This is a genomic window from Xaviernesmea oryzae (assembly GCF_900109605.1).
Lineage (GTDB): Bacteria > Pseudomonadota > Alphaproteobacteria > Rhizobiales > Rhizobiaceae > Xaviernesmea > Xaviernesmea oryzae.
Genome location: NZ_FOAM01000005.1, coordinates 228,314 through 285,489 on the forward strand (window position 1 = coordinate 228,314; position 57,176 = coordinate 285,489).

The 57,176-nt window shown below is 63.7% G+C and carries 49 protein-coding genes (2 of these 49 running past the window's edge); 25 read left to right on the top strand and 24 right to left on the bottom strand.

Translation table 11 applies throughout. From position 1 onward, the window contains the following. From BMX61_RS08165 to BMX61_RS08185, 5 genes are all read right to left on the bottom strand, one after another. Positions 1-896: the 5' portion of a dihydrodipicolinate synthase family protein gene (locus BMX61_RS08165; protein ID WP_075626318.1), read on the bottom strand. 10 nt of this gene lie to the left of the window's left edge; 896 of the gene's 906 nt are visible here — the first part of the coding sequence; it begins with the start codon at positions 894-896; the stop codon falls past the left edge of the window. Between the two features lie 88 nt (positions 897-984). Next, positions 985-2,601 carry an ABC transporter ATP-binding protein gene (locus tag BMX61_RS08170; RefSeq protein ID WP_075626317.1) on the bottom strand — a complete coding sequence of 539 codons (1,617 nt, stop codon included), beginning with the start codon at positions 2,599-2,601 and terminating at the stop codon, positions 985-987. Then, the gene (locus BMX61_RS08175) at positions 2,594-3,517 is read right to left on the bottom strand and encodes an ABC transporter permease (RefSeq protein WP_075626316.1); all 924 of its coding nucleotides are present in this window, start codon (positions 3,515-3,517) and stop codon (positions 2,594-2,596) included. The genes BMX61_RS08170 and BMX61_RS08175 overlap by 8 nt, the downstream gene beginning before the upstream one ends. Positions 3,518-3,530: 13 nt before the next feature. Beyond that, complete coding sequence (locus BMX61_RS08180; protein WP_075626397.1) at positions 3,531-4,445, bottom strand: ABC transporter permease; 915 nt, start codon at positions 4,443-4,445, stop codon at positions 3,531-3,533. A gap of 119 nt (positions 4,446-4,564) precedes the next feature. Then, complete coding sequence (locus BMX61_RS08185; protein WP_075626315.1) at positions 4,565-6,073, bottom strand: ABC transporter substrate-binding protein; 1,509 nt, start codon at positions 6,071-6,073, stop codon at positions 4,565-4,567. Between the two features lie 261 nt (positions 6,074-6,334). On the opposite strand from BMX61_RS08185, the gene BMX61_RS08190 reads away from it, so the two are divergent. The 3 genes from BMX61_RS08190 to BMX61_RS08200 are packed head-to-tail and all read left to right on the top strand — an operon-like array spanning position 6,335 to position 9,620. Then, positions 6,335-7,543: a sialidase family protein gene (locus tag BMX61_RS08190; RefSeq protein WP_075626314.1), complete on the top strand. Its 1,209-nt coding sequence runs from the start codon at positions 6,335-6,337 to the stop codon at positions 7,541-7,543. Next, the gene (gene pdxA / locus BMX61_RS08195; protein WP_075626313.1) at positions 7,540-8,496 is read left to right on the top strand and encodes a 4-hydroxythreonine-4-phosphate dehydrogenase PdxA; all 957 of its coding nucleotides are present in this window, start codon (positions 7,540-7,542) and stop codon (positions 8,494-8,496) included. The genes BMX61_RS08190 and pdxA overlap by 4 nt, the downstream gene beginning before the upstream one ends. Positions 8,497-8,501: 5 nt before the next feature. After that, on the top strand, positions 8,502-9,620 hold the full coding sequence (locus BMX61_RS08200; protein ID WP_092742450.1) for an iron-containing alcohol dehydrogenase: 1,119 nt from the start codon (positions 8,502-8,504) through the stop codon (positions 9,618-9,620). 157 nt (positions 9,621-9,777) lie between these two features. Here the strand turns inward: BMX61_RS08200 and BMX61_RS08205 are convergent, their stop codons facing one another. The 3 genes from BMX61_RS08205 to BMX61_RS08215 all read right to left on the bottom strand — a co-directional run bounded on the left by BMX61_RS08205 (position 9,778) and on the right by BMX61_RS08215 (position 13,776). Next, positions 9,778-10,488 carry a FadR/GntR family transcriptional regulator gene (locus BMX61_RS08205; protein WP_075626311.1) on the bottom strand — a complete coding sequence of 237 codons (711 nt, stop codon included), beginning with the start codon at positions 10,486-10,488 and terminating at the stop codon, positions 9,778-9,780. A 62-nt stretch (positions 10,489-10,550) separates the two neighbouring features. Next, positions 10,551-11,573 (bottom strand): four-carbon acid sugar kinase family protein, encoded by a 1,023-nt coding sequence (locus BMX61_RS08210; RefSeq protein ID WP_075626310.1) that lies wholly within the window; start codon positions 11,571-11,573, stop codon positions 10,551-10,553. A gap of 292 nt (positions 11,574-11,865) precedes the next feature. Continuing rightward, positions 11,866-13,776: a diguanylate cyclase gene (locus BMX61_RS08215; RefSeq protein WP_075626309.1), complete on the bottom strand. Its 1,911-nt coding sequence runs from the start codon at positions 13,774-13,776 to the stop codon at positions 11,866-11,868. Between the two features lie 505 nt (positions 13,777-14,281). Between BMX61_RS08215 and BMX61_RS08220 the strand changes: the two genes are divergently transcribed. The 4 genes from BMX61_RS08220 to BMX61_RS08235 all read left to right on the top strand — a co-directional run bounded on the left by BMX61_RS08220 (position 14,282) and on the right by BMX61_RS08235 (position 17,344). Continuing rightward, the gene (locus tag BMX61_RS08220) at positions 14,282-14,713 is read left to right on the top strand and encodes a helix-turn-helix domain-containing protein (protein WP_327216416.1); all 432 of its coding nucleotides are present in this window, start codon (positions 14,282-14,284) and stop codon (positions 14,711-14,713) included. Between the two features lie 40 nt (positions 14,714-14,753). Next, positions 14,754-16,508 (top strand): adenylate cyclase, encoded by a 1,755-nt coding sequence (locus BMX61_RS08225; protein WP_139311754.1) that lies wholly within the window; start codon positions 14,754-14,756, stop codon positions 16,506-16,508. A 29-nt stretch (positions 16,509-16,537) separates the two neighbouring features. After that, positions 16,538-16,750, top strand: coding sequence for a hypothetical protein (locus BMX61_RS08230; RefSeq protein WP_075626306.1), 213 nt, complete (start codon positions 16,538-16,540; stop codon positions 16,748-16,750). Positions 16,751-17,107: 357 nt separating this feature from the next. Next, on the top strand, positions 17,108-17,344 hold the full coding sequence (locus BMX61_RS08235; RefSeq protein ID WP_075626305.1) for a hypothetical protein: 237 nt from the start codon (positions 17,108-17,110) through the stop codon (positions 17,342-17,344). Positions 17,345-17,494: 150 nt separating this feature from the next. Here BMX61_RS08235 and BMX61_RS24625 read toward each other — a convergent pair whose 3' ends face one another. Beyond that, entirely contained in the window at positions 17,495-17,668 is a 174-nt protein-coding gene (locus BMX61_RS24625; protein ID WP_170854915.1) for a hypothetical protein, read from the bottom strand. A gap of 295 nt (positions 17,669-17,963) precedes the next feature. On the opposite strand from BMX61_RS24625, the gene BMX61_RS08240 reads away from it, so the two are divergent. Next, positions 17,964-19,853, top strand: a complete 1,890-nt coding sequence (locus BMX61_RS08240; protein ID WP_083639289.1) for an ABC transporter ATP-binding protein/permease — start codon at positions 17,964-17,966, stop codon at positions 19,851-19,853. 494 nt (positions 19,854-20,347) lie between these two features. Beyond that, a complete protein-coding gene (locus BMX61_RS08245) occupies positions 20,348-22,402 on the top strand; it encodes a bifunctional diguanylate cyclase/phosphodiesterase (protein WP_170854916.1) in 2,055 nt (684 codons plus the stop codon). Between the two features lie 156 nt (positions 22,403-22,558). Here the strand turns inward: BMX61_RS08245 and BMX61_RS08250 are convergent, their stop codons facing one another. The 7 genes from BMX61_RS08250 to BMX61_RS08280 form a co-directional block, all read right to left on the bottom strand. Then, positions 22,559-23,437 (bottom strand): SMP-30/gluconolactonase/LRE family protein, encoded by an 879-nt coding sequence (locus BMX61_RS08250; protein ID WP_075626303.1) that lies wholly within the window; start codon positions 23,435-23,437, stop codon positions 22,559-22,561. Between the two features lie 4 nt (positions 23,438-23,441). Beyond that, the gene (locus BMX61_RS08255; protein ID WP_075626302.1) at positions 23,442-24,524 is read right to left on the bottom strand and encodes an ABC transporter ATP-binding protein; all 1,083 of its coding nucleotides are present in this window, start codon (positions 24,522-24,524) and stop codon (positions 23,442-23,444) included. Positions 24,525-24,555: 31 nt separating this feature from the next. Next, the gene (locus BMX61_RS08260; RefSeq protein ID WP_075626301.1) at positions 24,556-25,395 is read right to left on the bottom strand and encodes a carbohydrate ABC transporter permease; all 840 of its coding nucleotides are present in this window, start codon (positions 25,393-25,395) and stop codon (positions 24,556-24,558) included. A 10-nt stretch (positions 25,396-25,405) separates the two neighbouring features. Next, positions 25,406-26,353 (bottom strand): carbohydrate ABC transporter permease, encoded by a 948-nt coding sequence (locus BMX61_RS08265; RefSeq protein WP_210186272.1) that lies wholly within the window; start codon positions 26,351-26,353, stop codon positions 25,406-25,408. Between the two features lie 172 nt (positions 26,354-26,525). Beyond that, positions 26,526-27,815, bottom strand: coding sequence for an ABC transporter substrate-binding protein (locus BMX61_RS08270; RefSeq protein WP_210186273.1), 1,290 nt, complete (start codon positions 27,813-27,815; stop codon positions 26,526-26,528). 137 nt (positions 27,816-27,952) lie between these two features. After that, the gene (gene kdgD, locus BMX61_RS08275; protein ID WP_075626300.1) at positions 27,953-28,870 is read right to left on the bottom strand and encodes a 5-dehydro-4-deoxyglucarate dehydratase; all 918 of its coding nucleotides are present in this window, start codon (positions 28,868-28,870) and stop codon (positions 27,953-27,955) included. Between the two features lie 74 nt (positions 28,871-28,944). Next, complete coding sequence (locus BMX61_RS08280; protein WP_075626299.1) at positions 28,945-29,697, bottom strand: FadR/GntR family transcriptional regulator; 753 nt, start codon at positions 29,695-29,697, stop codon at positions 28,945-28,947. 189 nt (positions 29,698-29,886) lie between these two features. On the opposite strand from BMX61_RS08280, the gene BMX61_RS08285 reads away from it, so the two are divergent. Then, complete coding sequence (locus tag BMX61_RS08285; protein ID WP_075626298.1) at positions 29,887-30,684, top strand: NAD-dependent epimerase/dehydratase family protein; 798 nt, start codon at positions 29,887-29,889, stop codon at positions 30,682-30,684. Positions 30,685-30,831: 147 nt separating this feature from the next. Here BMX61_RS08285 and BMX61_RS08290 read toward each other — a convergent pair whose 3' ends face one another. The 6 genes from BMX61_RS08290 to BMX61_RS08315 form a co-directional block, all read right to left on the bottom strand. Beyond that, a complete protein-coding gene (locus tag BMX61_RS08290; protein WP_075626297.1) occupies positions 30,832-31,791 on the bottom strand; it encodes a mannonate dehydratase in 960 nt (319 codons plus the stop codon). Positions 31,792-31,944: 153 nt separating this feature from the next. Then, positions 31,945-32,841: a carbohydrate ABC transporter permease gene (locus BMX61_RS08295; RefSeq protein WP_075626296.1), complete on the bottom strand. Its 897-nt coding sequence runs from the start codon at positions 32,839-32,841 to the stop codon at positions 31,945-31,947. 101 nt (positions 32,842-32,942) lie between these two features. Beyond that, positions 32,943-34,232 carry an ABC transporter substrate-binding protein gene (locus BMX61_RS08300; RefSeq protein ID WP_075626295.1) on the bottom strand — a complete coding sequence of 430 codons (1,290 nt, stop codon included), beginning with the start codon at positions 34,230-34,232 and terminating at the stop codon, positions 32,943-32,945. A 66-nt stretch (positions 34,233-34,298) separates the two neighbouring features. Next, positions 34,299-35,123, bottom strand: coding sequence for a carbohydrate ABC transporter permease (locus BMX61_RS08305; RefSeq protein ID WP_075626294.1), 825 nt, complete (start codon positions 35,121-35,123; stop codon positions 34,299-34,301). After that, positions 35,120-36,256, bottom strand: coding sequence for an ABC transporter ATP-binding protein (locus BMX61_RS08310; protein ID WP_075626293.1), 1,137 nt, complete (start codon positions 36,254-36,256; stop codon positions 35,120-35,122). The genes BMX61_RS08305 and BMX61_RS08310 overlap by 4 nt, the downstream gene beginning before the upstream one ends. 114 nt (positions 36,257-36,370) lie before the next feature. After that, the gene (locus tag BMX61_RS08315) at positions 36,371-37,156 is read right to left on the bottom strand and encodes an SDR family NAD(P)-dependent oxidoreductase (protein ID WP_075626292.1); all 786 of its coding nucleotides are present in this window, start codon (positions 37,154-37,156) and stop codon (positions 36,371-36,373) included. Positions 37,157-37,323: 167 nt separating this feature from the next. On the opposite strand from BMX61_RS08315, the gene BMX61_RS08320 reads away from it, so the two are divergent. The 5 genes from BMX61_RS08320 to BMX61_RS08340 all read left to right on the top strand — a co-directional run bounded on the left by BMX61_RS08320 (position 37,324) and on the right by BMX61_RS08340 (position 42,727). Continuing rightward, entirely contained in the window at positions 37,324-38,124 is an 801-nt protein-coding gene (locus tag BMX61_RS08320; protein WP_075626291.1) for a BtpA family protein, read from the top strand. 214 nt (positions 38,125-38,338) lie between these two features. Then, a complete protein-coding gene (locus BMX61_RS08325; protein ID WP_075626290.1) occupies positions 38,339-39,847 on the top strand; it encodes an FGGY-family carbohydrate kinase in 1,509 nt (502 codons plus the stop codon). Then, positions 39,847-40,521 carry an HAD family hydrolase gene (locus BMX61_RS08330; RefSeq protein ID WP_075626289.1) on the top strand — a complete coding sequence of 225 codons (675 nt, stop codon included), beginning with the start codon at positions 39,847-39,849 and terminating at the stop codon, positions 40,519-40,521. The genes BMX61_RS08325 and BMX61_RS08330 overlap by 1 nt, the downstream gene beginning before the upstream one ends. A 130-nt stretch (positions 40,522-40,651) precedes the next feature. Then, complete coding sequence (locus tag BMX61_RS08335) at positions 40,652-41,485, top strand: DeoR/GlpR family DNA-binding transcription regulator (RefSeq protein WP_075626288.1); 834 nt, start codon at positions 40,652-40,654, stop codon at positions 41,483-41,485. Positions 41,486-41,653: 168 nt separating this feature from the next. Further along, entirely contained in the window at positions 41,654-42,727 is a 1,074-nt protein-coding gene (locus BMX61_RS08340) for a questin oxidase family protein (protein WP_083639287.1), read from the top strand. A 465-nt stretch (positions 42,728-43,192) separates the two neighbouring features. Here BMX61_RS08340 and BMX61_RS08345 read toward each other — a convergent pair whose 3' ends face one another. Beyond that, entirely contained in the window at positions 43,193-44,671 is a 1,479-nt protein-coding gene (locus tag BMX61_RS08345; RefSeq protein WP_083639285.1) for an FAD-dependent oxidoreductase, read from the bottom strand. A 468-nt stretch (positions 44,672-45,139) separates the two neighbouring features. Here BMX61_RS08345 and BMX61_RS08350 point away from each other — a divergent pair, with 468 nt between their 5' ends. From BMX61_RS08350 to BMX61_RS08395, 10 genes are all read left to right on the top strand, one after another. After that, positions 45,140-46,366, top strand: a complete 1,227-nt coding sequence (locus tag BMX61_RS08350; protein ID WP_407703752.1) for an ABC transporter substrate-binding protein — start codon at positions 45,140-45,142, stop codon at positions 46,364-46,366. Between the two features lie 243 nt (positions 46,367-46,609). Further along, positions 46,610-47,509: a carbohydrate ABC transporter permease gene (locus BMX61_RS08355; RefSeq protein WP_075626286.1), complete on the top strand. Its 900-nt coding sequence runs from the start codon at positions 46,610-46,612 to the stop codon at positions 47,507-47,509. 4 nt (positions 47,510-47,513) lie between these two features. Then, positions 47,514-48,335, top strand: coding sequence for a carbohydrate ABC transporter permease (locus BMX61_RS08360; RefSeq protein WP_075626285.1), 822 nt, complete (start codon positions 47,514-47,516; stop codon positions 48,333-48,335). A 10-nt stretch (positions 48,336-48,345) separates the two neighbouring features. Further along, entirely contained in the window at positions 48,346-49,491 is a 1,146-nt protein-coding gene (locus tag BMX61_RS08365) for an ABC transporter ATP-binding protein (protein ID WP_075626284.1), read from the top strand. A gap of 2 nt (positions 49,492-49,493) precedes the next feature. Continuing rightward, positions 49,494-50,186: a cysteine hydrolase family protein gene (locus BMX61_RS08370; protein ID WP_075626391.1), complete on the top strand. Its 693-nt coding sequence runs from the start codon at positions 49,494-49,496 to the stop codon at positions 50,184-50,186. Next, positions 50,179-50,823 (top strand): cysteine hydrolase family protein, encoded by a 645-nt coding sequence (locus BMX61_RS08375; protein WP_075626283.1) that lies wholly within the window; start codon positions 50,179-50,181, stop codon positions 50,821-50,823. The genes BMX61_RS08370 and BMX61_RS08375 overlap by 8 nt, the downstream gene beginning before the upstream one ends. 96 nt (positions 50,824-50,919) lie before the next feature. Then, a complete protein-coding gene (gene atzF / locus BMX61_RS08380) occupies positions 50,920-52,749 on the top strand; it encodes an allophanate hydrolase (RefSeq protein ID WP_075626282.1) in 1,830 nt (609 codons plus the stop codon). Positions 52,750-52,866: 117 nt separating this feature from the next. Further along, positions 52,867-54,069: an amidohydrolase family protein gene (locus tag BMX61_RS08385; protein ID WP_170854918.1), complete on the top strand. Its 1,203-nt coding sequence runs from the start codon at positions 52,867-52,869 to the stop codon at positions 54,067-54,069. A 50-nt stretch (positions 54,070-54,119) separates the two neighbouring features. Then, on the top strand, positions 54,120-55,652 hold the full coding sequence (locus tag BMX61_RS08390) for a gamma-glutamyltransferase family protein (protein ID WP_075626389.1): 1,533 nt from the start codon (positions 54,120-54,122) through the stop codon (positions 55,650-55,652). Between the two features lie 12 nt (positions 55,653-55,664). Next, positions 55,665-56,894 (top strand): amidohydrolase family protein, encoded by a 1,230-nt coding sequence (locus tag BMX61_RS08395; RefSeq protein ID WP_075626281.1) that lies wholly within the window; start codon positions 55,665-55,667, stop codon positions 56,892-56,894. Between the two features lie 130 nt (positions 56,895-57,024). Here BMX61_RS08395 and BMX61_RS08400 read toward each other — a convergent pair whose 3' ends face one another. Continuing rightward, on the bottom strand, positions 57,025-57,176 hold the final stretch of the coding sequence (locus tag BMX61_RS08400; protein WP_075626280.1) for an HAL/PAL/TAL family ammonia-lyase. The gene runs 1,339 nt beyond the window's last position; the window shows 152 of its 1,491 coding nt (coding positions 1,340-1,491); its start codon lies beyond the right edge, outside the window; its stop codon occupies positions 57,025-57,027.

The following is a 57,176-nucleotide window of genomic DNA, read 5'->3' on the forward strand; positions in this document are numbered from 1 at the left end:
GGCAGAAGGGCATAACGCGCAAGTAGCGTGCGCAGCTTGGCATCCTGGTCGGCATCCGGCAGAAGAGCCGGCTGGCGGCTGGCACCGACCGACGGATCGCGCAGATAAAGCGCACGCTTGACCATGGCCGGCGCGAAGCCAAGGGCGTATAGCTCCGTTCGGAAGGCGGCAAATGTCGCCTGGTGGCGCTCGGCCTCGGCAAGGTCCCCGGCATTATACGCGCCGACAATGCCCGCCAGGACCTCCGGCATGGCATTGCCCAGGCCGGAGATACAGCCGGCTGCACCATTTTGCAGCGACCACAGCACCAGATGGTCCGGCCCGGAATAGACGGTGAAACCAGGCTTTTCCCTGGACACCTGCAGATAGGCCGCAAGCGTCTCCTGCGCGCCGCCGGAGTCCTTGATGCCGGCAATATTGCCGTGGTCGGCGAGCCGGGCCGCCGTCTCCGGCTCGATATGGTTCTGCGTGCGGGCGGGGATGTCGTAGAGATAGACAGGCGTCTTCACCGCATCCGCGATGGTGGAGAAGTGGCGCACCAGGCCATCCTGCGTGCAGGCGATGAAGAAGGGCGTGATCACCGCGATGCCGTCGACGCCGATGCGGTCGAAGGCTCGGGCGAGCTGCAGGGTCTCGAAGGTGGCGGGCATGCCGGCATTGACGATGACCTGCGCCCGGCCCGCCACCTCGTCCACCACCTCTTCCGTCAGCCGGATCTTTTCCTCATGTGTCAGCGCGGTGAAATCGCCGTTGGTGCCGGCGCACATGATGTTGTTGCCAGCTTCCACCTGCCGGCGCACTTGCGCACGGGTCGCGGCGTAATTGATCGTTTCATCGGTATTGAAGCAGGTCACGAGGGCGACGAAGGCGCGCTTGGGCGCGGTGCTGGTGGACATGATGGTACTCCGGTTTCTAGACCTCGTCCGGCTCAGGCGCGATCGCTTTGGCCTTGGACAGGGGAAAATATAATTTTGGCAGCGCCGCTCAGGCAGGTTCGAGACGGCGCGCGCGATGGGCGGCCTGAACCTCGGGATCGGGATCGAGGCTGGCGGCCAGCAGCGCCTGCGTATAGGCCTCGCGAGGGGCGTCGAAGACTTGGCGCACATCGCCGAGCTCCACCACCTCGCCCCGGCGCATGACCATGACCTGATCGGCGAAGTCGCGCACCACCGGCAGGTCGTGCGCGATGAAGATGAAGGAAATGCCGAGATCGCGCCGCAGGCCGTCGAGCAGCGCGATCACCTGCGCCTGAACCGACACGTCGAGCGCGGACACGGCCTCGTCGCAGACGATCAGCTTGGGCTCCAGCGCCAAGGCCCGGGCAATGGCGATGCGCTGGCGCTGGCCGCCTGAAAACTGGTGGGGATAGCGGCTCATATGCTCGGCCGAGAGCCCGACCTGGGCCAGAAGCTCGGCCACCCGCGCCCGCCATTTCGACTTCGGCAGGATGTCGGGATGGATGACCCAGGCCTCGGAAATCAGCTGATAGACGGTCATGCGCGGGTTGAGCGACTGTGTCGGATCCTGGAAGACCATCTGCAGGTCGCGCCTCAGGCGAAAGAGCTCGGCTGGGGAGAGGGTAAAGAGATCGCGCCCCTTCCATTCGGCAACGCCGCTATCCGGCTCGTCCAGCCGCAGGAGAACGCGGGCGAGCGTCGACTTGCCCGATCCGCTCTCGCCGACAATGGCCAGCGTCTCGCCGGCTGCGAGATCGAAGGATACCCCCTTCAGCGCTTCGAACGCGCCATAACGCTTGCGCACGTCGCGCACGGTGAGAAGCGGCTCGCGACGCGCCAGCGGCGGATGCATGTCACCCTTGCCGGGTGCGGCGGCGATCAGCTTTCGGGTATAGGCATGTTTCGGCGCGTGATAGATCTCGCGCACCGTGCCGGATTCGACCAGAACGCCCTTCTCCATCACCACGACACGGTCGGCGATTTCGGCCACCACGCCCAGATCATGGGTGATGATCAGGATGGCCATGCCGGTCTCGCGCTGCAGCTCCTTCAGAAGCGCTAGCACCTCGGCTTGAACGGTGACATCAAGCGCGGTTGTCGGCTCATCGGCAATCAGGAGATCGGGCCGCAGCGCCAGCGCCATGGCGATCATCACGCGCTGGCGCTGGCCGCCGGAAAACTCATGCGGATATTTGCCCATGGCACGCTCTGGCTCGGGAATGCCGACCCTGCCGAGCAGGCGCAAGGTCTCGGCCTCCGCCTCGCCGCGCGGCGTTCCATGAGCGGTCATCGCCTCCCGGATTTGCCAGCCGACGGTATAGACGGGATTGAGGTGGCTCAGCGGATCCTGGAAGATCATCGCGATCTTCCGGCCGTTCACCTCCAGCCGCTCGGCCGGGGTCATCTTCAGCAGGTCCTTGCCGTCGAGCAGGATCTCGCCCGAGGCGATGCGCCCGGGCGGCATGTCCACGAGGTTCATGATGGCCGACGAAGAGACCGATTTGCCGGAGCCGCTTTCGCCCAAAATGGCCAGCGTTTCGCCTCGGTCGAGCCTATAGGAAATGTTGCGCACAGCGGGCACGATGCCGGCGAGCGTGTGGAATTCGACCGAGAGATTGCGCACGTCGAGCAGAGGTTCAGCCATGACGGCCACCTTTCATTTCCAGCCGCCAGCGCTGCACCGGATCGAGCGCGATGCGCAGCCAATTGGACAGAAGGTTGAGCGAAAGCGTGGTGAGGATGATGGCGAGGCCCGGCCAGAAGGACAGCCACCAGGCATTGGTCAGATATTGCCGCCCCTGCGAAATCATCAGGCCCCAGGTGATCTCGGGCGGCTGGATGCCGATGCCGAGGAAGGAGAGCGCGCTTTCGGCCAGCATGACATAGGCGAAATCGAGCGTCGCGAGCGTCACCAGCGTCGGCAGAACCACCGGCAGGATATGGCGGAAAAGAATGCGCCTGCTGGACGCGCCCATAACCCTTGCTGCCTGAACGAACATGCGTTCGCGGATTTCCAGCACCTCGGCCCGGGCCGTGCGCAGATAGACCGGGATGCGGGTGATCGCCAGAACGAGGATGAGATTGAGGACGGAGGAGCCGAGCAAATAGAGCACGATCACGGCGATCAGCAGCGAGGGAAAGGACATGATGACATCGGCGAGCCGCATGATCACCTGTCCGAGCCGCGGCGAGGAAAAGCCGGCGACGAGGCCTAAAAAGGTGCCGGCAATGCTCGACAGGAGAACGGCGCCGGCCGCGACCATCAGCGTGTTCTGCGCGGCAACGATGATGCGTGCCAGAAGCGGCCGCCCCAGCGCATCGGCCCCCAGCCAGTAGAACCAGTCGCGGCTCCAGTCGAAGGGCGCGAGATTGCGGCCGCGCAGGTTCTGCTTGACCGCGACGTCATCGAGCCAATGCGGGCCGATGATGGCAAGGATCAGCACCATGATCAGGAACAGGGCGGAGACCAGCGCGAACTTGTCGGCCCACAGCATGCGCAGGAAACGCGCGGCCGGATGGGGCTCGGGCAGGATGGCGTTTTCGGTCGAGGACAGGCTCATCAATCGTGCCTCCTCAGTGGCGGATGCGTGGATCGAGCAGCGCATAGGCAAGATCGATCAGCAGGTTCATCAGGAAAATGGCAAGCGCGGTCACCAGGATCGCCGCCAGCACCACGTTGAAATCGCGCTGGAGGATGCTGTCGATCATCAGCTTGCCGACACCGGGAAAGCCAAAGATCGTCTCGACGATCACGGCGCCGTTGAGCAGACTCGCCGCCTGGTCGCCCATCACGGTAATGACGGGCAGCATGGCGTTGCGTAGCGCATGGACGAAGATAATCGGTCCCGCCTTGACGCCCTTGGCCCGGGCCGTCTTGACGTAGGCCGAGGACAGCGCGCCGATCATCGAGCCACGCACGACCTGCACGATGATGCCGAAGGGCCGCACGAATAGAACCGCGACCGGCAGGATCCAATGCGCCAGCGACCCCGTGCCCGAGGTCGGCAGCCAGGCGAGATGCACCGAGAAGACGACAATGGCGACGATCGCCACCCAGAAATCCGGCACCGAGGCGCCGACCAGAGAGACGGTGGAGGCGAAGCGGTCGAAAAAGCCGCCGGAGCGGAAGGCGGCCAGCGCGCCGACCACGATGGCCGCGACCGCGACCAGCGTCATGGTGATGACCGCCAGCCACAGCGTCCAGGTGAAGGCTTCCAGCACCACGTCCAGTGCCGGCCGTGCCTTGCGCAGGCTCTCGCCGAGGTCGCCGGTCAGCACATTGCCGACATAGCGGCCGAACTGGACCATGATCGGATCGTTGAGACCATGCAGCTCGCGAAACTGCTGCTTCAGCTCCGCCGAGGCTTCCACCGGCAGGAATAGCGCTGCCGGATCGCCTGTCAGCCGTGACAGGAAGAAGACGAGCACCAGAAGGCCGATCAGCGAGATCAGGCTCGACAGGGATCGCTGGCGAATGAAGCGAAGCATGGCAACCTCGATCGGCGGATAAGAGAAAAGGACGGCGGCGGAGGTTCCGCCGCCTGAGACCTGCCGCATCGAAACCATGATGCGGCAGGCCGTCTGGCTCGAACGTCGCGCAAAGGCGCTTATTTGATGCCGATCTCGGAGAGCTGCAGCATCGAGTTGGTGGCGATCGTCGGCTTCCAATCGAGACGCTCGGAGACGCGCGAGAAGCCGACCATGTGGAACAGCAGCACATCCGCCACCACGTCGTCATGCAGATAGGCGAAGAGCTGAGACCAGAGCTTGGCGCGCTCGTCGCCGACGGCGGCCGAGGCCTTCTGGATCAGATCGTCCACCTTCGGGTCGGAAAAGCCCGACTGCGTGCCCTTCGAGTCATATTTGAAGAACATGGTGAAGGACGGGTCGCCCTTGGAATTGTCATGCATGGCGGCGACGATGATCGGGCCGCGGCCTTCCTTGAACGGCTTCGAATAATAGCCCTCGTGCTCGGCCACTTCGACGAACTTCAGGTCGATCTTGAAGCCGACCTCCTGGAGCTGCGCCTGGATCGCCTCCATGATCTCCGTCACATTCGGGAAATTGGCGGTGCGGGCGATGATCGTGATCGGCGTATCGACCTTTACGCCGGCAGCCTTGGCCTCTTCCAGGAGCTTCTTGGCGCCATCCGGATCATAGGGGAAGACCTTCACATCCGGGTTCCAGCCGAGCGTGGTGGGCGGCACCAGCGCGGTGGCGAGCACGGCGTCCTGCGGCACCAGCGTGCCGAGGAATGCCTGGCGGTCGATCGCGAGATTGAGCGCCTTGCGTACGCGGACATCGTTGAGCGGGGCGATATTGTGGTCGAGCCGCATATAGACGGTCTCGCTGTCGAGATAGGAGAAGTCCGTCTTGTCATTGGTGGCGTCGAGCTGTGAGATCGACGGCGACAGATCGGCTTCGCCCGCTTGAACCATGGCGGCGCGCACCGAGGGGTCGGCACGGAAGAGATAGGTGGCTTCAGTCACCTGCGGCTTGGTGCCCCAATAGTCATCGCGGGCGGACAGCACGATCTGCTGGCCCGGCGTCCAGTTGGACAGCTTGTAGGGACCGGTTCCGATCGGCTCGCGGATGAATTCGAGCGGCGTTTCTTCCGGAACGATGGTGACGAGCGACATCAGAAGCGGCAGGATCGGCTGGACGGGATCGACCTTGAAGTCGACGGTCGCGTCGTCCACCACCTTCACATCCACTTTCATGCCGCCGAAGTAGCGGCGCGACTCGCAGGCATTCTTGTCGCTCATGATGCGGTCGAAGCTGTGCTTGACATCCTTGGCATCGAAGGTGGTGCCATTGGAGAAGGTGACGCCCTTGCGCAGGTGGAAGCGCCAGCTGCCGTCCTGCGTCTGCTCCCAGCTTTCGGCCAGACGCGGGACAACGCCCTTCTTGCCGCGCACATCGAGCTCCGTCAGCGTCTCGCTGACATTCTCCATGATGATGCGCCCGATATTGGAGCGCGTGGCCATGCAGGGCTCCAGCAGATCGGCCTCTTCGGCCAGAACGATCTTGATCGGCCCGGATGCAGCCAGGGCGGGCGATAGGCCTGCCGCAAGCGCACCCACGGCCAAAACGCCCAGTTTCACACTGCTTCTCATCTCAACTCCTCCCCGTCTGTTCATGACGTTCCAGCGCCTCTTCTCCACGGTCGCCGGCCTGCCCAAACCATCTAGTTTTCCCTCATCTTTGTCAAATTGTTTTGCGGTAACAGACGAAAAGAAAATTTTAACAGAGAATTTCATCATTATATTTCAATATTTTATAGGACTTTTTACAGCGGGATTTATTGTCGTTCGACGTTATAAAAACTTGACAACTTAGCGATTATCGCGATTTTCTGCGCGGCAGAGGAGAGCGCCATGAACCCTGATGCCATTGCCGAAGCCATGACGGGCACCTTGTCTCAGCGAGCACCGGGACGCATCGAGGCCTTCCTACCCTCGCCCATGGTGCAGAACCATGCGAGCTTTCTGCATGCGCTGCCGAATGGCGGGCTGATCTGTGCCTGGTTCGGCGGAACGCTGGAGGGCAAATCGGATATTTCGATCTTCGCCTCCGTGCTGACGCCGGGCGCGGAGGCTTGGGGACCACCCTGCCGCCTGAGTTTCGATGACGATCATTCCGAACAGAACCCGGTCCTGTTCGAGGCGCCTGACGGACGGCTCCTGCTGTTTCACACCGTTCAGCCCGCCGGAAACCAGGATGAATGCCGAATCCGCATGGCCGAAATTGCCATCGATCCGGCCGATCCGTTGCGGCTGACGGCAAGCGAAGGCAGCTATCTCGATCTGCCGCGCGGCTGCTTCATCCGCGCGCCGCTGGTTCTTCGCGAGGATCGCGCCTGGCTTCTGCCGATCTTTCGCTGCGTCTCCCGTCCCGGTCAGAAATGGACCGGCAGCCACGACACGGCAGCGCTCGGCATCTCGCGGGATGGTGGCAAAAGCTGGACGCTTGAGACGCTTAGCGATTCCATCGGCTGCGTTCATATGAGCCCGGTGGCGATCGGCGGCACGGCAAAGGACGGCCGGCTGGCCGCCTTCTTCCGCCGGCGCCAAGCCGATGCGGTCTACCGGACCGAGAGCGCGGATTTTGGCCTGACATGGTCGACGCCCGCGCCCACCGATTTGCCGAACAACAACTCCTCCATCGCCGCCATCCGCCTGGCCGACGGGCGGGTCGCGATGATCTGCAATCCCGTCAATGCGGCCGGTGTGAGCGAGCTGCGCGCCTCGCTCTATGACGAGTTGGGCGAGGACGATCAGCGGCCCGATGCCGATCCGGCGGGCGGCTGCGTTCCCGTCTGGGGCGTGCCGCGCGCGCCTGTTGCCGTCTGCCTGTCGGAGGATGGCGGCCTGAGCTTCCCCTCCCGCATCCTGATCGAGGACGGGCCGGGCACCTGCCTCAGCAACAATTCCACTGACGGACGCAACCAGGAAATGTCCTATCCCTGGCTGCTGGAAGGCGCCGACGGCAGCCTGCACATGACCTACACCTATGGCCGCCGCGCCATCAAATATGTCCGCCTCGCGCCCGGCTGGGCCGAGCCTTCTGAAGGGAATACCCGATGAGCGAGATCATTGGCATCACCATGGGCGACCCTTGCGGCGTCGGCCCCGAGATCACCGTTCGCGCCCTGGCGGAAATGCCGGAGGCGGAGCGCGCGAACACCCGCATCTATGGCAATCTGCCGACGCTGCAGGCCGCCGCCCACGCGCTGAAGATCGATCTCGACCTTACCCCCTTCGTGGCCGATCTGCCGATCGAGGGTGCGCCGCTTCCCTGGGGAAAGCTTTCGGCGGTTGCCGGTGACGCCGCCTTCCGCTTTATCGAGCGGGCGGTGCGCGATGCGGAGGCCGGCAGCATCGGCTGCATCGTCACCGCGCCGATCAACAAGGAAGCACTGAACGCCGCCGGCCATCATTATGACGGGCATACCGGCATGCTACGCAGTCTCACCGGCGCGTCTGCCGCTTTCATGCTTCTGGCCTCAGAGCGGCTGAAGGTCATTCATGTCTCCACCCATGTGGCGCTGGAGGAAGCGATCCGCCGAGCGACCACCGAACGCGTGCTGGCAACGATCCGCGCCGGCCACGGCCATCTCAAGCGCATCGGCTATGACAATCCGCGGATCGCCGTAGCAGGCATCAATCCGCACTGCGGCGAAAACGGTCTGTTCGGAACGGAAGACGATCAACATATCGCCCCTGCCGTTGCCGCAGCGCAGGCAGAAGGTATCAATGTTCAGGGCCCGATTTCGGCGGATACGGTCTTCCACCGCGCCTATTCCGGCAGTTTCGATCTCGTCGTCGCGCAATATCACGACCAGGGCCATATCCCGATCAAGCTCGTCGCCTTCGACACCGCCGTCAATGTCTCGATCGACCTGCCGATCGACCGCACCTCCGTCGACCATGGCACCGCTTTCGACATTGCCGGCAAGGGCATAGCCGACCACGGCAACATGAAATCGGCCATCGCCTATGCCCGCCGGCTCGTCGCCGGCCGCGCAGGGAAAGGATAAACGACATGGCAAGCGCTTCGATCACGCTTCATCAGCCGCGCCGCCTCGTTGTCGGCGCCGGCACCATCGCCGAGGTCGGCATCTGGGCCGGAGAGGTTGGCTCGACGCTGGTGCTGGCGACGCCGATCACCTCAGGCTTTGCCGACCGCCTGCAGCTAACAGGCAAGGTCAGCCTTTTCGACGCCATTCCCGGCGAGCCGGACACCGCCACGCTGGAGCACGCGCTGGCGGCCGCGCGCGAAGTCACGCCGGATCTGGTCGTCGGGCTTGGCGGCGGCTCGGTCATGGATGTGGCCAAGCTGGTGGCCGCTCTTTGGGATGGAGACCAAACACTGGCGGATGTGGCTGGGCCGAACCGCGTCGCCGGCCGGCGCACCCGCCTCGCGCAGGTGGCGACCACGGCTGGCACCGGCTCGGAGGCCGGGATCCGCGCACTGATCACCGATGAGGAAAAGGGCGCGAAGGTGGCGGTCGAAAGCCCGCATCTGATTGCCGATCTCGCGGTTCTCGATCCGCAGCTCACCTTCTCCGTGCCGCCGGCAGTGACCGCCGCCACCGGCGTCGATGCCATGGCCCATTGCGTGGAGGCCTTCACCAATCGGCGGGCCCATCCGATGATCGATGGCTTTGCCCGCATGGGCTTCCGGCTCGTCGGGCAATATCTCGCCCGTGCCGTAAAGGATGGCGGCGACACGCAAGCGCGCGAGGGGCTGATGCTCGCCTCCTATTATGGCGGCATCTGCCTCGGGCCGGTCAACACCGCCGCCGGCCACGCCATCGCCTATCCGCTCGGCACGCGCCTGCATCTGCCACATGGCCTGGCCAATGCCATCGTCTTCCCGCATGTGCTGGCGTTCAATGAGCCGGTTGTCGCCGAGAAGACGGCGGAAGTGGCGGAGGCGCTGGGCTTCGGCACCAATCTTTCGCAGCACGCCTTGAGCGAGGCCGCACAGCGCTTCTGCCAGGATCTCGGCCTGCAGATGTCGCTGTCCGCCCATGGCGCGAAAGAGGGGGATCTGCCGTCTTTCTCCACAGAAGCACATGCGATCCGCCGGCTCATGGACAACAATCCAGCGGATATGCAGGTCGAGGACGTGCTCGGCATCTACCGCGCGGCGTTCTGATAGGGCAAAGGCGCACCACCGCTCACGCTTGAACGACGAAGAAGGCGGTGCGCCAAATCCGCAACAGGAATGGAAGCCTGAACGGGGCACTTCAGCCGCCCTGTTCGGTGGCCGCCGAGACCAAGCCCTGAAGAACCACGGCGCGCGTCGCCGCCTTTTACAGAAGCTGGTGGGAGGATTGGAACAGCCGCTCGCGCGAGCCATTCAAATGCGATTCCATCAGCTTGCGCGCGCCTGCGCCATCGCGCGCGGCAATGGCTTCGGCGATTGCCTCGTGCTCGGCAAAGACGCGGGCGAGGCCTGCGGCCTCCCGCTTGACCGAGACGCCGTGAAATTTCATTCCAACGGCGATATGGTCCTTCAGCGCCTCCATGGCGGTGGAGAAGTAATTGTTCTGCGCCGCCCGGGCGATGGCCAGATGAAACTGATAATCGGCATCCTCGCGGTGCGATTGACGATTGGTGGCGTCACGCATCAGTTCCAGCGCCTGGCGGATGGCGGTGAGCCCTGCCGCGTCGGCGCGTGCGGCGGCCGCGGCGGCTGCTGCCGGCTCCAGCGTCAGGCGGAACTCGTAGCAGTTCAGGAGGTCGGCGACATTTTCCAGCTGGCCGAAGCCGAGCGGCTCACGCAGGCCCAACGCGCGCACGAAGCTGCCGGCGCCGCGTCGCGAATAGATCAGGCCCTGATCGCGCAGCCGCTTCAGCGCCTCGCGGATCACCGGACGCGACACCTCGAACTCCGCCGCCAGATCATGCTCCGTCGGCAGCCGCTCATCGGGCCGGTAAGCGCCCGATTTGATGGCCCTGTGCATGCGCTCGAAGACGATATCGGGTAGCGCCTTGCGCGTCGTTCCGTTGGCCAGCCCCATTTCAGTCTCGTCGTCCCTGCTTTCCGGCCCCAAGCGTGGCACCTGGGCCTGCCCTCACTTATTCACTGCAACCGCGAAGCGATCTCCGTCAAGGTCCCGGCATGGCCGAAGCCGCCGGATTTGGCGATGATGCAGCGCCCCTGTGCTTCCGCCACGCCGAGGCCCGGAAGGCACTCGCCCCGCAGCCGGAACGCATGCAACCCGGCCTTCAACAGCACGGCCTGCGCGGTGGCGCCGCCCGACAGCAGCCATGTGGCCGCGCCCTCGGTCAAGCCGGGTACGACCGACGCGGCGAGCCGCTCCGCCACCGCCTCCGGCGCGCAGGCTTCCGCTCCGGGGACGGCTTGCACCAACGTTAGCTGCGCGCTCGGCGCCTGCCTCGTCTCCGGCCCGAGATCGCCGTTGGGCGCCAGCCGCAGCTCGATGTCGCGCGCGGCGGTGAGCGCATCGATCTGGGCCAGCGTGATCGGATCGCGCGAGCCGATGACAAAGAGCGCCGCGCCTTTTGGCAGATCGACGGGGTCGGCCTGGGCTTTACCCGTCATCGCCTGAGCCAGCGCCTCGGAAAGCCCGCGTGCGCCAATCAGCAGGTCAGCGCCATCACGTCGTGCCTCTTCGAGCACCGCCCGCATCGCCTCATCCGAGGCGACATCGGGTATATGGCATCGATCGGCGTGGACGCCGAGCTGCGCCCGCACCGCAATCGGCGTCTCCACGCCGAAGCCCTGGACGAAGCCCTGATGCACCACGCGCCCGAAAGCAGGAATGGCCGGCGCCACCAGCGCCCGGCGAAAGGGCACCGCGTCGAGCTCGGCCGCAATATTGCCCTTCAATCGGGAGTCGACCTTCTTGAACAGCAGGACATCGTCGGGGAGCGCGGCGAGCGCCGTCTCCATCGCAAGGCGTGCGACGGCAGGCGCAACCTCCCTGCAGTCGAGATTGATGGACAGCACGGCCGGCCGCGCGTCGAGCGCCGCGCCGATCGCCTCCAGACGCAGCACCACCTCCGTGTGCAATCCGCGACCGGCAAAGGGCGCAGCCGCATCCAGGGCGCCCGTGAGATCATCCGCCAGAATGGCCAGCATCGTCCAAATCCAAATCTGTTGTTATCTTCAGATTGATGAAATCTGCTTATTTGTCAACGATCTGATTTGAATTGATGACAACCATCGCAATGTTCAGCGGTTTGATTGCCTGTAGGGCAAGTTCGTGGCGCGAGCGGACATGACGTGGACCAGTCTGCCGGCGGCTCACACGGCAAGACGAGCGAGGTTATGCAATTGGTTACGTGCTCGGGAAGGTAGAGACGTCGTGGAACGCGCGGGCATGGCGCGCTTCCGGCGCGCCTGCCGCGTGTGCTCTGCCGCAAGCGCCTGATTAATTCCAGCTCACGCCCGGCGTGTTGACGAGATCGCTCGTGATCGCGGAGCGAACGCAGTCGCGGCCGGAGGCCTTGGCGGCATAGAGCGCGCTATCGGCCTCGCGCAGCAGTTCTTCCTTCTCAGGCGCGGCAATGCTCCGAAGCGCCGCGGCGCCCACACTGACGGTGACGACGCCATGCTCATGGCCGGCATGTTCGAGGCGCATGTCCCTTACGCAGTTACACAGAAGGCTGCCGACCGAGATGGTTTCCGCCAGATTGGCCATGGGCAGGATCACCGCCACTTCCTCGCCGCCATACCGGGCGACGACGCTTCCGGTCATCGGCGCCAGCGTCGTTTCGATCACGGCAGTGATCTGGCGCAGGCATTCGTCGCCGGCCGGGTGACCATAGGTGTCGTTGTAGCGCTTGAAATGATCGACATCGATCATCAGCAGGCCGAGATCGGTGCCGCGTTTGAGCGCATTGGCAAAGACGGAATCCAGCGTCTGGTCGAAAGCCCGCCGGTTGGGAAGCTGGGTGAGACCGTCCGTATGCGCCAGTTCCTTCAGCCGGCTGTTGAGGTCGCGGAGCCGGGCCTCGCGCTCGCGTTGCGCAGTAATGTCGGAAAAGACGATGAGGAAACCGCCCTCGCCCGTCTTGCGCGTGCGCGCCTCGATGAAGCGGCCGTCGCGAAGGCGCAAAGCCCGGTCGCCGGGCTTGGACAGGACATCGACCGTGCGCTCGATCACATCTTCCGGCCAGCCGGATGGCGCTGCTTCCTCGCCCCGCTCGATCGATGCCTTGACGATGGTGAAGAGCGATTGGCCGGGCTGGCGAACATCGGCCGTCAGCGGGAAGAGTTCGAGCAGCCGCTCGTTTTGATAGACGAGCTTGCCGTTGGCATCGAACATCGACAGGCCGTCCGCCATGCTGGCCATGGCATCGGCCAGACGGCTCTGGGCGACCGAAAGTTCCTGCAGAAGATGCTTATATTCGGTAATGTCCCTGTTGTGCGTGATCACGCCGACGAGATGGCCATGCCGGTCCCTCAGCGGCACTTTCAGCGTCGACAGCCAGGCAGCCGATCCATTCCGCCGCACGAATCGCTGCTCGACTGTCAGCGGCGCGCCGGTCTTCAACGCCTCGACCTCGGCCTGGCGGAACCGCTCGGCCACCTCGAGCGAATAGAAGTCGTCGTCCTTACGACCGATTAGCGCGTCCGGCGTTGCGACACCCATCAACAGCGCCGTCGCCGGATTGGCCGCGATGAATCGGCCGGCCATGTCCTTGGCATTCAGACAGTCGGGCAGCGCCTCGATGATCGACCGGTACATGCGGTTTTCCACCGTCGCATCATGGCGTCGCCGCTCCTGCAGCAAAGCCAGACCCGCCAGTTGCGTCGCGCCGCACAGAACCAAGGCGAAGGGAATGGTCGTTCCCCTTGTCAGCCCCAGCCAGGTCGAGGGCGAAAGCTTGACGTAAAAGCCGAGAATGCCGGTGACCGCCACGCCAACGGAGAGGAGAACGACGTCCTTGTAGCGGATGGGTCTGCCGGATGTGTGCCGGTGAGCCAACAAGCCGACAGCGGAGGCAGCAAGCATTTGCGGAACCGCAACGGAAAGCCCGGTGCCACCGATCATGGCTCTGCGCAGCAGCCCTGCCATCAATGGCAGGGCGGCCGCAACTGGACCGCCGAAAAAGCCGCTGACGGCGAGAAACGTGTAGCGTGTATCGAGATACACGCCGTCCATGAACTGGAAGGGCAGCGACATGCAGGCCACCGTTCCGGCCGCCATGATCGCGCCGAGAACGAGCTGTTGCGCCCGCTCACCCCGCTCGGCGGCATGCCGGTGCCCCAACGTCCAGAAGCCTGTCGCCAGAGCGACAATGGCCAGGTTCGAGAGGAGGTCATGCCAAACGGTCATCGGTGTCTCACACGGTGCAATGCGGTGATTGTATAAAGCAGCGGTTAAGACATGGTGTGACACGTCAGCCAGACTGGGCGGATGCGACAGTTTTAGCTAACGGTCCGTATGGAAAACGGGCCAGAAATCAAGGGCAAAGAACCAACGAAGGCTGCGGCACGAACCTATCCGTTTTGCCGGGCTGGCTATGTCCTCGCATCGTCGGCTGAGGCCTGCAATCCCGGCAGTGCGAATCACCCGGCCTCTTATCCGCAGATCGACGCCAATCGATAGCTGTCCGTCACCTGTCTGCCGCGAAAAGTCACATCGAACATGGTCACAGATTGTTTGATCGCTTAGAAAGCCAGCGGAGACGCATGATCTGGCGCAGCAGCGTCTACCACTTTTTCGGAATATCTTTAAAAAGGCTTCCTGCAGCCAGGATCGCGGTTGCATTTCCGCTCCACAACTCGCAATCTTCGGCTGCTGTTCCAGCATCGATCAAGGTCTCGCTATGCAGAAGAAAATGCCCAACGCCGTTGACGCCCTTGTGGGTTCCCGTGTGAGGATGCGTCGCGTCATCCTTGGGCTCAGCCAGCAAACCCTGGCAGAAGCTCTGGGCGTGACGTTCCAGCAGCTTCAAAAATATGAAAAGGGTGCGAACCGCATCGGCGCTAGCCGGCTGCAGCGGCTCGCGCAGGTTCTGGACGTGCCCGTCGGCTTCTTCTTCGAAGGCAGCGTCGACAGTGGCGAGGCGCTCGCGGTGTCCGCCACGGCGGATCCGATCACCCAGTTCATCGGCAGCCGCGAAGGCATTGCCCTGATCACTGCCTTCGCATCGATCGAGGACAGGCAGGTTCGCCAGACGATCCTCAATCTCGTGCGCTCTCTGAGCAGCAATGCCAAGGCAGCGGAAGAGGACGAGGACGACGTGCAGCATCTGGCCGTCTCGCCCTGACATGACGGTCTTCACCCTTGCGACAACAGGCACCTGCCGCGTGTTTGACGCCAAGGGTGAGACAGTGCGCTGCCCGGAACTGGCGATCATTCTGATGGCCTATCTGCATGATGTCGGCCATCCCGTTTCCCGGCGGGATGCGGCATCGCTGCTTTGGCCGCAGGTCACTCCGGCAGCCCGGCTGACCAATCTGCGCTCGCTGGTGCGCCGAACCGTACAGGCTTTTGACGAAAAAGGCCCCTGCCCGCTGATCGTCGGCAATAGCACCCTGACGCTCGACCGGGCGCTGATGCGCGTCGATTTTGCAGTGGACGACGAAGGCGAGCCCTATGTCGAGCGTCTGCGCCGGCTGATCGCCGCCGTATCCGGCGGTTTTTTGCGCGGCGATATCGAGCCGAGCTCGCCGCTCTGGCTCTGGTCACGCGCGGTGGAGCGGCGCCTGCAAGGCTGTCTCGACAGTCTCGTCAAGCAGGCTGACGACAGGCAGGATCGGCAGACAGAAGCGCTGCTGCGCGAGGCTGCCGTCTATCTGGCGCCGGGCGGGGCGCATGTCTCCGAGGTGCGCCTGCCTGCCGCCGCCGTGCGCGAGGCCCCCAAGCCTTTTTCCATAAGCGCTCCCGGCGCGGTCGAGGGGTTGGAGCCGCATATGGCCGTTCCCCGGATCGCGCTGCTGCCGCCGGTTCCGGCCAAGGGGACGTCGTCCATCCTATTCCGGCTGGCCAGCGCCATGGTCGAGGATGTCACGATCGACCTCTGCCAGGAGCGGTCCTTCGTCGTCGTCTCTCCCTATACGGCCGACAAGCTGCGCGGCGAGGCCAATAAGGCCGAGTTTCTTCAGCGCCATCATGTCAACTATGCGCTGGACACCCGCCTCTCGGGCGAAACCCTTCTCGTTCAGCTGATCTTCTATCCGACCGACGAAATCATCTGGGCCGCTCGCCTGCCGATCGACAGAGACAATCTCGTCATCGGGCGGCAGAAGCTCATCACCGATCTCTGCACCAATGTGACGGGCCATATTCTGCGCTCGCGGGCGCGGCACGATCATTACCTCACCCACGCGGACGCCTACAGGCATTATCTCCTCGGCAGCCAGCAGATGCTGCACCTCAGCCTGCCCGCCATCCGCAAGGCGCGAAAGCATTTCAGGGCCGCGATCTCGGCTACGGATGGCTTCGCCCTAGCGCTGAGCAGCCTGTCGCGCACGCTCTATGTCGAATGGCTGCTGACCGCGCGCGGGGACCCCGACCTCCTGGCCGAGGCCGACCGGCTGGCTCGCCAGGCAATCGCGGTGGATCCGATGCAATCGGCGGGCTACCGCGAGCTGGGCATGACGCAGATCTATCTCGGCGATCTCGATCACAGCATCGAAGCGCTGGCCCATGCCGAACAGCTGAGCCCACACCATGCCGACGGCCTCTACAGTTTCGGCGACACCCTGGTGCATGCGTCGCGGCCGCAGGAAGCGCTGGTGAAACTCAACAGCGCCATGGATCACAGCCCGATCGTGCCCGACAGCTATCTCTGGTCGGCGGCGGGCGCCAATTATTTTCTCGGGCGTTATGGCGAGAGCATCGCCCTGGTCAACCGCATGAACGATCCATCCCCCGCCGACCGCATCGCTGCGGCCGCCTATGCCATGAATGGGGATCTGCGTCAGGCGCGTGTGCGCGTGCGCCGGGTGATGGAGGCCAATCCCAGCTTCGATGTCTTGAGGTGGCTGGATATGGTGCCTGTCAAGGATCAGGCCCATCTCGATCATTATCGGGAGGGTCTGCTCAAAGCAGGATTTTAGCAACACCCGCAAATAGAAGGACAATTTTGATGGCGGCTGTCTTTATTGCAATTGAGGGTTCATCCGATATTTGGGTGGCAGATCTCGAAGGTGGCACGGTGAGCAAGATCGAAGACCCTAGCGGAAAGCTCGCCGAGATCAACACGCTTGCTACAGGCGGGATTACGGTCATCAAGGGCGTCAAGCTGGCGATCAGCGTGCCCTCGTCCGACAAAGTTTTCTCGGGCCATTTCGAGGGCTGATCCAGCCTGATCGACATTACACGCGCGCTGCGTCACTCCCTGTGGCGCGGCGCGGCATAAAGGCATTATAGAATATGCTGTCGGCGGCACCCAAGACGCCGGAACCGGCACCCGCGCGATGCCTGGTTTCGGTGAAGCGGCGCATCAAGTCGTTCCTTACATAGCCCAAGCTGACGTCGAAATCCTCGCGGACTGCCCATCTTGCGTTGTATACAGCTTTCGAAATCAAGGCTTATACATGATAGCGGTAGCTAACCTCTGCGATCTTGTCGCTTGCAGCGTGTGCAACGCCAGTGCAACGCGCAGCGGGCCTCGCGCTGTGGCATGATTGAACACAATCAAGTCAGGAGTGCAGGAATGGGTTCGACATTGATCGCGGATTTACCAGAGGATCGCCGGGAGGAGTTGCTCGCTCTGGTGAACATCGTCAGCTATGCGCGCGATCTCTGCACCTCACTGGCTACGCCGCATGCCGCTGCTCTTCTGGAAGAAGCGCGCAACCTGCTCGTTGCCGAAGTCGAGGCCGAACTGAACCATGTGCTGTCGAAGGACAACATCCTGCGTGTGGCCACGACCCCGGCCGGCCGCTGCTGACAGCGCTTTTGTGATGGCAGTTTGGCTGCCTCGACATATGGCCCGCGCTTTGGCGAACCTTAGAGCAGCCTCATTCCTCGTCCACGACGTGCGGGATGGGGTCGTGCAGCTTCAGGAACACCCACAGCGCGGGCCTTAGCGCGTCAGGCGTCAGATGCGGTCGGCATCGTGCTGCAGCGGTAATCTCTCAGGAAGACTAAACTGCGCGCGCAGCAGCATGATGCCAGGATCTTCAAAGCCTTTGTCAGCAATGAGCTTGCGAATGAGCGATTTTTGCGCGCTACATTCGGCAAAACTAACAGACAGTTTTGACGTTCGCAACAATCTTCACGCACCTCAAGAGGTGGGCTGGAACGCCGTGGCAAGGCGTCCCAAGGCCGCAGATCGCCGATCGCGTGCGGCTTTCGGCGGCTCGGCTTCGATGGAGATCGCCAGCGGCGGTGCAAGAGTTCGCGCGCCGCTCTTGCCCTTTTCAACTTCTCCCTAGGTGATGGCCTCACATCATCTTCTAAAAAACGAAGATGGTCCGATCCGAAGGTGTGCGTGGCAGTTCGACGGAGCGACCCTCTGCTTCACCCTGAGCCGGATCGGCGCTTTGACGGCCTGCCCAGGAGACCCTATGACCGATGCCGAACTGCCGCCTGCGGCGCATGAACCCGATCCGGCGCTCACGCCTGAGCAGGCGGAGGAGGCACGCAGGGCCTATCTGCTGAAGCGCTTCTGGATCAGCGCGCGTGGCTATTGGAGCCGCAGGGGCGACCGGCTTGCCTGGCCGTTTTCGCTGGGATTGCTTGTCCTCATCGGCGCCAATGTCGGCTTTCAATATGGCATCAATGTCTGGAACCGCGGCCTGTTCGACGCGATCGAGCAGCGTGATGCCGCGAATGTCTATTCGCTCGGCGCGCTGTTTCCGCCGCTGGTGCTCGGCAGCGTCACGCTCGTGACGATTCAGGTCTATGTCCGCATGCTGCTCCAGCGACGCTGGCGCTCCTGGCTGACCAAATCGCTGATCGGCCGCTGGCTGGCCAATGGCCGCTATTACCAGCTCAACCTGATCGGCGGCGATCATCAAAATCCCGAGGCCCGGATCTCCGAAGACATGCGCATCGCCACGGAATCGCCCGTCGATTTCGTCGCCGGCGTCATCTCGGCCTTCGTCTCCGCCTCCACCTTCATCGTGGTGCTCTGGACCATCGGCGGCGCCCTGACGGTGGCGGTCGGCGGAACGGACATCACCATCCCCGGCTTCCTGGTGATTGCGGCCGTGGTCTACGCCACGATCACCTCCAGTTCCATCGCCTTTATCGGCCGCAATTTCGTTCGCGTGTCCGAGGCGAAGAACCAGGTGGAAGCGGAGTTTCGATATACGCTCACGCGTGTGCGTGAAAATGGCGAAAGCATCGCCCTTCTGGGCGGCGAGGAGGAAGAGCGCAACGACCTCGACCGCACCTTCAAGCAGGTGCGCGAACAGTGGCGGCGCCTGGCCCAGCAGCATATGCGCACCACGGTCGTCTCGCACGGATCGATGCTGATCGCGCCTGTCGTGCCGGTTCTGCTCTGCGCTCCGAAATTCCTCGCCGGCAGCATGTCGTTGGGAGAAGTGATGCAGGCGGCCTCGGCCTTCACCATCGTCCAGGGCGCCTTTGGCTGGCTGGTCGACAATTATCCGCGCCTGGCCGACTGGAACGCCTGCGCCCGCCGCGTCGCCTCTTTGATGATGTCGCTGGACGGGCTGGAAAACGCCGAAAACAGCGAGACGCTCGGACGCATCAAGCGCGGCGAGACACAGGACGACGTGATGCTCCGCCTGGAGGAGCTCTCGGTTTCGCTTGGGGACGGCACGGCCGTCGTCAAGGAAACCGAGGTGGAGGTGCGGCCGGGCGAGCGTGTTCTCGTTGCCGGCGAATCCGGTTCGGGCAAGAGCACGCTGGTGCGCGCCATTGCCGGCCTCTGGCCCTGGGGCGGCGGTCGCGTCGATTTCCACGCGGACAAGCACCTCTTCATGCTGCCGCAGAAACCCTATATCCCGTCGGGGACGTTGCAGCGCGCCGTCGCCTATCCGCGCGGCGCCGATAGCTGGAGCGTGGAGGAGATCGGCGTTGCGCTCGACAAGGTCGGCCTGACACAGCTGACCGAAAAGATCAAGGAAGAAGCGCCTTGGGACCACACGCTGTCAGGCGGCGAAAAGCAGCGCCTGGCCTTTGCCCGGCTGCTGCTGCATCGACCTGATATCATCGTTCTCGACGAAGCCACCTCGGCGCTCGACGAAAAGACGCAGGATGCGATCATGGCGATGATGATCGAGGAACTGCCCGAGGCGACGATCGTCAGCGTCGCCCACCGGGCAGAACTCGAAGCCTTCCACACCCGCAAGATCACGCTGGAAAAGCATGAGGGCGGCGCCAAGCTCGTCAGCGACGTCGATCTCGCACCCTATACCGGCCGACGACACATGATCTCCCGCTTCCTTGCCCGCACACCGAGGGCGCGCAAGCCGCAGGTGACCTGATGAAGGTTTGACGCTTCAGGAACAGGTGCCATTTGGCGTGGAACGGAAAGCGTTTTCCGCTCCATGCTGATGTCCCCTCTCGCCCCTTAAGTCCCTGCCGTGTGCAGGCTTGCCCCGATGTCGTCAGCGGATAATGAGCCTCGCGGAGATCTGGTAAATCTGACCTGGAGCGTGGGAGCTGGCATCGGTATCGGTCCTATGCTCCGACTGAACAGCTTTTGCTGTGTCGCATTGCTCAGGAAGGCGCTGCAGCTGATCCTCAGAAGCAAAACGTAAACCAGTTCTTTTGTTATCTTGCGGGATAGGGACCGAGCCTTTCGGTCTCCGGGCAAAAAACTACGGTTTTGGTAAGGGGCGACTGCTAGAGATGCGAGCAAGTGCCACCGGAACCGGCAAGGCGCGTGACGAGCCTTTTTGCGGAATCCCTTATGCGACGCGTGGAGAAGACAGCGCCAGTCCGCCAGTCCCGCCCGGTCATATGGGCGGCGGCTTTCATGCTGGCCGTTGCGGGCCTGATGGCGCTGCTGTCGGCGGATGTCATCTCCACCATGCGCAACGCCGCGGATGAAATCGACGCCAAGCGCTCTGTCAACGCCGTCAATGCCGCCATCCTCTCGGTGAAAACGCGGCTCGGCGCCACCTTGCGCGACAATGCCATCTGGGACGATGCCTATGCCGGGGTCAACACGGAGAACAGCGACAGCTGGATCCTCGAAAACTGGGGATCGGTCAGCGTCAACTATCCTCTCTATGACGGCGTCGCCGTTCTGGATCAGGAAGGACAGCAAGTCGGCGCTTATTTGAAAGGGAACCCGGTCCAGGCCATCACGCTTTTCGGCCCGGATCTCTTGGTGCAGTCGCGCGCCGCAGCGCTCAATCCAGACGCCAATCCGATCGTCAATTTCTACCCGAGCGCCGAAGGCGTCACCATGATCGCCACGCTCGCCATCCAGCCGGATAACTACAAGGCCGGGCCTGCCAGCACGAAGACGCTTTCTTTCTTCAAGATGCTCGACAGCCGCTTCATCAAGGCGGTCGCGGAGGATTTTCAGGTCGAAGGGCTTGTGCTGCGGCCGGAAAGAGCGGGCGGCGAACTCAACCTGGCCCTGCATGATCTGCGCGCCAAGCCCATCGGCTATCTCAACTGGCCGCCTAAGCGCCCCGGCACCGCCGTTTATACACGCATTCAGCCACAGCTCGTGGCCATTCTCAGCCTTTTCGCGCTGTTTTTCGTCGTCGTCGTCACGTCAGCGCGGCTGGAGATCCGCAAGATTCGTGGGTTTGCCGAAAAGGCAGACCATGACGCCACCCACGACGATCTGACCGGCCTTCTCAATCGCAGCGGCCTCAGCCGGGCAATTGCGGAGCTGCCGGAGGGTCCGGCGGTGCTGCATCTGATCGATCTCGACGGCTTCAAATCGGTCAATGACAGCTGGGGCCATGCCGTCGGCGACGAGCTTCTTCGCCTGGTCGGAGCCAAGCTGAAGGTCGTCCGTCCGGATGTCGTCGTGACCGCGCGGCTTGGCGGCGATGAATTCGCCATCGTTCAGCTCGGCAAGCGCGATCCCGCCGCCTTAGGCATTGCGCTGATCAAGGAGATATCGCGCCCCCTTCCGGTCGAAGGCAGAACGGTGGAGATCGGCGCCAGCATCGGCTTTGCACAGATTGTTCAGGGAATACCGGCGCTCGAAATTGTCCGCCGCGCGGATATGGCGCTTTATCGGGCCAAGGAGGATGGACGCGGCCGGGTGGTGGCCTTCGACGACGAGCTCGATATCGAGCGCCAAGAGACGAAGGCGGCCGAGGACCGGCTGAAGCAGGCGCTGGCACAGGGCGACATCACGGTCGTCTATCAGCCGCTCGTTTCAGCCCGCGATGGACGGCTGACCGGGGTGGAGGCCTTGGCGCGCTGGCCGGCTGCGCCGGATGGCATCGGTCCGGAGATCTTTATCCCCCTTGCGGAGAAGTCCGGCCTGATCGACAGCCTGTTCTTCACCGTTCTGTGTCAGGCAGTCGAGGGCGTGAAGGTCTGGCCGGACCTTGAACTGTCCGTCAATATTTCGCCCATTCAGCTTTGCAATCCGGAGTTCGGCAAACGTGTTGCCGCAGTGATCGCGGACGAGGCCTTTGCGGCGGACCGCCTGATCTTGGAAGTGACCGAAGGCGTGCTGATCGCACAGCCGGAGCAAGCCCGCCGGGCGATCGACGGCCTGCGCGCCATTGGCGTGCGCTTTGCCATGGATGATTTTGGCGCGGGCCATGCCAGCATCGGCATGCTCCGGCATTTCGGCTTCGAGAAGGTGAAAATTGATCGCTCCGTCGTCGCTTTGCAAGATCCCGTGTTGCTGAAAGCCATTATCGAGCTAGCCGCTGCCTTGCAGATTCCCGTCACGGCCGAGGGAATCGAAACCGAGGAACAGGCCCGGCTGGCGCGCGAAGCCGGCTGCGAACAGCTGCAGGGTTACCTCGTCGGTGCGCCCTTGAGCCTTGATGAGCTGATCGCGCTTAAGGATGGCGTACAAAGGCGCACCGGCACGTCGCGCCATTGAGAGCCTTTGCCGTGAGGCATCCGGCAAACGACGAGAGTGCCACTAAAGCATCGATCGATCCGGCGCGATGTTTCGGACCGCGCACCCGGTCAGCCACGGACCTATTCCCTGCAATTCGTGGCGCCGCACGAGGCTAAGCCGTCGACGAGAGGCCGTTCATGGCCGGTAGGGCGTTTCCTCCAGCCCCTGGAAGGGCAGCTCAACGGCAAAAAGGTCTCCGCCGAGGCCGTCCCGATTCATCGAGGTGATGAAGGCGGTTTTTCGGTCGCCGCCGCCGAAGCAGAGATTGGTGCCGTTTGGAACCGGCACATGGATCTCGGCATCGATGTGCCCCTCAGGCGTCATGCGCAGGATGCGCCCGGAGTCGCTCGCAGCGATCCAGTAGCAGCCGTCGACATCCATCGCCGCGCCATCGGGCCGGCCGAGCAGGGTCTGGTGATCGGCAAACAGCCGCCCCTCGCCACGCATGCCGCTTTCGGGATCGAAGTCGAAGCTGAGGATATGCGGATGGGCGGGAAAGGAGTCCGACACATACATGCGCCGCCCATCCGGGCTCCAGGCAAGCCCGTTCTGCACTTGGAAGCGGCCGCCCCGGGGGCTGACCATTCCGTTTCGACCGATGCTGTAGAGCGCTCCGGCCTCACCGTGCAAACCAGGCTTTGCGGCAATCGAGCCCGCCCAGAAGCGACCCTGCCGATCGCAGGCGCCGTCATTCATCCGCCAGCCCGCCGGCAACTCCGGCGCACCGAGATAATCGAGATGGGCCTCATCGCCATCAAGACGCAGACGGGCAAAGCCCCGATCGGTGGCGGCAATGAACCCCACGCCTTCGGCGAGTGCAAAGGCACCGAGTTGCACCGGCAGCGACCAGCCTTTGAGCCTCTCGCCCGCCACATCGACGCGCCAGAGCATCCGCGCGGGAATATCCGTCCAGTAGACGCAGCCCTCCGTCGCGTGCCAGACCGGGCATTCCCCAAGCCGGCAGCCGGGGCTGGCAAGGCGCTCGGCCTTGAAGATCGGGCAGGAGGCCGACATCCGGTCACATCCTGACGATGCGGCTTTCGCTCGCCTTGTCGAAAATCAGCAGCTTCTCGCTATCCGGTCGCAGCGCGAAGCGGTCGCCGGCGCGCGCCTGGCTGCGCTGCTTGGAGGAGACCAGCATCTTGCCGGCCGGGCTGTCGCAGATCACCGTCGTGTCCGAGCCCGTGCTTTCCACCGCGTCGACGGCGCAGACGATGCTGCCGCTGGCACCGGCCGCGACGGTCTCCAGGTGCTCCGGCCGGATGCCGATCAGCACGTTCCGCCCGCTTTCCAGCCGGTAGCCCTCGGGCAGCGGCAGCACGATCTCGCTATTGGCCGTATGCAGGGTCTTAGCCTCCGGCCCGACCATGGCGGGAAGCATGTTGATCGCAGGCGAGCCGATGAAGCCGGCGACGAAGACACTGTCGGGCCGGTCATAAAGGTCCAGCGGCGTGCCCACCTGCTCCACCCGGCCATCGCGCAGCACCACTATCTTCTGCCCCATGGTCATGGCTTCCACCTGATCATGCGTGACATAGACCGAGGTGGTGCCGATGCGGCGGTGCAGGTCACGGATTTCGCCGCGCACCTGGGTGCGCAGTTTCGCATCGAGATTGGAGAGCGGCTCGTCGAAGAGGAAGACGGAGGGATCGCGCACGATCGCCCGGCCCATGGCCACGCGCTGGCGTTGGCCGCCGGAAAGCTCCTTGGGCAGGCGGTCGAGCAGAGCTTCGAGGCCGAGCATCTGCGCCACCTCGTCGGTCTTGCGGCGGATCTCGTCTTTCGGCCGATGCTTGAGCCGAAGGGCGAAGCTCATATTCTCGCGCACGGTCATCTGCGGATAGAGCGCATAGCTCTGGAAGACCATGGCGATGTCGCGCTCCTTGGCGGCAAGTTCGGTGACGTCGCGCCCGCCGATGCGCACCTCGCCGTCGGTGACATTTTCGAGCCCGGCGATGATGCGCAACAGCGTCGACTTGCCGGAGCCGCTCGGGCCGATCAGCACGCAGAACTCGCCCTCGGCGATTTCCACCGAGACATTGCGGATCACATCGACAGCGCCGAAGGACTTGGACACGCCCTTGAGTGATACGGCTCCCATTTCACGTCTCCCAGGTCTTGTTTGAGCGAGCTTAGCCCTTGACCGCGCCTGCCATGATGCCGCGGTTGAACTGCTTCTGCAGAAGGAGGTAGCAGATGATCGTCGGGGCCATGGCGAGCAGGGTCGCCGCCACGAAGACATTCGGCGTGATCGTCTCATCCACCCTGAGCATGCCGAGCATGACGGGAATGGTGAAGAGCTGCTTGTCGCTGACGACCACCAGTGGCAGGAGATACTGATCCCAGATCATGATGAAGCCGAAGATGACGACGGTGCCGAGCGCCGGGCGCACCAAGGGCAGCACGACATTGGCGAAGATCTGCCACTCGTTGGCGCCGTCGATGCGCGCGGCCTCCTCCAGCTCCTTCGGCACGGCGCGCATGAATTCGGTCAGCATGAAGATCGAGAAGGCCCAGCCGACGACCGGCAGGATCATCGCCGCATAGGTGTTGTAGATCGAGGCGTCGATGACCGGAAAGCGCGCCTGCACCACGAGATAGAGCGGAATCGAGATCACCTCCTCCGGCAGCATCATGGTGGAGAGCACCAGCAGGCTGACGATGGCCGCGCCACGGAAGCGGCGGCGCGCCAGCGCATAGGCCGCAAGCGCGCTGACGGCGACCTGAAGCGCCGTGCCGACAATGGCGACGACGAGCGAATTCAGGAGATAGCGCCAGACCTGCATGTCGATCAGCGCCGTTTTGAAATTGGCCAGCGTCGGCTGCACCGGCAGGAGCAGCAGCTGGCCCGGCTTGATGACGAGCCCACTCAAGGCCGTGACGATGATGCCCCAGAAGGGGCCGACGAAGATGGCGAGAATGACGAGATAGAGCAGGATGCGCGCGGCGCGAACGGCGAGAGACGGTTTCATCGGCCCCTCCTCAGCGGCTCAGCCGCGCCTTGACCAGCGTCTGGATCAAGGTCAGCACGATGGTGGCGACGAGCAGCAGCAGGGAAACGGCCGAGGCATAGCCATATTCGAGGTTCTGGAAACCGGCCTTGTAGATGTGGGTCATGATGGTTTCGGTCGAGCCGGCAGGGCCGCCGCCTGTGGTCGCATATACCTCGGCGAAGACGCGGAAGCCGCGGATGAAGGACAGCATGATGACGACGGAGATGGACGGGATGATCCCCGGAAGCGTCACATGCCAGAGCATGCGTAGCCAGCTGGCGCCATCGACATTGGCGGCGTCGTAAAGCTCGCGGTTGATGCCGACGAGGCCGGCGACGAAGATCACCATGTCATAGGGCGTGCTCTTCCAGACCTGCATGAGCACCAGCACCCAGAGCGCCTGGCCGGGATCGGTGAGAAAGCCCTGCGGCGCGATGCCGAACTGATCGAGCACCGAATTGACGACGCCATAGGGCGCCGAATTGAACAGGATGCGCCAGATCTCGGCAATGATCGCGGCGCTGGTGATGGCCGGCAGGAAGATGGCGGTGCGGATGATGCGCAGATGCCGCGCCTGGCCTTCCAGCGCCAGCGCAAGGAAGAAGCCGAGCACGGAGGCGGTGAGCGTGGAGACGAGGACATAGGTCAGCGTGTGGGCGACCGCGCTGCGCAGATCCGGATCGGTGAACGCGCGGGCGAAATTGTCGAGCCCGACCCATTCGCTTTCGCCGTAGAACTGCACGTCATAGAAGGCCATGGTGAGGCCGGACACCATGGGATAGAATTTGAACCAGGTGAAGATCACCAGCGCCGGGGCCAGGAACAGCCAGGGGATCGACGCGCCCTTCCAGTCAATCCGGCGCGCCTTCCCGCGTTTAGCTCTGGTCGACTGCTGCGGCATGTCGTCCCCGAGGGGCAGATCGCGCGTTGTGGACATGGATCACCTCACCTCGTTGCGCGCAGGTCTGACGCGAGGGATCCGCGATGGACCTCCGCTGGGCGCCCGGCCAGTTGAGAAAACATCGGTTCGGCCGGCCTTCTCACCGGCCGAACCGTGCCTGGAAAAGAGGCCGCGCGCAGCTGAAGGGCCCGCGCGACGAGACATCAGCCTATTCGGCCAAGGCCTTCTGCTTGCGCAGCTCCGCCGCCATCTCCTGGTCGATGGATTTCAGTTCCGCTGGAATGTCCGAGTTGCAGCTCGCCAGGATCTTGTTAAAGCCTTCGGCCGTCAGCATGCGGATCGGCGTCCAGTTCGGCACCGGCGGCACATAATGGCCGCTCTTGTCGAAGACCTCCTTGAAGGTGCCCCAGCGCGGATCCTTGCGCACCGCGTCAACATCCACGGTTTTGTTGATCGGCAGGCGCACCAACGGGGTATGGCCGGTGCCCTCGCCCATGCCAATTTCCTGCCCCTCGGGCGAAATCAGATAGGCGATGAACTTCTCGGCGGCCGTGCGCGCCTTGGTGCCGGTCATGATATAGGCGCTGGTGCCTTCGGCGAGTGCTGCGACCCCGCCGGGGCCTGCCGGCGGCGGCAGCACTTCGATCTTGTCCTTGCCGGGCTGCTCGTCGAGAACGGCGATGTGATAGGGACCGGAGAGGAAGATGCCGGTCTGGCCCGAGCGGAAGGTCGGCAGGGCATCGCCCGTCGTCGCATTGATCGCGCCGGGCTGGACCAGGCCTTCGCAGAACAGCGAACGCATGAAGCCGAGCGCATCGGCCACCGGCTTGCTCTCCAGGTCCGGCTTGAAGCCGCCCTTCTCCTGCTTGACGAAATTGCCGCCAGCCGCCCAGATGAAATTGCTCATATACCAGCTGGCATAGCCGCGCACGGTGGAGGCCGGCACGCTCATGCCGAAGGTGTCGGCCTTGCCATTGCCATCCGGGTCGTTCTTGGTGAAGGCTTCGGCCAGCTTGTGCAGGTCGTCCCAGGTTTTCGGCTGCGGTAGGCCGAGCTTTTCGCGCCAGTCCTTGCGCACGAAGAGCGCGAAGGCCTGGGCCGAGATCGGCACGGAATAGACCTTGCCGTTCGCGCCTTTGGCGCTGTTCCAGGCAGCCGGCACGATCTGGTCGTTGCCCTCGATCTTGGTGGGATCGACTTCCTCGATAATGCCCATCTTCAGCATCTGGCCGAGCGCGGCATCATCATTGATCACCACATCGGGCAGATCGCGCGCGGCGGCGGCGCGGGCCAGGCGCTGCTCGAAATCCGTGCCGGTGTTGTAGCTCTCGACCTGAATGCCCGTCTTGGCGGTAAAGGCATCGGTCAGCGTTTTCAGGATCAGGGCCGACTCGTCGGTCTGGCGCGACCAGACTTTGAGGGTCTCGGCAGAGGCCGCTCCTGTTGCCGCCAGCAGCATCGCGCCGGCCAGAAGATGCGTGGTCATCCGCTTGAGCATGTCGTTCCTCCCAATCATGAGCGCGCGATCCCGGCGGGGCAGACGACGCTCGAAATCCTCTTGTCCTTTATGCCGATCCGGCATGCCGCCGGATCGGTTGGGCGGGGCTCCTCGTGCGCCCGCCCTTGGCTTTTTCCTCAAGCCGCCTTGTCGCGCCGGTGGGGTGCGATCAGCGCCTCGAGCATGCGCTCTTCCTCTGCGGTGAGGTCGACAAGCGGGCTGCGCACACGTCCGGCGGCAAAGCCCTGCAGGCGCACGCCGGCCTTCACGGCCGAGACCGCATAGCCCTTGCCGCGATTGCGGATGGCCATGAACGGATAGAAGAAGCTGTTGAGCAGCCGCTCGCAGGTGGCGCGGTTGCCGCTGCGCAACGCCTTGTAGAAGTCCACCGCCAGCGCGGGGACGAAATTGAAGACGGCGGAAGAATAGGTGGTGAAGCCCGCCGCGAGATAGGCTTCGGCGAAAAGCTCGGCGGTCGGCATGCCGCCGAGATAGGTCAGCCGGTCGCCCATGCGCGCGGTCACCTGGCGCACCAAGCCGATATCGCCCGTGCCGTCCTTGAAGCCGACGAGATTGTCGCACTCATCACACAAGCGTGCGAGCACATCCGGCAGGAGCACGCTGTTGTCTCGGTTATAGACCATGACGCCGATATCGACGGACTGGCAGACGCGCTTCACATGGGCGTAAAGCCCTTCCTGCGGCGCGTCGATCAGATAATGCGGCAGCAGCAGAATGCCGTCGGCGCCGGCCTTCTGGGCGGCCTGGGCAATCTCGACTGCCGTTTCCGTACCATAGCCGCAGCCCGAGACGATGGCCGTATCACCGGCCGCTTCCTTGGCGGCACGCACGATTTCCGGAACTTCGGAAGGCTTCAGCGAGAAGAATTCCCCCGTGCCGCCGGCGGCAAAAAGCACAGGCGCATCGAAGCCCGAGAGCCATTCGACATGGGCCTGATAGCTGTCGCGCTTAAACGCGCCGGCATTGTCGAAATGCGTGACCGGGAAAGACAGCAAGCCTGAACCCAAAGCCTGCTTGATCTCCTGCGAATTCATGCCGCCCGTCCTCCGTCTTGTCGTGCAGTGAAGGAAGGCTAGCACCGGTTTTGGCCGGCTGTCAATAATTCATATTATATCTTTGACAAACTTCTCTGATGAGCTTGGCGGTAACGCGACAGACTGCCGCGCAAATGCAGCTTCATCGCCGCCCGCGCGGCCGCTTCCTCGCCGTTCGAGATCGCCTCGACGATATCGGCATGTTCGCCGTGGATCTGCATCAGATAGCTCTGCTGCGAGGCCGGATCCTCCCCTTGGTTGAGCGCGGCGCGGGGAATGACGCTGCGGCCGATCATCGCCAGAAATTCTGGAAAGCGCGGATTGTTGGTCGCCTGTGCGATCGCCAGATGCAGCGCGAAATCGGCTTCGGCCGTCGGCTCGCCCGCCTCGATCAGCATGAAAAGATCGCGGTGACGCGCAAGAATCGCCTCCTCCTGCTGCGGCGAGCGGCGCTGGGCGGCCAAGGCGGCCGCCTCGATCTCCACCGCCGTGCGCAGTTCCAGAAGCTCGATGACGGAGGAGACGCGTTCGCGGTCAATATTCTGGAAAGGCAGGGAAACCGGCTCTGGCGCATCGAGCACGAACACGCCGGCGCCTTGGCGCGGCTCCACCAGCCCATCCGATTTCAGGGCAGCGATGGCCTCCCGGATCACCGTGCGGCTGACCGCATGTTCGGCCGTCATCTGGGCTTCGCTCGGCAGCCGCTCGCCCGGCTGAAAGGCGCCGGAGCGAATGGCCTCGCGCAGCTTTTCCACAAGCTGGGTCACCAGGGTTGCCTTGCCCTTGGGCGCTGTGGACGCCCGCTTCGTCTCTTCTGCCACCGTCATGTCCCGCTCCTCATGCCGTCTTCGCCGCCTGTTCCGCGTCGCGTTCAACCGCCAGTCGATCATCCCCTAGCCGGCGCCCGATCGCAAGATGCCCCTTCGCAAACTTATATGATGGGTTGTCGCTGATTTTGGCTTTCTGTATGCTTTGCGCACGCAAGCTTGCCAAAAGGCGTTTAGCGGGGGATTGACGTGCATCGACTTCTCATCACCGGCGCGGCCGGCGGCATCGGCCAGATCATGCGCAAGAAGCTGCGCTCGCTGGCCACCATTCTCAGACTGTCCGATATCAGCGATCTCGGCGAAGCCGCGGCGCATGAGGAAATCGTGCCCTGCGATCTTGCCGACAGCAAGGGCGTACGCGACCTCGTGGCCGGTTGCGACGGGATCCTGCATCTGGGCGGCATGGCCGGAGAGGCACCCTCCTCGCAGATCGTCGGCATCAACGTCACCGGCTGCCTCAATCTTTACGAGGCCGCGCGCGCTCACGGCATGCCGCGCATCCTGCTGGCCAGTTCCCAGCATGCCATGGGCTTCTACCGGCAGAACGAGCAGCTCGACGCCACCATGCCGATGCGCCCCGACGGTCTCTATGGCCTGTCCAAATGCTTTTCCGAGCTGACGGCGCAGATGTATTTCGACAAGTTCGGCCAGGAGACCGCGATCGTGCGCATCGGCTCCTGCTTCGAGGCGCCGCGCGACCGACGGATGCTGGCCACATGGCTCTCTTATGACGACTTCGCTTCGCTGGTGGATCGGGTTTTCAAGGTGCCAAGGCTCGGCTGCGCGACCGTCTGGGGCGTTTCGAACAATGATGCCCGCTGGTGGGACAACCGCGCCGCCAACTTCCTCGGCTGGCAGCCGAAGGACAATGCGGCCGAATATCGTGCCCATATCGAAGCGACCCAGCCGATGCCCGATCCCGCTTCACCCGCTTCGGTCTATCAGGGCGGTCCTTTCGTCGAAAAGCCGATCGTGCACGATCTCTAGACGGATCGCGACGCGAATAATCTGTTGGCTTGGCTCCCCCCCCCTGTATCTTCAAAACGGCCGTCGTGAAGATAAAAGTGGGAAGCCAAGCCATTCAACGCTTGCGGTCTTTGTCCCCTCTTCGAGATTGGACGATGCGCTGGCGCCTCACCGCGTCTTCAAAAGCGCGGCGATGTAGCCGTAGCAATAGGCGAAGGCGACCTGCTGCTGATTGTCGCCCGAGAGCGTCGGGGCATGGTCGGGCATGACCATATAGGCGTAATTTGTCTCGCGCAGCACGTCGATGACCGCTGCCATGTCGATGTCGCCATCGTCGGGGAAACTCTCGCGGAAGGAGTAGCGCTTGCCGACGATATTTCGGAAGTGAATGTTCATCAGCTTGCCGCGCGCGCCAAACCAGCGGGTGATCTCCGGCACCTCGCCGACATCCTCGACCATTTCGCCCAGCGTGCCGATGCAGAAATTCAGGCCATGGACCGGGCTTTCATGCATCTGGACGAAACGCTTCATCCCCTCGACCGTGCCGAGAACGCGGGTGACGCCCTTATAGCCCGGCGGGGTCGCGGGATCGTGCGGATGGCAGGCGAGCCGCACTTTTGCCGCCTCGGCCACAGGCACGACGCGCGCGAGAAAATAGTCGACCCGCTCCCAGATCGTCTCTTCCGACAGTACACCGGCAGGGCCCGGCTCGTTCTGGTCCACCAGATCCCAGCGAAACGCTTCGGCCTGATAGCCGCCGCGCCCCGGCTCCATCGGTGTGCGGGGAATGCCGATATAATTGAAGTTATATCGCACCGAGGGAATGCCGGCCGCCGCGCAATTCTCGATCAGGCGGCAGATGCCGTCGATCTGCGCGTCGCGGTCAGGGCCCGCCAGCAGGATATCGGGGCAGAGCGCCTTGTCGACGGAGACGGAATACATCGGCAGCTGCAGCATATCGAGGATCAGGCCGAAGCTCTCAACCGTCTCGCGCAGCCGTTCCAGCGCCGGACGGTTCCATGAGTGCCAATCGCCGTCCGGATTGGCCGAGACATGATCGACGCCGAGTTGCTTCATCACGCGATAATCGTCGGCATGGCGCGCCGGTAGCTGCGTTCCCAAATACATCTGCGGTCTCCACCCTAACCTATCATATAAGCTAGCATATAGATCGTATGATTTGGGTCAAGTGTGCCGCGGCGCCGGCAGCGTCCGATGCAAGGAGAGAGCCGGGGGAAACGATAGCTCCGCGTCCGTCTGCCCGGTCGGTCGGCACGCGCTCTAATGGGGAGTTACGGCATCGGCCTTTTCCAGCCGGATGAAGAAGACCACGGTCAGTAGGAGGATGATCAGGAGCAGGAAGAAGGCCGCAGCGGCGCCCTGATTGAGCGACAGGCCGAGAAAGGCCTTGCGATAGGCGAAATAGCTCAGCACTTCGGTCGATGTGCCGGGCCCGCCGCGCGTCAGCACATAGGGAAGGTCATAGGTTCTGAATTCATTGATCAGCTGGATGATGATGGCGATGCCCGCCACAGGCCGTAGCATCGGCAAGGTGATATAGAAGAATTGCTGGAGCGCGGTGGCGCCGTCCACCTCGGCGGCTTCGTAGGGTTCTTTTGGCAAGGCGGCAAGGCCGGCGGCCAGAAGCAGCACGACGAAGGATGTTTGCTGCCAGATATCGACGAAGACCATGGTCGATAGGGCCAGGTCGGCGCTGCCGAGCCAATCGACGCGTGGCAGGCCAGCCGTTTCCAGCAGATGATTGACGATGCCGAGATTGGGCTGCAGCAGCATCTTCCAGACCAGCGCCACGCTGATCGGCGACATGGCCATGGGAATGGTCAAAAGCCCGAAGTAAAGCGGCCGGGTGCGCACCGCGCGCTTCAGCATCAGGGCAATGGCCAGGCCGACAAGGAACTCGCCGATCACGGTGACGGCGGAGTAGCGGATCGTCAGCAGCACCGCGCCCCAAAACAGCCGGTCGCCGAAGATCACGGCAAAATTGTCAAACCCGACAAAGGGCAGCAGGCTCGGCTTCAGCAGGGTCAGCGACGACATCGCCATCAACACGGAGTAGCCGAGCGGAAAACCCATGACCACGGCCAGAAGCGCAAGGCCGGGTGCCGCGAAGGCCCAGCCGGTGCGCCATTCACGATCGAACCTGCCGGAAGCCTTCATGACGCTCGTTCCTGTTTTCATGCCTTCGAAAATAGAGGGTTGCGCCGGCCCAGGTGAGCCGGCGCAGGACGTGCCTGATCAGGCAGCTTGCTCTCTCGGCCTTAGCGGCTCATGAGCTCTTTCAGGCCGGCGGCCGATGCCTTGATGGCCTCATCCGTGGATGTGCCGCCACTGGCGGCGGTGGAGATCTGTGTGCCCAGAAGGTTTTCGTACTCAGCCGAATAGGTGAAGATCGGGAAGGACTGGCCGCTGGCGACCACCTGCTCGGCGGTCTTGTAGAAGGGATACTTGGCCAGCACCTCCGGATCGGAAAACACATCGGTGCGCACCGGCGCATGGCCCTGAAGCGCGCGCTTGACCGAGATTTCCTTGCTCTGCACCCATTGGATGAAGGTCCAGGCCGCCTTCTGCTGATCCTCGGGCACATTGGCCGGAATGCCCCAGCCCCAGCCGCCGCTTTCGCCATGGCCGCCGGGCATGACCGAAAGCGCCACCTTGTCGGCTGCCTCCGGGCAGGCCTTGGCATCGTTGATCTGCGGCAGCATCCACCAATAGGTGACCATGCTGAAGGCCTTGCCGCTGCACATCAGCCGCAGCGTGTCGTCAAGCGTGGCCGAGAGCGCGCCCTGCTGCGCGCCGTTCTTGATGTTGTCGATGTAAAGGTCGAGCGCCTTGCGGGCTTCCGGGCTATCCAGCACGACCGAACGGTCATTTCCGAGATAATGCCCGCCGGCGGAGAAGAGATAGTTCGAGAATTCCATGGCATTCGGATCGCCGCGCTGGCCTTGCATCGCCGAACCCTCAACGCCTGCCTTCGCCTTCATGAATTTCGAGACCGCCACATAGTCTTCAAGCGTCTGCGGCAGGGCCAACTCCTTGCCGGTCTCCTGCTTGTAAGCGGTCTTCAGCTTCTCGTCGGAGATGAGATCCGTGCGATAGATCAGTCCCATGGAGTAGTTGTACATCGGCACCAGCGGCATCTTCTCGGCGGTGCGGCCGAGAAGATCGAGCATCGACGGCACGAACGGCGCCGTGTCGAATTTGGAGGCTTCGGCCATCGGCTTCAGGTCCACCAGCCAGTTGGCTGCCGGAAACTCGCCCGCCCAGAGAAAATCGACTTCCAGAAGGTTGTAGGCGCTCTCGGCGCTGACCAGCTGCGTCACCAGCTTGTCATGCATGTCGGGATAGCCGATCTTTTCGAATTCGACCTTGATGCCCGTCTTGGCGGTAAACTCCGGCAGCAAGGCCTCGATGATCCGCGTTTCCGGCACATCCTCCATCAAGGCGCGCAAGGTGATATCGGCGGCCTTGCCGGCCGTGGCCGAGGCGGTCAGCGCCGTTGCGGCAAGGAGGCTGAGGGCGGTGGTTCGTGTCCAGGCTGAAGAGGTCATGATCGCTGTTCCCTTATTGGTTTTTGAACCCGCGCCCGAGACGCGGGGTATGCGAAAATGCGCAGTCTATTTCACGCTCCCATAGGTCAGCCCCTCGACGATGAAGCGTTGGATGAAGCGGGAGGCGATGACGAGCGGCAAAACGGCAAGCACGACACCCGCCGCCACGCTGCCGATCTGCACGCCGTTGGAGGTCTGCAGCGCAGCCAGCGCCACGGGAATCGTCTGCGTCGACGGGCCGCTGAGCACGAGGGCAAAGAGAAACTCGTTCCAGGACAGGATGAAGCCCAGCACGCCGGCAGCCGCCAGCCCCGGCAGCGAGACCGGCAGGACGATGCGCCAGAAAGCCCCCCATGCCGTGGCGCCATCCGTCAGCGCCGCCCATTCCAGATCCACCGGAATGGCCTTGAAGAAGCCCATCAGGATCCAGGTGAGAAAGGGTAGGTTGACGGCGGCATAGACGATGATCAGCCCGGTCAGGCTGTTGGTCAGCGCCAGGCCTTTGAGAAGCGTAAAGCTCGGCAGGACGAGTGCAACCGGCGGCAGCATCTGGGTGGCGAGCATGAGGAAACGGGCAAAGCGGCCGCCGGTCGAAAAGCGGGCAAAGGCATAGCCCGTCATGGCGGCAAATGGCAAAGCGAGCAGCACAGACCCGAGCGAGACGACGATGCTGTTGAGGTAGGACCGACCGAAGCGGCCTGAGAGCAGCGCCTGGTAATTCTCGGTGGAAAAGCCGGGCAGCAGGTCTGTGCTGTAGGATTGTTGAGGCGGGATGAAGCTGACGCGCAGCACCCAAAGCAGAGGAAGAACGATCGCGAGGCAGGCGGCGATCAGCCCGACATGCAGGGCGAGGCGCCGGCCAAGCGGCGGTTTTTCCGTCTCGGCGTTCATGCCGCTCCCCGAATGCTGGGGCGGGCAATCGCCTGCTCACTTTGTGGATCGAAAAGATGGGCCGGCAGAAGATCTGCATGCAGCCGCACCGTTTCGCCGACCTGCACATGGGCATGGCGGCTGAGACGGGCGGTCACCTCCATCGGTTTTTCCATCCCGCCACCCACCGTGCCGAGGACGATGATCTCCGCGCCCAGCGCCTCCACCGCCGTGACCGCGAGGTCGAAGGGCTGGGTGCGCGCGCCCTGCGGCGCTTCGTAAATATCCTCGGGTCGCAGGCCAAGGATAACAGTCGTGCCGGCCCGCGCGGCATAGGCGGCGGCGTGGCGTTGCGGCATGGTAAAGCGAAAGCCGTCGCTGCCCTCGATCACCAGCACGCCACTCTCGTCCTTCAGCCGCATGGGCAGGAGGTTCATGGCCGGGCTTGCGAGAAAGCGGGCGACGAACAGATTGACCGGATCGGCATAGACGTCGAGCGGCCTGCCCGCCTGGATCAGTTGCCCGTCTCGCATGATGCAGATGCGATCGCCCATGGTCATCGCCTCCACCTGATCATGGGTGACATGGATGGTGGTGCGGCCGAGCCGGCGATGCAGCTTGACCAGCTCAAGCCGCATTTCGGCACGCAGTTGCGCATCGAGATTGGATAGCGGCTCATCGAGCAGGAAGACATCCGGTTCGCGCACGATGGCGCGCCCCAGGGCCACGCGCTGCCGCTGCCCGCCGGACAGAGCCGCCGGCTTGCGATCGAGCAGATGCGACAGGCCGAGCAGGCTTGCGGCGGCTTCGGTCTTGCTGGCGATATCCTGCACCGAGGCGCCGCGCATCTTCAGGCCGAAGCCCATATTGGCGCGCACGCTCATATGCGGATAAAGCGCATAGCTTTGAAAGACCACGGCGACATTGCGATCGCGCGGCGCCACGCGGTTCATGTTGCGCTCGCCGATCAGCAAATCGCCCGCACTGATGGATTCGAGGCCGGCGATCATCCTGAGCGTCGTGGATTTTCCGCAGCCCGATGGCCCGAGAAAAATCACGAATTCGCCGTTCTCGATCCGCAGGTCGACGTCGCGAACGCCGTAGGACCCGTTTGGATAGAGCTTGGACACGCTGCGAAGGTCGATCGACGCCATCGGTCACTTTCCGTTTGATGCGCATGAGGACGCCGCCCCGCAAAGGGCGGCCGCTCGCTCTCGACGTGCCAGACAGGCCGCACAACAGCCCGCACCGGGGGCGCGGGCCATGGCTCACGTCATATAGACGCCGCCGGTGACGTTGATGCCCTGTCCAGTCATGAAGCGCGCGCTATCGGAGCAGAGAAAGACGACGACATCGGCGACGTCTTCAGGCGTTTCGATCCGCCCAAGCGGGGTCTGGGCCACATATTCGTTGAAGACCTGTTCGGCGCTGATGCCGCGCAGGCTCGCTTCCCATTCGATCTCGCGGCTCTGCATGCCGGTCTTGACGAAGCCTGGGCAGACCGCATTCACCCGGATGCCGGAAGGCGCGAGCTCGCGTGCCAAAGCCTGCGTCCAGCCGAGCACGGCGAACTTGCTGGCCGAATAATGCGCCAGCAGTGGCGCGCCTACCTTGGCGGCCAGCGACGCGGTGTTGACGATGCAGCCCTTGCCCTCTGCTACCAGATGGCGCCCGGCGATCTGGTTGGTCAGGAAGATGCCGCGGGTGTTGACGTCAAAGTTGAAGTCCCATTCCTGGTCGGTCAGCTCCAGCGCCTTCTGCATGGTCGACACGCCGGCATTGGCGATAACGATCTCACAGCCACCGATACGCTCCAGCGCGGTGGCAAAGGCCTGTTCGACCGAGTCGCGCTTGCGCACATCGACCTCGACCGCCACTGCACCGCCGCCGATCTCCGACACAGCTCGCTGCGCCGCGGCCAGATCGATGTCGGCGAGCGCAATGATCACGCCCTGTGCGGCCAATGCCTTGGCAATCGAGAACCCGATGCCGGTGGCGCCGCCTGTCAGAAAGGCGCGGCGACCGCGAAGCTCGGGAAAAACAGGCTGCGACATAGCTGCTCCTCTTTGTTTTGTTGCAAAATCGTATCCAACAAAATCTAACTCCGCAAATGTTTTTTCTGTTTGATTAAGTTCGTTTCGCTGCTTATGGTCGCTTCAGGACGAACGAGACCAGCCCCAGATCGGGCGTCGTCTCAAGGGCGCGGCTGAAGGATGTGAGAATGGTTTTTGACTGCTTTGGAGATCGCAAGAAGGTCGTGATCGCAATGGCGCATATCGGCGCCCTGCCCGGCGCGCCGCTCTATGACAAGGACGGCGGGCTGCAGAAGCTGATCGACGACGTGGCGACGGATGTCGAAAAACTGCAGGACGGCGGCGTCGATGCCATCATGTTCGGCAATGAGAACGACCGCCCCTACGTGTTCAAAGGCTCACCGGAGAGCATCGCTGCGATGACGGCGATCGTCCAGGCGATCAAGCCATCGCTGAAGGTACCTTTCGGCGTCAACTATCTTTGGGATCCGCTGTCCAGCGTCGCCATCGGCGCGGTCACCGGCGCCAGCTTTGTGCGGGAGATCTTTACCGGCCTGTTTGCGTCCGACATGGGCCTGTGGGAACCCGACTGCGCCAGCGCATCGCGGCTGCGCGCCCAGCTCGGGCGTCAGGACATGAAGATGCTGTTCAACATCAACGCAGAATTCGCGCACTCGCTCGACCAGCGCCCCATCGCGCTGCGGGCCAAGAGCGCGGTCTTCTCCTCGCTGGCGGACGCCATTCTCGTCTCCGGCCCGATCACCGGCCAGCCGGCCAACCAGTCAGACCTGCGCGAGGTCTGCGAAACCGTCAAGGACGTGCCGGTCTTCGCTAATACGGGCGTGAACATCGACAATATCCGCGACGTCTTCTCCATGGCCCAGGGCTGTGTCATCGGCACGCATTTCAAGGTCGATGGCAACACCTGGAATGCTGTCGACGCGGCCCGCGTCAAGCGCTTCATGGACGTGGTGGCAACGCTGCGCTAGGGCATGACGCCGAAAAACGGTTCGGCTTCGGGCTTGTAACTTTCGCACCGGATAGCGCCGACAGATTTCCAGGCGCGGCCCGATGCGTCAGAGCCTATGAGATCGAAAGGGCGTTCAGAACACGCCCTCTCGATCGGCTCTCGGCATGGCGAAGCCATGGCTTCGGCCGCCATGCTTCAACGACGCAGCCCTCTGACATGCAGGAATCGTCAGCATGAATACGGTCATCGGCCTGGATATCGGCACGACATCGACCATTGGCATTCTGGTCGGCCTTCCCGGCCAAATCCTGGCCACGGCATCCCGCCCGGTGACGCTGTCGTCTCCGCAGGCCGGATGGGCTGAGGAAGATCCTGCCGCATGGTGGGCCAATGTCTGCTCGATCATCTCCGAATTGCTCGACACGGCCGGTGTCACAGCCGCTGACGTCAAAGCAGTGGGCGTCACCGGCATGCTGCCGGCCGTCGTGCTGCTCGACGCGGAGGGCAACGTGCTGCGCCCCAGCATCCAGCAGAGCGATGGTCGCTGCGGGCGGGAGGTGGAGGAGCTGCGCGCGGAATGGGACGAGGCGGATTTTCTGGTGCGTGCCGGCAATGGCATCAACCAGCAGCTCGTCACCGCCAAGCTGCGCTGGATCGAGCGGCACGAGCCCGAGATTTTCGCGCGCATCGCCACGGTCTTCGGCTCTTATGATTACATCAATTTTCGCCTGACCGGCACGCGCGCGGTAGAGCAGAACTGGGCGCTGGAAGCCGGCTTCGTTAATATCGCCACCGACCGGATCGACGAAGAGCTCGTACGGCTCGCCCATGTGGCACCCGGCGTCGTGCCGCCCAAGCGCGCGTCGTCTGACATCATGGGGCATGTTGATGCGCGCGGCGCACATGAAACTAAACTAGTCGAGGGCACGCCCGTTGTCGGTGGCGCGGCGGATATGATCGCCTCTGCGCTCGGCGCAGGCGTGGTCGAGGCAGGCGATGTGCTGCTGAAATTTGGCGGTGCAGTGGACATTCTCACTGCGACAGACCGGGTCAAGCCCGATGCGCGCCTTTTCCTCGACTATCACCTTGTACCGGGCCTCTACATGCCGAATGGCTGCATGTCGACCGGCGGCTCCGCCCTCAACTGGTTCGCCCGCAATTTCGCCGGCGGCGAGGAAGCGGCCGCACGCGCAGCCGGACGCAGCATCCACCAGCATCTGGACATGCTTGCTGCCGACCGGCCGGCCGGCGCGGACGGGCTGACCATCCTGCCCTATCTGCTGGGCGAGAAAACGCCGATCCACGATCCTGCCGCCCGCGGCGTGATCGAGGGTCTGACGCTGTCGCATGATATCGGCCATCTCTGGCGCGCGCTGCTCGAATCCTATGCCTATGCCATCCGCCACCATCTGGAGGTGCTGGTCGATATGGGGCACGAGCCCCGGCGCTTTCTGGTCTCCGACGGCGGATCGCAATCGACGCTGTGGATGCAGATCGTCGCCGATGTGCTGAAGGCGCCGCTTCAGCGCCTGTCGGGTCATCCGGGCTCCTGCATCGGCGCGGCTTGGACGGCCGCCATCGGCGTTGGGCTGGAGAGCGACTGGCGCGGCGTCACCCGTTTCGTCACCTTTTCCGATCTGCTGGCACCGCAGGCGCAGACGGCCGCGGTTTATGAGGTTGGCTATCACCGCTACCGCGATCTCTATGCGCGTCTGGCGTCGAGCTGGCACGGCGCCAACTGATGCCGGCGCGGTTTCAAGCGATCGCCTGGGATATAGACGGGACGCTGGTGGACAGCGAGCCGCTGCATCACAGGGCCCTTGTCGAGGCCTCCTTGAGCTTTGGCACCGATCTGCGCGATCTGCCGGATATGGCCTTTCGCGGCATTCACATGGGCGATGTCTGGCACCTTCTGCGCAACCGTCTGCCGGCTGCCCTGGATGAAGCGACGTGGGCGGATGCGATCAACCGGCACTATGTTGCCGGGCGTCACGGGCTGAGCCCGCTGCCCGGCGCCGTCGATACGATCCGTGCCCTGCATCTGCAGGGGTTGCGCCAGGTCTGCGTCTCCAATTCATGCCGGCTGGTGGTGGATGCCAATCTCGATGCGCTGGGCATTGCCGATTGCATCGTCTTTTCCATCAGCCTGGACGATGTCATCGAAGGCAAGCCTTCGCCCCTGCCCTATAGCATGGCCGCCACCCGGCTGGGCCTCGTTCCGTCTAGCATCGTCGCCGTGGAAGACAGCGCGACGGGCATCCGATCGGCGAAGGCGGCCGGGCTTCACGCGGTGTTCCTGCGCACGGCCGAAAATGACGGGCAGCTGCGCGATATCGATCCCGACCGAAGCGTGGATCGACTGGCCGACATCCTGCCGCTTGTCGGCGCAGTCGCGGCACAGGTCACACAGGCGTGAGAATTGTGCGCCCATACCGTGTATCGGGCTCCCGCATTGTGTCACAAGGCACTATATGTTTGATTCGAACATGGTGTGTTTGAAACACGGGCGCCGGCAGCGTCGGCGGGGAAGATGAGACGAAGCGCAAATGGCGAGCGAGCGAACCGCAACCAAGGTGACTGAGAAGCCGAAATTCCTGGCACAGGTGCGCCAGGCGGCCATCATCAGCGAGCTCAACCGCGCCGGCTCGGTGACTGTCAGCGATCTTGCCCAACAGCTTGCCGTCTCGGAAATGACCGTCCGGCGCGATCTGGTGGAGCTGGAAAAGGATGCTCGTCTGATCCGTACCCATGGCGGCGCGGTCAAGCCCGACCGCGCGCCGCCGATCGCCACGACCGACAATTTCGATGGCGAAGAGCCGGCCTTCGAGGCGCGTCTGGCGCGCAACGCGACGCTGAAGCGGCGTATAGCCGCTACGGCGGCCGAGCTTGCCGGCGGCGCCCGCAGCATTGCGCTCGACGTCGGCACGACCACCTATTTCCTGGCCGAGGCGCTGACCCCGCGCCCGCAGGCCAAGATCTTCACCAACAGCATTCGCAGTGCCGGTCTTCTTTCGGGCCGAGGCATCGAGACCTATCTCGCCGGCGGACGGATCCGCAGCGAGGAAATGTCCACCAGCGGCCCCTCGGCCGTCAGCCAGTTCGAAACGCTGTGGTTCGATATCGCTTTTGTCGGCATTTCCGGGCTGACGGCAGACGGAATTTACGATTATTCCTTCGAAGAGACCGACATGAAGCGCGTCTATCTCACGCGCACCTCACGCCGTGTCGTGCTCTGCGATTCCACCAAATTCAACCGCATGTCGCTGGTTCTGGTCGGCGGCCTGCCCGATTTCAACACGCTGGTTTGCGATGAGGCGCCTGCGGGCGATCTGCAGGCGGCGCTGAAGCGCGCCGGGGTCGAGATCGTCGTCGCGCGCTGACGGAGACCCGCGAGAGAGCTGACGGGACCGGAGCGATCCGCGCCCTCTGGCATGCTTGGCACTGAGATTTCCGGTTGAAGATTGTGATATTCTGTTCGATATTGGTCGAACCCGATCTGCTCGCACAGAGCCTCACAGGCGCGGGGTCTTTCAGGGAGGATATCCGTCATGGTCCCGATACAAGCCGCGGCTGCGCCCGCCATGCCTTATGCCGACGCCGCCGTCGCGGCGCCCTTGAGGCGACTGATCGGCGAGGTCGGCCAACGCAGCGGCGAATTTCCCGCCTATCTTGCAAATCATCTGCCCATGGTGCTGGAGGCGATGGCGCGGCTTGGCGCCACGCCCGAGCGCCTGGAAGCCTACGCCCGCCACTACACACGCAGCCATGCCGTTCCCTTCCCGCCGCCGGCGATCGCCCCACTTGAGGATGACACCTGGCGCGCGGCGCTTGGCCGGCGCGAGCGGGAGACGGATCTGCGCCTCTATTTCGAAGGCGTCGTCGGCCGCATCGGCAGCGCGCAAGCGGTGCGCCTGAGCATGCCCGTTCTGGCGCCGGGCGTCGCCGCTTCGGCAACGCATGGTCTGATGCGGCTCGCCTATGCGCTCCTGCGCGCCGACGACAAGGAAGTGGCCGCCGCACTCGGCTATTGGGCGGCCACATACCTGCGTTATGAGGACGTGGCCCAAGACCGCCTGCCCGATACTGCCGATCCGCTCGCGCTTCTGATCGGCATGCGCGAAGAGCCGAGCCTTCAGGCAGTGGACGCACCGACCCATCTGCTATGGAAGTGGATCGAGGCGATGGGCCAGATTCCTGCTTTTCAGGATCGACTGGGCCGCCTGCAGGCAGCACCGGATCTTCTGGACCGAATGCGTCCGGCCGCGCTCGCGCTTTACGCGGGCACGATGAGCTTCGAGGCATTGCATGCCGTCACCGGCTGCCACTGGTTGCGGCTGGTCAGCCCCGTCATCGACGCGCCTGAGCAGCTCGCCCGGCATTTCTGGGAGGTGGTCTTGGCGCTCTATACCAAGATCGGCATGCCGCAACCGCCGGACGAGGCGATGCTGGAAAGCTGGCGTCGCCTGCCGCTGCCTGACGATCAGGAGATCGCCAAGGCCGCCGTCGCCTCGGATGACGAACATGACCATTCGCTGGTCTTCTCCGCCTTCGAGGAGTTTCGCCACACCGGCGACCGGCTTTACAAGGTGGTGGCGGCGCGGCGCGTCGGGCTGATCGACTGAGCGGACCCGCCGATAGCATGGTCTGACGGTTTAGAACTTTGCGAAATTCGAATGCGGTGCCAAAACGGCAACGCCGGTTTTAAAGCGTGTTGCATTCTTTCGGATCACAGTTCACGACAGAATGGTTTCACGGCTTGGCGCCCCCCTCATCCGACCCTTCGGGCCACCTTCTCCCCGCTGGAGAGAAGAGACATCGGGGAACCGTCCTATACCATCTCTAGCGCCGCAAGACCGGGTATATCCTTTTTCCGGCAGTAGATTAAGGCGCAAAGCGTTCGTCTCGGTCTCTTCTCCCCATCGGGGAGAAGGTGCCGGTAGGCGGATGAGGGGGCAGCCAAGCCTATAAATCATTGGTGTCGTGCACTTTATTCCAGAGTCGCTTCTCACGCTTTAAATTCTTGTTCTAAAGCATATCGGTATCGCAAAGCCGCTGTGCCCTTTTGCGCGACATGCTTGGCCGTACCGTCAGAGATGGGCCGCCTGCGGCTGGAAATGTGCTTTGTCATAGCCATCCAGCGCGCTGTAGAAATGGTCGAGATCGCTGACGAAAAGGCCACGGCAGAGGCCGGACACCAGCTTCGGCACGCCGGATTTCAGCCCGGTGATGCCATTGCAGATCGGGCCGAGGCTTGGCACGGCCATGCTGTTGAAAATGTGGATATGACCCAGCATCGGCAGGCTGCCCGGCCGCTTTTCCTGGAGCTCGAAGGCAGGGCCGAGATAGGGATAGGCGAGAAGATCGGCATCCTCCTCGCCCGGCGGCGGCGTGAAGCGATCCGCCCAGGTAGCGATCTCGGCGGCATAGGGCGCCAGTTCCGGCCGGCGGGTCAGGTCGACGCGATAGCCGGTGCCCAGCAGCAGATGATCAAACTCGAAGCGGCCTGCACCGGTCTCGACGCCAATCGTTTCGCCCTCCATGCCGATGGCCCTGACATCGGCTCCCAGCACCAGCCGGCAGGCCGGAGAGGCCATGGCGCGCCCATACATCTCAGCGGTCGGCGGCGTCTTGAAGGCGAACATGCGGCGGGTAAAACGATAGCGGTCGCAATCGGCAAGATCTGCGAAGTGGTTGAGAAATCCGGGGAAATTCGACCAGTCCAGCAACTCCGTGCGCGGCAGGCTGGGCGCGCGGGCGAGCACGGTGACGCTGGCAGCGCCCGCTTCCAGCGCCGCCACCGCCCAGTCGAAGCTTGAGGACGCCGCGCCGATGACGCCGACACGCCGGCCCGTCAGACAGCCGGCCGCAAGATCCTCACCGCTATGCGTGAAGCGCGCGCGGGGTACGGCATCGCGGACCAGGCACGGCACGTTCAAACCGCCCGCGCCTTCCAGCCCCGTGGCCAACACCACCTTGCGGCATGCAACACGGAGAGGTGTGCCCGCTTTGTCGAGATGAAGGCGCAGATGATCGCCCTCCGGCTGGATCGCCAGAAGCCGGGTCTCATTTTCCACCGTGAGACCCAGCACGGCGCGGAACCAGCCGAGATAGGCCATCCAGTCAGTCCGATCGATCTTGTCGAGGCTCTCCCAATGCGCTTCGCCATGCAGAGCTTCGTGCCAAGCGCGATAGGTCAGGCTCGGCACGCCGAGATCCGGTCCGCTCAGCGTCTTGGGCGAGCGCAAGGTTCGCATCCGTGCCGTGGTAACCCACGGACCTTCACAGCCGCTTCGCGCCGCATCGACGATGCGAACACGCTCCACGCCCTGGCGCTTCAAGCCGAAGGCAAGCGACAGTCCGGAAAGGCCAGCGCCAACAATGACGATGTCGGCCATGACCGACCCATCCAGATCTCGCCGCTCCGGCACCCAGGCGCGCGGCCCGGCCTCGATCGCCTGCAGATCATGGCGAACCTGCGCCTCCAGCCGCGTCAATCGCGCGCGGGCTGCGCCGTTTGAATCGGGAAGACAGGAGGGGTGGCCAGGATCCGGCGGCGTAGCGGGCATGCTCAGGTGCTCCAGCGTTTCCGCAAAGCGTAGCGAACAGCAGCACGTTGTAAAGTGTTAGATTCTGTTGCTTTGGCGATTTTGCAGTCGATCCGGGGCATATGAGCGCGCGCCGTGTCTCTGCATTGTCCTTTTCCAGCGCGTCAGGCTACCCTCGGCAGATCTTCTCAAAATGTCATAATTGATCAGTCAAAACAGTGGCGTACCGTCAGGAAGACAATCTGCCGGTTTTTCGGACAAACAGCTGTTCAACACTTAGGCAGGTTGCGATCCCTTTATGCAGACAGCGGCTTTGCAGCCGAGATCGTGTTATTTATGTGTTTTTTTGTTTGACTTGATGAAACGCCGAGATAACGTCACTCTTAATCAACACCAAAAAGGGAACGGGTGGCAGTCATGACGAAAGCATTTTCTTCCTTCATGCCGAGATCGGCCGCATATTCGACGGCCACGGTCATTTTCGCCTTGATGGCGAGCACCGCTTGCGTCAGCGCCAAGTCGCTTGACGGCGTCACGCTCACCGTCGCCTCGATGAATGACGGCTTCTCCAAGGTGCTGACCGAGCTCGCGCCCGCCTTCAAGGCAGAGACCGGCGCCGACCTCAAGGTCGAGATCATGGATTACGGAACGCTGCTCACCAAGACCACCGCCGACTTCATCGGCGACACCAAGGGTTACGACCTCGTGACGATGGACATCGTCTGGGCCGGCGCCTATGCCGAAAACAAATATTCTGTCGACCTCACCGACTGGGTGAAGCGCGATGCGGCCGAACTCGATCTCGACGATATCTACCCGGTGGTGCGCAAGTCGCTCGGCGAATATAACGGCCACTATGTCGCCTATCCCTTCGCGGCCTATGCCAATGTGCTCGCCTATCGCAAGGATGTGCTTGACGCAGCCGGGCTGAAAGTGCCGACGACCATGGAAGAGCTGGTGGCCGACGCCAAGAAGCTCAACGATCCGGCCAAGAAGCTCTATGGTTTCGTTGCAAACGGCCAGAAGGGGCCGGCGGTCGCGCAGGACTGGATGCAGTACAACAACCAGCTCGGCGGCTCGATCGTCGACAAGGATGGCAAGCCCGTCCTGAATTCGGCTGCCAACATCAAGAGCCTTGCCGTCTATAAGGAGCTGTTCACCGAAGCGGCCCCTCCAGGCGCCATCGAATATGACTGGGGTGGCCGCGAGGAAAGTTTCCGCCAGGGCATGGCCGTGTTCATGCAGACCTGGTCGGTCGGCGCGCCCGTTTATTCCGATCCCAAGGTGTCCAACATCGTCGGCAAGGTCGGCATCGCCGTGGCGCCCGTCGCTAAGGGCATGTCACCGCAATATGGCGTCGGCGGCTGGGGCCTCGCCATCAATGCCGATATCGACAAGCCCAAGCAGGAAGCGGCCTGGACCTTCATCAAATGGGTGACCAGCAAGAAGATCCACAAGGAGTTCAACATGATGGGCGCCGGCGGCTTCATGCGCAAGAGCCAGATGACCGACCCCGATCTGCTGGCGAAATACGACTTCCTGCCTGTCATCGCCGAGACCTATGAGCATGGTAATGGCGAATTCCGTCCGCGCATTCCGGAATATCCCGAAATCCAGGATCTTCTCGGCACGGCCGTGAATTCAGTTCTTGCCGGCGCCGCCACGCCCGAGGAAGCACTGGGCAAGGCACAGGACGCCGCCAAGAAGCTGTTCTGATCGGCCGATTGCCGATCCGCGCGCAAGTGGAAAGCGTGTGACGATTTCGACCCTTCGTCACACGCTTCATGTCTCGCTTCAGGCCTCTCTCGCAAAGCCCGCCATGCGCGCTTTGCCGGACATGCCGCAGGTTCTGCCGGTGTCGGCAAGCCCTTGACCTGTCCTGTGTGGGGCAGGCCCTATCCTCTCTGGCGAGGGGCCGGCGGTGCCGGCTATCTCCCGCACGTTGAGCCTGTTGCACCGATGCGCACCCGTTTCTCGGACCGCCGAAAATACTTTCTCTTCCTGATGGCCGCGCCGGCCGTGCTCTATGTCGCCGCTGTCGGGCTCTGGCCGCTTGCGCAAGGCATCGGCTACAGTTTCTACAAATACAATCTGCTGCGCCCTGCCCGCACGCAGTTCGTCGGCTTCCAGAATTATGTCGACATCTTCACCGACCCCGCGACGCGCAGGGCGATCCTCAACACCTTCCAGTTCACGCTCTTCAGCGTCGCCCTGCAGCTGGTGCTCGGCTTCTGCCTGGCAATGCTGCTCTGGCGCGACAGCCGGTTCAACCGCATCGTGCTCGCCTTCCTGCTGATCCCGGCCACCATCACCCCTCTGGTCGTCGGCCTGATCTTCAAGGCGATGCTGGGCGCTGATTATGGGATCATCGGCTTCTTTCTTGCCGAGGCCGGCATCGGCCCGCGCACGGGGTTGCTCACCGATGCGAACACGGCGCTCTGGGTGCTGATCCTGATCGATTGCTGGGAATGGACGCCGCTGATGACGCTGATCCTGCTTGCCGGGCTGAAGGCGCTTCCGGCCGACGTGCTCGAAGCCGGCCGGGTGGACGGGGCGACGGGCTGGCAGCGCTTTCACATGCTGATCCTGCCCCTGATGCTGCCCTCGGTGTTCCTGGCGCTGACGCTGCGCACCATGGATGCCTTCCGCGTCTTCGATAGCGTCTTCGTCACCACAGGCGGCGGACCCAATGATTCCACCAACACGCTGATGATGCTGGGCGTGAAGGAAGGTCTGCAATTCTTCAATGTCGGCTTTGCCTCGGCCGTCGGCAATGTCACGCTGCTGTTCATCGCGCTGATCGCCACCGTGCTTCTGTTGGTCGTGCGCCGCGCCGATGTGCGCATCAACGGAAAGTAGGCCGATGGCACGGGTTTCGACACGCCGCATCTTTCTGGAGCGCACCACCGTCCTGGTTGCCACGCTCGTGTTCCTGCTGCCGGTCTGCTGGCTGATCTCCACGGCCTACAAGCCGTCCAACCAGATTTTCTCCGTGCCGCCCAGGCTGACGTTCCAGCCGACGCTCGATCAGTTCCGCGCCGCCTTCGCGCTCTTCGATGTCGCGGCGCTCATGCGCTCCTCGCTGATCATCAGCATCGGCACGACTGTTCTGTCTCTGGTCCTCGGCGTTCCCGCTGGCTACGCGCTGGCAAGGTCGCGCTCGCGCTACTCGGCCGGCTTTGCCTATTTCTTCTTGGCCATTCGCATGATCCCCTCGATCGCGGCGCTCATCCCCTTCTATCTCCTGATGCGCGACATCGGCCTGCTCGGCACCTGGTGGGCGGTCATCGTCTTCAACACCATGCTCAATTGCGCCTTCGTCACCTGGATGATGTTTTCCTACTTCAAGGCCCTGCCGCCCGACATGGAAGAGGCGGCGCTGACCGATGGCTGCACGCAGATCGGCGCCTTCTGGAAAGTGGCGGTGCCGACGGTGCGATCCGGCATCATCGCCTGCGCGCTGTTCTGCATGATGTTCTCGTGGAATGACTTCCTGAACCCGATGTTCCTGACGACGCTCGACTCCAAGCCGATCTCTGTGGCGCTGCTGACGGCCTATGGCACCAAGGACATCACCTGGGGCACGCTCGGGGCGCTCGCCCATTTCTCCACGATCCCGATTGTCCTGATGGCGCTCGTCATGAACCGCTACTTCGTTCAGGGCGCGACCAACGGCGTACAGTAGGACAGACAGCATGGCAGAGATCACGTTCGAAAACGTCTCCAAGACCTATCCGGGCGGCAAGGCCGCGGCGCTGACCGATTTCAACCTCAGGATCGAGGACGGCGAATTCATCGTTCTCGTCGGCCCCTCCGGCTGCGGCAAGACCACGGCCTTGAGAATGATCGCCGGGCTGGAGGATATTTCCGGCGGGACGCTCAGGATCAACGACAAGGTGGCCAACGATCTTGCCCCACGCGACCGCGACATCGCCATGGTCTTCCAGTCCTACGCGCTCTATCCGCATCTGACGGTGGCGGAAAACATCGCCTTTGGGCTGAAGGTGCGCGGCGCCAAGCCTGAGGTGATCGAGAAGAAGGTGCGCGAGACCGCCGAGCTTCTCGAACTGACCGAGTTTCTGGAGCGCAAGCCGGCGCGGCTTTCGGGCGGACAGCGCCAGCGCGTGGCCATGGGCCGAGCCTTGGTGCGCTCGCCCAATGCCTTTCTCATGGATGAGCCGCTCTCCAATCTCGACGCGCGCCTGCGCGGCCAGATGCGCGCCGAAATCGCCCGGCTGCAGCGGCTGTCCGCCGTTACCACCGTTTACGTCACCCATGATCAAGTGGAGGCTATGACGATGGGCCACCGCGTGGCGGTGATGAACCGCGGCACGCTGCAGCAGCTGGACACGCCACGCCACCTTTATGACAAGCCGGCGAACATGTTCGTCGCGAGTTTCATCGGTTCGCCGCCGATCAATTTCATGGAAGGCGAACTGACCGCCCATGAAGGCGGACCGGCGCTGGCCTGCGGGCCCCTGATGCTGCCGCTCGGGGAGGCCGGGCGACGGCTGTCGTCGCGCCGTCCCGGCAAGGTGATCCTCGGCATGCGGCCGGAACATATGAAGATCGCCCCTGAGGCCGGATCGGGGACATTTGGCGCGCGTGCAGCCTTCGTTGAGGACCTCGGCGCGACCCTGCTTCTGCATATGGATGAACACGGCATCGCCATCGGCCATGCCAATATGGTGGAGGACGACCGCGACCTGATGACGACAGTCCCGAAACTGAAGGCGCTCGTCGACAGCAGCCATCGCATCCAGCGCGACGACCGAGTGCATCTGACCATCGATCCGGCGCTCATCCTGCTGTTCGATCCGGCGACGGGGGCAGCCGTATGAGCATGACGGCAAGACAGGAGGAAAGGCCGGCCTTCTGGCCGCTTGGTGGTCCGGTTGAGAAGACGCGCATCGCACTTGTCATCATCGACATGCAGGTGGATTTCTGCGCGCCCGGCGGCTGGGTGGATCAGCTGGGCGAGGACGTATCGAACACGCGCTCCGTGATCGCACCCATCCGCGAGGCGCTCGTTGCGGCGCGCGCGGCCGGCATTCTCGTGATCCATACGCGGGAGGGCCATGCACCCGACCTCTCAGACCTCCATGCCAACAAGCAATGGCGCACCCGCGTGCACGGGCTCGGCATCGGCGATGCCGGCAGGGACGGGCGCATCCTGGTTCAGGGCGAGCCCGGCTGGCAGATCATTCCGGAACTCGCGCCTGAAGCGGGCGAGCTGGTGATCGACAAGCCCGGAAAATCCTCTTTCCATCGCACCACGCTTGCCGACGAACTGGCCCGGCGTGGCATCGACCGGCTCGTGATCACCGGTGTCACCTCCGACTGCTGCGTGCAGTCGACGCTGCGCGATGGCTATGAGCACGGCATCGAATGCGTGCTTCTCCAAGACTGCACCGCCGCCGTCGAAAGCCCGAACCATCAGGCGACGCTCGAAATCCTCAAGGCCTATGGCGGGCGCTGGGGCGGCGTCAGCGATCTTTCGGGCTTTCACGCCATGCTGGAGGCCGCAAATGCCTGATGCTCCCCTGCCGATCCTCCCAACCCTGCCCCCGATCGCTGCACGGCCCTATGCCTGGCCGTTCGACGGCCGCTGGTCCCCTCATGACACGGCCTTGATGCTCCTCGGTTTCCAGGCAGGGCCTGTGGCATCGCTCGCAGCACAGGCAGAGCGTGATGCCGCCTGCGCGCTCCTGGCGGCCGCCAACGGGCTCGGCATGACCGTCATTGCCGTCAGGCGCGGTTATACGGCCGGGGAAGGCCCGCTTGCTGCCCGACGCCGGACGCTGGGCGATCCTATTCCCGCACATGGCAGCGTCGAATGGGCACTCGATGCGCAGATCGCCTTGCCGCAGGATGCGCTCCTGCTCGATATTGCCGGCGACAATGGCTTCTTCGGCACCGACCTCGAAGATCACCTGCGCCGGCGCGGCATCCGCAATCTGCTGATCACCGGCCTGCCCACGGAAGGCCTCGTTCACGCCACGCAGCGCGCCGCCAATGACATGGGCTTCGAATGCCTGGCTGTGGCCGATGCCTGCAAGGGCACCTCCGATGAACGCCATGCCGCCCAGCTGCGCATCACCACCTTCGGCAACGGCCTGTTCGGCACCGTTGCCCCTGCAGCCGAGGTGCTCTCGGCGCTTCGTTCCGTCTGACGCGCAGCGCCATCAGCCCCTTCGCGGGCGCTACTCGTCCCTGTTTTTCCGCATGTCGCCGCCTAAGCCGCTTGCGCCATGCCAGAGGAGCCTTCCATGTCCGAAATGCTTTGGTCCGATGCCACCGGCAGCCTCGATCTGACCACGCTCAGCCGCGCTTACAAGGCAGGCACGCTGACGCCGAGCCGGGTCGTAAACGCCATCTACGATCGCATCGCCGCCCGTGGCGAGGATCATGTCTGGATCCATCTCGTTTCGCGTGAGGACGCGCTGGCCACCGCACGCGCGCTGGAGGCCGAGGGCCATGACGGGCGGCCGCTTTGGGGCATTCCTTTTTCGGTCAAGGATTGCAACGACATCGTCGGCTTGCCGACCACCAACGCTTTGAAAGAGGCGGCCTATGTCGCTACATCCAGCGGCCAGGCGCTGGACCGGCTCTTCGAGGCCGGCGCGGTGCTGATCGGCAAGACCAATATGGACCAGTTCGGCATCGGCCTCGTCGGCATGCGCACGCCCTACGGCGCTTGCTCCAGCGTATTCGACGAACGTTACATTTCGGGCGGGTCCAGTTCCGGATCGGGCGTTTCGGTCGCGGCCGGCCTCTGCAGCTTTTCCATCGCCAATGATGCGGCAGGCTCCGGCCGCGTGCCGGCGGGCTTCAACAACATCGTCGGCATCAAGCCGACGCCGGGGCTGGTCAGCAATGCCTGTGTCTCAGGCGGCGGCTGCGTGAAGACCATCGAGACGCTTTCGGTCTTCTCCCTGACGGTCGAAGACGGCATGGCGGTTCTCGACCTGATGGCCGGCTACGATCCTAGCTATCCCTTCTCCAAGCCTGAGGCGGATGACGTCGTGCTGACGCCGATCGCCCCGCCCTCGCAATTCCGCTTCGGCGTTCCCAAAGGCGCGGCCCTGCGCTTCTTCGGGGATGGGGAAGCCGAGCGGCTGTTCAACGAGGCCGTCGCCCGGCTCGTCGCCATGGGCGGCGAGAAGGTTGAGGTCGATTTCGCCCCGTTTGAGGAAACCCAGCGCATTCTTTACGAGGGGCCCTGGATTTCCGAGCGCGCGCTCAGCCTCGACAAGGTGCTGGACACCTATCGCGACGCGATCCACCCCGTCACGCGGGAGATCCTGTCACGCTCCGGCAATTTCTCCGCGCTCGACACCTTCGCCGCCATCCACCGCATTGCCGAATTGAAGCGGGACACGAGGCCGGTCTGGGACGACATCGCCGTTTTGATGGTGCCGACCACACCGACGATCTACACCAAGGCAGAAATTGCCGAAAACCCGATCCAGCTGAACAGCAACCTCGGCATCTACACCAACTTCGTCAATCTTATGGGCCTGTGCGGCATTGCCGTGCCCAATGGCTTCCGCGCCGATGGCCTGCCGCTCGGCGTCACCTTCCTGGCGCCGGGCTTTGCCGAAGCGCGCGCGGCGGGCATTGCCGCCGCCTTCCACCGGGCCACCGGTCTGTCGCTGGCGAAATTCGACAATCCCTACCCGCCAGCCGAAGAGCCCGCGCTGCCCAATGGCTATCGCGAGATCGCCGTTGTCGGTGCCCATCTTTCAGGCATGCCGCTCAATCATGAGCTTGTCGAGCGCGGCGGCATCTTCCGCCGCAGCACAACGACGCGCGCCGCTTACAGGCTTTTTGCGCTCGGCGGCACCGTGCCGCCGAAACCGGCCCTCATCCGCGTGGCCGATGAGGGCGTGGCCATCGCCGTGGAAGTCTGGGCCTTGCCGGTTGCCGGCTTTGGCGATTTCATCGGTCGAATTCCTGCGCCACTTGGTGTCGGCAAGCTGGCGCTGGAGGATGGCTCCGAGGTGACAGGCTTTCTCTGTGAGGGTGCGGCGGTTGCCGGGCAAGCCGATATCAGTCATTTCGGCGGCTGGCGGGCCTATCGCGCGGCCGGAGCCTGAGCGAGAACGGACTGCATGGCCCGCTTCTTGCGTGAGCGGGTCAAGCAAAGGACGCTCTGAGGGCTGATCGCGACCTTCAAGGCCGCCAAGGACCTGGAGAGAGGCTGAAGGAAAAGGATGACAATCGTGACGGAGACGGTTTTCACGCAAGCGCGCCTGGCCGATGGGAAGCTGGTGGACATCCGGGTGCGCGATGGGCGCATCGCCGCCATCGAACCCGCAGGCAAGCTTCCGCCCAACGGCAATGGCCTGGATGTGGGCGGCGCGCTGGTCGTGCCCGGTTTCGTCGAGGGCCATATTCATCTCGACACCAGCTTCTTCGGCGATCGCTGGATTGCGCATCGCCCTTGCACCAACGGCTTCGATGTGCAGGAGCGCGTGACGTTTCAGGCTGAAAACATGGCGGCGGCCGCCCCCATGGCGGAGCGCGCGCGCAACCAGCTCGACCTCTGCATCACCAAGGGCTCGACCAGCATGCGCAGCCATGTGATGGTCGACGGGTCTGTCGGCCTCAAATCGCTCGAAACGATCCTCGACGTGCGCGACGCCTATCGCGATCTCATCGACATCCAGCTCGTCGCCTTTCCACAAAGCGGCATCCTGAAGAGCCCCGGCACGCCGGAACTGCTGGATCAGGCAATCGCGCTCGGTGCCGATCTGGTCGGCGGGCTCGATCCCGCGAGCTTCGATCGCGATGTGACGGGCCATCTGAACGTTGTTTTCGACGTGGCGCAAAAGCATGGCGTGGATGTCGATATCCACCTGCACGATGCCGGCACGCTTGGCGCTTTCACTATCGAGGAGATCTGCGCGCGCACGGTGGCGCTTGGCATGCAGGGCCATGTCGCCGTCAGCCATGCCTATAGTCTCGGCGATCTCGCGACCGATGCGCTGGGCAAGATTGCCGACCTGATTGCCGCAAGCGGGGTCGCGATCATGACCAATGCGCCGGGCGCCAGTCATTTTCCGCCGGTCGCGCGCCTGCGTGCCGCTGGCGTCACCGTTTTCAGCGGCAGCGACAATATCCGCGATTCTTGGTGGCCCTATGGCGATGGCGACATGCTGCGCCGGGCGGAGATCATCGGCTACCGCTCGGCCTTCTTCACCGACGAGGAGCTGTCCGCCGCCTTCGACGTGGTCACCGCTGCCGGCGCCAGGGCCCTGCGGCTGGAGGGCTATGGGCTGGAGGTGGGTGCGCGGGCGGACTTCGTCGCTCTGGCCGCCGAGCATGTGCCACAAGCCGTCGTTGCCGTGCCGCAAGACCGCCGCGTCTTCAAAGGCGGCCGGATGGTGGCGGACAAAGGCAGGGTGCTGCGCTGATGGCCGGTGTTGGGGGCGAGCCTGGCGACCAAACGCGGCGGACGGGCGCCATGATCGTCACCCCGCATCATCAAGCCACCGACGTCGGCGCGGACGTCCTCAGGCGTGGCGGCACTGCCATCGAGGCGGTGATCGCCGCTGGCGCGGCGCTTGCCGTGCTCTATCCGCATTTCTGCGGACTGGGCGGCGATGCCGTCTGGATGCTTTCTGACGCGCAAGGCCATGTCTCCTGCCTGCTCGGCATCGGCCAGGCGGCAGCCGTGAGCGACCCCGCGCGGATGCCGGTCATACCCCTGCGCGGCCCAGGCTCGGCGCTGACCACGGCGTGCCTGGTCGACAGCTGGGACAAGCTGATGATCCTCTCGGCAACGCAATGGGGCGGTCGGGAGGACCTCGCCGGCCTGATCGAGCCCGCCATCCGACTGGCGCAGGACGGCTTTTCCGTCAGCCCCTCTCAGGCTTTCTGGTTCGATTTCCGAGCCGGCGATCATGCCGGCTGGCCCGGATTTTCCCACACCTTCCAAGGCAGCGGCACGCAGCGCCAGCCGGATCTTGCCCGCACACTGGAAAGCATTGCCAAGAACGGCCCTCGCAGCTTCTACGAGGGCGATCTGGCTCGCCGCATCGCCCGAGGGCTGGCAGAGGCCGGCTCACCCCTGACCTCTGCCGATCTTGCCGCGACCGAGGCGCGTCTCACCGAGGCCATGAGCCTCAACTATCGCGATATCACGCTGTTCGCCCCACCGCCGCCGACGCAAGGGGTCACCACGCTCGGCATTCTCGGCATTCTCGCGCACCATGCGCTTCCCGGCGTGGCGCCGGGGGGCGCAGACCACATCCACCATCTCGTCGAGGCAGTGAAACAGGCCTTTCTCGACCGGGGACGGATCGGCGATCCAGATTTTTCCGACCCGGCAGCCATGGCCGGCCTGCTGGACCCCGCGCATCTGGCCGCCAAGGCACGGGCGCTCGATCCGCGAAAAGTGATGGACTGGCCGCATCTCTACCGCCAGGGCGACACTGCCTTCCTTGGCGCCGTGGATGCTGAGGGGCGCTTCGCCGGCGTGCTGCAGAGCATCTATTTCGACTGGGGCAGTGGCGTCGTCGTGGGCGATACAGGGCTTCTCTGGCAGAACCGCGGCGCGGCCTTCAGCCTCGACCGCAAGAGCCCCAACCTGCTTGCGCCTGGCAAACGTCCCTTCTACACGCTCAATCCCGGGCTTGCGCTGAAGAACGGTCGACCGCATCTGCTGTACGGCACACAGGGCGCGGATGGCCAGCCGCAGACGCTCGCGCTCCTCTTGAGCCTGCTGATCGACCATGGGCTGGACCCGGCAGCCGCCCTGTCGGTGCCGCGCTTCCTGCTGGGCAAGACCTTTTCCGACAGCCGGGATTCGCTGAAGCTGGAGGAAAATGCCGGGGCGGATGTGTTCGCGGCGCTCGAAGCCAGAGGCCATGCCGTCTCGCCGATTGCCGCGCTCAGCCCGCTCGGCGGACAGGCCGGCATCATTCGCATCGACAGCGACGGCACCATGGCCGGCGCGCATGATCCGCGCAGCGATGGCGGCGCGGTTCTGGTGTGAGGACATCGTGCCATGATCTTTGATCTCCTCATCCGCCGCTCCTCAACAGCCTCGAATGCTGCGCTTGTCGATATCGCGGTGAAGGATGGTCTGATCGCGGCGATTGCGCCGGATCTGCGTTGCGAGGCGGTCGAGACCGTCGATGCCGGCGGCGCCTTTGCCTTTCCCGGCTTCGTGGAAAGCCATATCCACCTAGACAAGGCCGGCATTCTCGGCCGCTGCACGCTGTGCGACGGAACGCTGGCCGAGGCCGTGCGCGAGACGGCGCGCGTCAAGGCGGGCTTTACCCCCGAGGATGTTTATGCCCGCGCCGCCCACGTGGTGGAAAGGGCGATCATCCACGGCACCACGCGGATGCGCAGCTTCGTGGAGGTCGATCCACGCGCCGGCTTCCGCTCGCTGGAGGCCTTGTTCAAGCTCAAGTCCGACTATGCTTTTGCCCTGGACATCGAGATCTGCGCCTTCGCGCAGGAGGGGCTGACACAGGAGCCGGCGACCTTCGACATGCTGGACGAGGCGCTGGCGTCGGGCGCCGATCTCGTCGGCGGCTGCCCCTATACCGACCCGGACCCACAGACCCAGATCGAGCGGATCTTCACGCTTGCCCGGCGGCATGATGTGGCGGTGGACTTCCATCTGGATTTCAGTCTCGACCCCGGCCGCACCGACCTTCCGGCCGTCATCGAGGCCACACGGCGCCATGGCTGGGGCGGGCGTGTGTCGATTGGCCATGTCACCAATCTCTCTGCCCTGCCGCCGGAGGGCGTGCGCGCCATCGCCGCCCGCCTGGCCGAAGCCGGGATCGCGCTGACCGTGCTGCCGGCCACCGATCTGTTCCTCAATGGCCGCACCGAGGACAGGCTGGTGCCGCGCGGGGTCGCGCCGGCGCATGTTCTGGCTGATTGCGGGGTGACCACCACCATTGCCAGCAACAATATTCTCAATCCCTTCACGCCCTATGGCGATGCGTCCCTGCTGCGCATGGCCAATCTCTACGCCAATCTCGCCCAGCTCGCCCGCGATGACGCCTTGGCCCAGACGTTCGACATGATCTCCAGCGCGCCCGCGCGCCTGATGGGCCGAACCTATGGACTTCACATCGGCGCGGAGGCGACCATCGTGCTTCTGGATTGCACCGGACCAGCCGACGCCGTGCGGGAAATCCCGCGCGTGATCGGCGGCTGGAAGAAAGGCCGACCCACCTTCTGGAACGGCCTTCCGCAGATTTTCAGGCCCGGTTGAGCGGCGGGCCCGACACCTGCCGCTATTCATCAGGTCATCAGTTACCCGCAACCTCTGGCCGCCTTCCGGCCACGCATTGACTGCGAGCAACGCGCCCGGATATTCGCGCCCGCCGGTGCATGATCCCCTGTCAGGCCGGCGCATCCTGGTCGCGGATCAGGGCCCGCGCGGCCACCATGTCGTCCGACAAGGGCCGGTCATCGGCATAGGGGCCGATATGCCTGCGCAGACACGCGTAGAGCGCCTGCGTGCCGGGCGCCCTTGGCGCGACGTCGGTCAGGA

What these genes read in the sequence shown, in the direction of transcription:
- BMX61_RS08170 (WP_075626317.1), bottom strand. Translation starts at nt 2,601, where the DNA reads ATGGCTGAACCTCTGCTCGACGTGCGCAATCTCTCGGTCGAATTCCAC.
- BMX61_RS08175 (WP_075626316.1), bottom strand. Translation starts at nt 3,517, where the DNA reads ATGAGCCTGTCCTCGACCGAAAACGCCATCCTGCCCGAGCCCCATCCG.
- BMX61_RS08180 (WP_075626397.1), bottom strand. Translation starts at nt 4,445, where the DNA reads ATGCTTCGCTTCATTCGCCAGCGATCCCTGTCGAGCCTGATCTCGCTG.
- BMX61_RS08185 (WP_075626315.1), bottom strand. Translation starts at nt 6,073, where the DNA reads ATGAGAAGCAGTGTGAAACTGGGCGTTTTGGCCGTGGGTGCGCTTGCG.
- BMX61_RS08190 (WP_075626314.1), top strand. Translation starts at nt 6,335, where the DNA reads ATGAACCCTGATGCCATTGCCGAAGCCATGACGGGCACCTTGTCTCAG.
- pdxA (WP_075626313.1), top strand. Translation starts at nt 7,540, where the DNA reads ATGAGCGAGATCATTGGCATCACCATGGGCGACCCTTGCGGCGTCGGC.
- BMX61_RS08200 (WP_092742450.1), top strand. Translation starts at nt 8,502, where the DNA reads ATGGCAAGCGCTTCGATCACGCTTCATCAGCCGCGCCGCCTCGTTGTC.
- BMX61_RS08205 (WP_075626311.1), bottom strand. Translation starts at nt 10,488, where the DNA reads ATGGGGCTGGCCAACGGAACGACGCGCAAGGCGCTACCCGATATCGTC.
- BMX61_RS08210 (WP_075626310.1), bottom strand. Translation starts at nt 11,573, where the DNA reads ATGCTGGCCATTCTGGCGGATGATCTCACGGGCGCCCTGGATGCGGCT.
- BMX61_RS08215 (WP_075626309.1), bottom strand. Translation starts at nt 13,776, where the DNA reads ATGACCGTTTGGCATGACCTCCTCTCGAACCTGGCCATTGTCGCTCTG.
- BMX61_RS08220 (WP_327216416.1), top strand. Translation starts at nt 14,282, where the DNA reads ATGCCCAACGCCGTTGACGCCCTTGTGGGTTCCCGTGTGAGGATGCGT.
- BMX61_RS08230 (WP_075626306.1), top strand. Translation starts at nt 16,538, where the DNA reads ATGGCGGCTGTCTTTATTGCAATTGAGGGTTCATCCGATATTTGGGTG.
- BMX61_RS08235 (WP_075626305.1), top strand. Translation starts at nt 17,108, where the DNA reads ATGGGTTCGACATTGATCGCGGATTTACCAGAGGATCGCCGGGAGGAG.
- BMX61_RS08240 (WP_083639289.1), top strand. Translation starts at nt 17,964, where the DNA reads ATGACCGATGCCGAACTGCCGCCTGCGGCGCATGAACCCGATCCGGCG.
- BMX61_RS08245 (WP_170854916.1), top strand. Translation starts at nt 20,348, where the DNA reads ATGCTGGCCGTTGCGGGCCTGATGGCGCTGCTGTCGGCGGATGTCATC.
- BMX61_RS08250 (WP_075626303.1), bottom strand. Translation starts at nt 23,437, where the DNA reads ATGTCGGCCTCCTGCCCGATCTTCAAGGCCGAGCGCCTTGCCAGCCCC.
- BMX61_RS08255 (WP_075626302.1), bottom strand. Translation starts at nt 24,524, where the DNA reads ATGGGAGCCGTATCACTCAAGGGCGTGTCCAAGTCCTTCGGCGCTGTC.
- BMX61_RS08260 (WP_075626301.1), bottom strand. Translation starts at nt 25,395, where the DNA reads ATGAAACCGTCTCTCGCCGTTCGCGCCGCGCGCATCCTGCTCTATCTC.
- BMX61_RS08265 (WP_210186272.1), bottom strand. Translation starts at nt 26,353, where the DNA reads ATGTCCACAACGCGCGATCTGCCCCTCGGGGACGACATGCCGCAGCAG.
- BMX61_RS08270 (WP_210186273.1), bottom strand. Translation starts at nt 27,815, where the DNA reads ATGCTCAAGCGGATGACCACGCATCTTCTGGCCGGCGCGATGCTGCTG.
- kdgD (WP_075626300.1), bottom strand. Translation starts at nt 28,870, where the DNA reads ATGAATTCGCAGGAGATCAAGCAGGCTTTGGGTTCAGGCTTGCTGTCT.
- BMX61_RS08280 (WP_075626299.1), bottom strand. Translation starts at nt 29,697, where the DNA reads ATGACGGTGGCAGAAGAGACGAAGCGGGCGTCCACAGCGCCCAAGGGC.
- BMX61_RS08290 (WP_075626297.1), bottom strand. Translation starts at nt 31,791, where the DNA reads ATGTATTTGGGAACGCAGCTACCGGCGCGCCATGCCGACGATTATCGC.
- BMX61_RS08295 (WP_075626296.1), bottom strand. Translation starts at nt 32,841, where the DNA reads ATGAAGGCTTCCGGCAGGTTCGATCGTGAATGGCGCACCGGCTGGGCC.
- BMX61_RS08300 (WP_075626295.1), bottom strand. Translation starts at nt 34,232, where the DNA reads ATGACCTCTTCAGCCTGGACACGAACCACCGCCCTCAGCCTCCTTGCC.
- BMX61_RS08305 (WP_075626294.1), bottom strand. Translation starts at nt 35,123, where the DNA reads ATGAACGCCGAGACGGAAAAACCGCCGCTTGGCCGGCGCCTCGCCCTG.
- BMX61_RS08310 (WP_075626293.1), bottom strand. Translation starts at nt 36,256, where the DNA reads ATGGCGTCGATCGACCTTCGCAGCGTGTCCAAGCTCTATCCAAACGGG.
- BMX61_RS08315 (WP_075626292.1), bottom strand. Translation starts at nt 37,156, where the DNA reads ATGTCGCAGCCTGTTTTTCCCGAGCTTCGCGGTCGCCGCGCCTTTCTG.
- BMX61_RS08320 (WP_075626291.1), top strand. Translation starts at nt 37,324, where the DNA reads ATGGTTTTTGACTGCTTTGGAGATCGCAAGAAGGTCGTGATCGCAATG.
- BMX61_RS08325 (WP_075626290.1), top strand. Translation starts at nt 38,339, where the DNA reads ATGAATACGGTCATCGGCCTGGATATCGGCACGACATCGACCATTGGC.
- BMX61_RS08330 (WP_075626289.1), top strand. Translation starts at nt 39,847, where the DNA reads ATGCCGGCGCGGTTTCAAGCGATCGCCTGGGATATAGACGGGACGCTG.
- BMX61_RS08335 (WP_075626288.1), top strand. Translation starts at nt 40,652, where the DNA reads ATGGCGAGCGAGCGAACCGCAACCAAGGTGACTGAGAAGCCGAAATTC.
- BMX61_RS08340 (WP_083639287.1), top strand. Translation starts at nt 41,654, where the DNA reads ATGGTCCCGATACAAGCCGCGGCTGCGCCCGCCATGCCTTATGCCGAC.
- BMX61_RS08345 (WP_083639285.1), bottom strand. Translation starts at nt 44,671, where the DNA reads ATGCCCGCTACGCCGCCGGATCCTGGCCACCCCTCCTGTCTTCCCGAT.
- BMX61_RS08350 (WP_407703752.1), top strand. Translation starts at nt 45,140, where the DNA reads ATGGCGAGCACCGCTTGCGTCAGCGCCAAGTCGCTTGACGGCGTCACG.
- BMX61_RS08355 (WP_075626286.1), top strand. Translation starts at nt 46,610, where the DNA reads ATGCGCACCCGTTTCTCGGACCGCCGAAAATACTTTCTCTTCCTGATG.
- BMX61_RS08360 (WP_075626285.1), top strand. Translation starts at nt 47,514, where the DNA reads ATGGCACGGGTTTCGACACGCCGCATCTTTCTGGAGCGCACCACCGTC.
- BMX61_RS08365 (WP_075626284.1), top strand. Translation starts at nt 48,346, where the DNA reads ATGGCAGAGATCACGTTCGAAAACGTCTCCAAGACCTATCCGGGCGGC.
- BMX61_RS08370 (WP_075626391.1), top strand. Translation starts at nt 49,494, where the DNA reads ATGACGGCAAGACAGGAGGAAAGGCCGGCCTTCTGGCCGCTTGGTGGT.
- BMX61_RS08375 (WP_075626283.1), top strand. Translation starts at nt 50,179, where the DNA reads ATGCCTGATGCTCCCCTGCCGATCCTCCCAACCCTGCCCCCGATCGCT.
- atzF (WP_075626282.1), top strand. Translation starts at nt 50,920, where the DNA reads ATGTCCGAAATGCTTTGGTCCGATGCCACCGGCAGCCTCGATCTGACC.
- BMX61_RS08385 (WP_170854918.1), top strand. Translation starts at nt 52,867, where the DNA reads ATGACAATCGTGACGGAGACGGTTTTCACGCAAGCGCGCCTGGCCGAT.
- BMX61_RS08390 (WP_075626389.1), top strand. Translation starts at nt 54,120, where the DNA reads ATGATCGTCACCCCGCATCATCAAGCCACCGACGTCGGCGCGGACGTC.
- BMX61_RS08395 (WP_075626281.1), top strand. Translation starts at nt 55,665, where the DNA reads ATGATCTTTGATCTCCTCATCCGCCGCTCCTCAACAGCCTCGAATGCT.